The following is a 57671-nucleotide window of genomic DNA, read 5'->3' as shown; positions in this document are numbered from 1 at the left end:
GGCGCGCGGGTACATACCGGCGGCCCCGTTCCTCTCGCCTGGCTCCGTCACCGTCGTATCAGCCTTCTGGCTCGACGAAGACCAACTGACAGCGCTCGATTCGACCGAACCCAACTACCATCGATTGACAGTGACCACGACCTCTCATCCCCTGCGTGAAGCCGACGACCGCGACTTCGGCGACCGACGAATCACCGGCGTCGTCGACACTGAGACGTGCCCGCGCGAGACGACCTTCCCTCCCCTGCATTCCTCACCGGTCCCTCAGTTCGCCCTGTACGCCTCGCGGCACGGCGTGTTGACCGACCGGCGTTCGACGCCGCTCACCTTCGGCACGCAACGGACCGCCCTGATGCACCTGTCGAGCTTCCTCGACGATCGGTCGCTGGCCGGGGAGCCCGCCACCGTCTGCGCGGATCTCGGTCGATCACGCAGCCGCGCAGCAGCACTGACGCGACGAATCCACGAGTCAGCACTCTGCCGCGACGACGGCTTTGCGCACGCCCACTCCGAGGGCGGCTCGCGATGAGCAGTTCACCGACGCACGCCGAGCGCACCGATCCGAGGATCGACGAGGAACAAACACACCTCGATGCCGTCTATCGGCGTCTGGACAGGATGCGCGCAAACACCAGGCGCCGACTGGCCGCGACGCTGCGCGAGTCGGCCGGGACTCCGCAGGCGTTGTCCGAGCGCGAGTCCTACGAACGTATGTACGTCGACGACCTGGCGAAATATGATGCGGCAGAACATAATCTGTATTTCGGTCGGCTCGATCTCGACGACGGCGAGATCCGACGGATCGGACGGATCGGCGTCCTCGACGACGATGACGACGACACCACGCTGCTGCTCGATTGGCGCGCGCCGCTGTCGAGAGCGTTCTACCTCGCCACGCCTGCAGCACCCGAAGACGTTGCCCGACGCAGACATATCCGCACCCGCAATCGTGGTGTACGCGAGGTCAACGACGAATTCCTCACCGCGGGAGAGGCGTCGGTCGACGAGTCAGCCCACGGCGACGTGGTCAACGAATCGGCACTCGTCGCCGCGCTGAACGCCGCGCGCACCGGCGAGATGACCGACATCGTCGAGACTATCCAGCGCGAGCAGGATCTGATCATCCGCTCGCCTCATCGCGGGGTCACCGTCATCCAGGGCGGTCCCGGCACCGGCAAGACCGCGGTCGCGCTCCACCGTGCCGCCTATCTGCTGTACACGCATCGAGACATCCTCTCGCGCAGCGGAATCCTCATCATCGGCCCCAACAGCGACTTTCTCGACTACATCGGCCAGGTGCTGCCCTCCCTCGGTGAATCCGGTGTGCTGCTGGCAACGATCGGAGAACTCTTTCCCGGTGTCACCGCAACGGCGGACGAACCACGCCGCACCCGCGAGGTCAAAGGCCGCCTGCAGATGCTCGACGTCCTCAAGCGCACCGTCCGCTCGTACGAGTCGCTGCCGACCAAGCCGGTGCCCGTCGACTTCGACGGCTATCGCGTCGAGATCGACAGTGCACTCATCAAGTCCGCACGCGCTGCGGCGCGGGGTTCACGGAGGGCACACAACCAGGCGCAGCCGGTGTTCCTGCGTTCGGCCCTCGATGCGCTCGCAGCCAGGCACTCTTCGGTCATCGGGGCCAGCCTCCTCGACGGATCACAACTCCTCACCTCGGCCGATCTGAAAGACATTCGCGACGACATGGGCCGCGATCCGGACATCCGTGACGCACTGCTCGAGTTCTGGCCGACCCTCACACCCCAGGACGTGCTCCGTGGGCTCTACGACGACCCGGCCGCGATACGCAAGGCGACACCGGGCTGGTCGGACGACGATCGTTCGGCCCTGCAGCGCCCACGCGCCACAGCAGGTGCCGACGAGTTCACGCCCGCCGACGTCCCGTTGCTCGACGAACTGGCCGAACTCGTCGGATACGGCACCGACGAAGCCGAACGCGCCGAGCGTGAGCGGTGGCGTCGACAACTGGCCGACGCACAGGACGCCCTCGACATCCTCACCGGTTCCGCCCCACAGGATCTCGAGGACGAACTCGACCCGGAGATCCTCATGGCGTACGACCTGATCGACGCCGAACAACTCGCCGCACGCCAGACCGAAGTGCAGCGCGCGACCACCGCGGAACGTGCGTTCAACGATCGTACGTGGACCTTCGGGCACGTCATCGTCGACGAGGCCCAGGAACTGTCGGGAATGGCGTGGCGCATGGTGATGCGTCGAATTCCGAATCGGTGGATGACCATCATCGGCGACACCGCCCAGACAGGCGATCTCGCGGGCACGACGTCGTGGGGCGAAGTGTTGACGCCTTACGTCGCAAACCGTTGGCAATTGCGCGAACTGACCGTCAACTACCGCACTCCGAGCGAGATCATGACATACGCCACACGCGTGCTGGCGCACGTAGGCGACTCACTGACTCCCCCGACCTCGTTGCGTAGCAACGGCATCGAACCGTACGCCCGATCGTCGACCGCCGCCGATCTCGTCGCCACCGCCGTCGCGGAGGCAACCACGCCCCAGTTCAGTGGCCTGACCGGAATCGTGGTGCCCGACAGCCTGTTCGAGGAGACATCGCGCAGCGTCGCCGACCTCGATGCGGCATCACTCGGCATCGACGAACTGCCCCGCGTCCACACCGTGACCACGTGCAAGGGACTCGAGTTCGACACGACGGTCGTCGTCGAACCGAGTGCGCTGATCGAGCAGTCGCCGCGCGGCTACAGCGATCTCTATGTCGCGCTCACCCGCAGTACCCAGCGTCTTGTCGTGGTCAATGCCGACTCTCTCCCCGCAGAACTCGCCGACCTGCCGCAGCGCTGAGCATCGACGTAGTCACCGATCAGGTGTCCGCCGCCTGTTCCGCTGTCACTGCGGCGAGATTCGCGTCGTGGCCCGACTCGTCGGTGTGGAGGATGACCAGTTCCCTGGTGGCACGCGTCATCGACACGTAGCGGTCGACGGCTTCGGTGATCCCGTTGCCGACACTCGACGACTCGACCACGACGACCAGATCGAACTCGAGTCCCTTCGCGGTGAGAGGATCGAGCGCCCGCACACGTTCGGTTCCGACAAAGCTCGGATCCCCGATCACGCACGCAATCCCCTCATCGTTCTCCTCGAGCCACGCGGTCAGCACAGCCGCACGCTCGCTGTAGCCGACATGCCGCACAGGAATTCCGGACTCACGGATCGACGAGGGCACGTTGGCGTCCGGGATCGCCGCGCGGATGACTGGTTCCGCAGCAGCCATGATCTCGGCTGGCGTTCGGTAGTTGACGGAGAGAGACGCGACACGCACACCGCGACACCCGACGCCGCATAGCCTGTCCGACCACGACTCCGTGAAACCGGCGCGCGCCTGCGCCCTGTCGCCGACCACGGTGAAACTGCCGGTCGGAGTGCGCCTGAGCAACATTCGCCATTGCGCCTGCGTCAGTTCCTGCGCTTCGTCGACGATCACGTGCGCGAACGGACCGTCCAGTGCGGCGGGGCCCGTCACGGGTGCCGCGGACGGGTCGACCAGGACATCGCGTAAATCGTCCCGCCGAAGCATCGACATCAAGCCCTCACCGTCGTCATAGGCCACCGACTCGAGGAGGTCGCCGACGACGAGATCCATTCGTCGACGTTCCGCACGCAGCGCCGCGGCCCGACGTCGCGTGCGCGCCTCCGCGTCGGGATCACCTAGTCTGGCTCGCGCGGCATCGAGCAGGGGAAGATCGACATCGGTCCACGCATCCGGCCGAGGACGCTGGAGTAACCGCACCTCGGCAGGCGTGAGCCACGGCGCGCACATTCGTAGGAATGCGGGGACCGTCCACAGGTCGCCGACGAGATCCGCGGCGTCGAGCATCGGCCAATGACGTACGACCGCTTGTACGACGTCCTCGTTGCGCTGCAGCGCTTCTCGCACCTCTGCGATGTCGGCCGTGTCGTCCGTGCGGCGGCGGACGACATCGGCGAGGTGCTGCCAGATCGCTTCCCGCGCCTCGTTGTGCGGTGTTCCGGGCTCGGGCGCGGCGAATGACTCGGCCCAGTCTGCCGGTGTGAGCGTCACAGCCGCCCACTCGGTGTCGACGAGAACCGGCTCTGTGGGCGGCTCCTCGTACCAGCACACTGCGGTCTCGATCGCATCGACCATCGCATCGGTCGATTTCAGCCTGGCGACGGTCTCGTCGTCTTCGTGTATCGCACTGCTTGCCGCGTGAGCGAGACCGCCATCGGCCGCCAGATCACGCAGAGTGCACGTCTGAACTCCCTCTTCGCCCAGGCTGGGCAGGACGTCGGCGACGTAAGCCAGGTACGCGTCGTGTGGCCCCACTATCAACAGCCGCCCACGCGACAACCGGGGATCGGAATAGAGCAGATACGCGGCCCGATGGAGCGCGACGACGGTCTTGCCTGTTCCAGGTCCACCGTCGACGACGAGCGTGCCGCCGGAGCCGGCGCGGATGATGGCATCCTGGTCGGCCGCGATCGTCGACAGCACGTCTCGCATGCGTGGCGTACGACTCGCGCCGAGGCCTGCGAGGAGCGCGGAGTCACCGTCTAACCAGACGTGTTCGTCGGCGGCGTCCGGGGTGAAGACTTCGTCCCAGTAGTCGACGATCTGTCCGTGTGCCCACCGATAGCGTCGTCGCGATCGCACGCCCATCGGCTGCGCGGTCGTCGCGGTGAAGAACGGTGCTGCGGCGGGAGTTCGCCAGTCGACGAGGAGCTGTGTACCAGAGTGATCGGTCAGTCCGACTCGTCCGATATAGACCGGGTCGGGGTGCCCTGTCATCGTCATTCGTCCGATGCACAGGTCGAGACCGAAGCGATGCAGCGTGCGCAGTCGGGCGTCCAACTCGTGTACCTCGAGGTCGCGGTCCAAGGCTCGTCGGCCTCCTCCGCCGTCCGCCTTGCGCACGGCATCCCGTCGGGCGTCGAGTGTCTCGATGGTGTGCGCGAGCCTCTGAGTCGCGGCACGGAAGTGCCGCACATCGGCGTCGATCAGATGGGTCGCCGATTTCGGTGAACCGGTCGGGAGGTCGAAGACATCGTCTGTCACAGCGGGCACGAGGCGACTCCAAGGGCTGTTGGGCGGCAGAGCCACCGATTGTGCACCCGCTCATGGGCCTTGCGGCAAGGCCCCCACCACGCGATATGGTGAAAGTGGCGGAAATGAGCAACGCGGGGAGCGACGACGGGCTCACCGAATTGAGACCCCCGTGAGCGCGGAAGCAAGCGCACAGCAGTGGACAACAACAGCCGGGCAGATGAATCCATCTACCCGGCTGTCGGTCTCGAAATCTCGCCGCTATGTCGTATGGACGATCAGCACATCGCAGGCCGACTTTCGGGCGACATCGGCAGGCACCGAACCCAGCAGACGACCCGCGATGGAGTTCAGTCCGCGGTTTCCGACGACGAGCAGATCGGCCTGCACGTCGGTGACCAACTGTAGGAGAGCGTCGACCGGAGCCCCCTTGACCGGACGCGGCACGATCTGCGTGGCACCCGATTTGGTAGCCCGCTCCTTTGCGGTGCGGAGGATTTCATCTGTGGGAGCGCTGCCGGTGACCTGGTAGGCCTCGTCCTTCAGCACGTCCGCGGCCTCACCGGCACCACGATCGTTCGGGAAGTATGCGCACGCGATCACCAATTTCGAGTCTCCGGCGATCGCACCCGCACGATCAACTGCCTTCAACGACGATTCCGAACCGTCGGTTCCGACGACGATCGTCTGGTAAGCGCCCATCCCTGACCTCCACACATGTCTCATTCCGCGTATTTGCGGACTTCATCGATCCCCGACAACTCTAGAGTCACCTGAATCGGCAGGATAGTGTGCCACGCAACATTTGTCCGGTGATCACAGCGATCACGACACCACGTCTCTATTGGGACGAACGTCCCACATAGGCGGACGTCTACTTGATTCCGGCGGCATCCATGCCGCGCATTTCCTTCTTCAGGTCGGCGATCTCGTCACGCAGTCGGCCTGCGAGTTCGAACTGCAGATCCCGGGCAGCGCTCATCATCTGCTCGGTGAGCTGTGCAACCAGGTCGGCCAGTTCAGCTCTCGGCATGGACGAGACGTCACGCTTCTCGATGACCCCCGCCGACGCGCCCTTGGCCTTGGAGACCTCGCCCTGCGCGCGCCGACCCCTGCTGGCGTTTCGCCCCGAGCCACCGACGTCGACAGCGGAATCCTCGGCTTCGCGATACACCTGGTCGAGGATGTCGGCGATCTTCTTGCGCAACGGTTTCGGGTCGATGCCGTGCTCTTTGTTGTAGGCGACCTGCTTCTCGCGACGACGTTCCGTCTCGTCGATCGCATTGCGCATCGAGTCGGTGATGGTGTCGGCGTACATGTGCACTTCGCCCGAGACATTTCGCGCAGCGCGCCCGACGGTCTGGATCAGCGACGTCGTGGAGCGCAGGAAGCCCTCCTTGTCGGCGTCGAGGATGGCGACCAGTGACACCTCTGGAAGGTCGAGGCCCTCACGCAGCAGATTGATGCCGACAAGGACGTCGTATTCACCCGAGCGCAGCTGCCGCAGCAATTCGACACGGCGGAGGGTGTCGACCTCTGAATGCAGGTATCGCACGCGGATACCCAGCTCGAGCAGATAGTCGGTGAGATCCTCTGCCATCTTCTTCGTCAACGTGGTCACCAGTACACGCTCTTCGCGATCGGTGCGGTCGCGGATCTCATGGACCAGATCGTCGATCTGACCCTTCGTCGGCTTCACCACGATCTGCGGATCGACCAGACCGGTCGGGCGGATCACCTGCTCGACGAACTCGCCGTTGGACTGGCCCAGCTCATACGCGCCGGGCGTGGCGGACAGGTACACGGTCTGCCCGATACGCCCGACGAACTCGTCCCAGGTCAGCGGACGGTTGTCGACAGCCGACGGTAGGCGGAAGCCGTAGTCGACCAGATTGCGCTTGCGCGACATGTCTCCCTCGTACATACCGCCGATCTGCGGAACGGTGACGTGCGACTCGTCGATGACCAGTAGGAAGTCGTCGGGAAAATAGTCGATCAGTGTCGCCGGAGCGCTACCCGCCGGCCTGCCGTCGATGTGCCGCGAGTAGTTCTCGATACCCGAGCAGAAACCGACCTGGCGCATCATCTCGAGGTCGTAGGTCGTGCGCATACGAAGGCGCTGCGCCTCGAGGAGTTTGCCCTTGCCCTCGAGGTCGGCGAGCCTGGCTTCGAGTTCCTCCTCGATGCTCGACATCGCCTTCTCCATGCGCTCCGGGCCGGCGACGTAGTGCGTGGCGGGGAAGATGCGCAGGGAGTCGACCTGTCGGACCACGTCGCCGGTCAAGGGGTGCAGGTAGTACAGGGCCTCCACCTCGTCACCAAAGAACTCGATGCGTACAGCCAGTTCTTCATAGGACGGGATGATCTCGACGGTGTCGCCGCGCACGCGGAAACTGCCACGGGTGAACGACATGTCGTTGCGGGTGTACTGGACGTCGACGAGTAGCCGCAACAACGCGTCGCGGTCGATCTCGTCGCCCACCTCGACCTCGACCGACCGGTCGAGGTACGACTGCGGTGTGCCGAGACCGTAGATACACGAGACGGACGCGACCACCACCACATCTCGGCGGGAGAGCAGACTCGACGTCGCCGAGTGACGCAGACGTTCGACATCGTCGTTGATCGACGAGTCCTTCTCGATGTACGTGTCGGTTTGCGCGATGTACGCTTCCGGCTGGTAGTAGTCGTAGTAGGACACGAAGTATTCGACTGCGTTGTGCGGCAACATCTCTCGCAGTTCGTTGGCGAGCTGGGCCGCGAGCGTCTTGTTCGGCGCCATCACCAGCGTCGGCCGTTGGACGCGTTCGATGAGCCAGGCTGTGGTGGCCGACTTACCGGTACCCGTCGCTCCGAGCAACACGATGTCCTTCTCGCCTGCCCCGATGCGACGCTCGAGGTCGTCGATCGCCTGCGGCTGGTCGCCCGCGGGTTCGTACTCGCTGACGACCTCGAACCGTCCCTCGGTACGTTCGATATCACCGACGGGGCGGTGCTCTGAGTGCGCGAGAATCGGGTGTTCGGTAGCAAAAGCCATAGTTCCAGGGTAAACGCGGGGTGTGACAATTCTGTTCCGCTCGGTTCCGCGCCGTTGACCTGCGATATCAGGGGGCTCCGCGCCCTCCCCGCGGCTAAGGTTGCACGATGTCCGATCTGCACCCGCCCAAGCGGGAGGTCTTCGACGTTCCGGCGATGACCAACACCGACAACAAGGGGTTCGTCCGGCCAGTGGAGCGCTATGAGGAGGCCCCGTTCGGCCTCTACATGTCGCGTACGGCCGACCACCCGAGATTCTCGCATCTCGAATCCTGGCTCCTCCCCGGCCTCGGGTTACGGGCCAACATCTTCCACTTCGTGCCAGGACACCGGGTCGGCCAACGGCTCTACCTCGACGTCGGACGCTTTCACGGCCCCGATGCCGACGGCAGGTGGCACGCGGAAGACTGGTACCTCGACCTCGTCGACGTTCCGGGCGAGCCCCTCGAGCTCGTCGACGTCGACGAACTGTTCGACGCCCACGCGGCAGCAATGCTGTCCACAGACGACTGCGAAGAAGCGGTACACATCGCGCGCCGCGCCCTTGTCGGCGCCGCTGAGCACGGCCACGACGTCCAGGCGTGGCTCGACGCCTGCGCCGGCGGCACCGTCACATGGCGCGACGGCTGATCCCGACACCACGGACGTGACAATACGAGCGACCCTGCCCTGGCAGGAAAACCGGGCGGGCTAGGAGTCTCGGTTTGTGCGCCACGCCGCGATACGTGGGTATGCCTGGTCGAACCACGGCTCCTTGGCCGCCACATATCGGTCAATGTCCCCGTCGGCCGCAGCAAGCGCCGTGCGCTTGACGCCCGCGTACTCGTCGCGTGCGGCCGGGTCGTCGCGCAACCAGTCACGGAAGTCGACCGCGAACCGGGCACCTGGTGATCCTGCGACCCGCAGGTGCACGTTGACCGGGCGACCCGGATCGGCCGAACCGTGGAACCGCTTGCCCCAGTCACCACGGTCCACCGAACCCGTGGCCGGATCCGCCTTCGGGTTGTCGCCCTCGATTCCGGGAGCGCGCGGGAAGCCGCCGTCGGCGAGGACGTCGGCGAGTCCGTCCGCGATGTCGAGTCCTGCCACGGTGACCTGGATGTCGATGGTCGGCTTGGCGATCAGTCCGGGCACGGATGTCGACCCGATGTGGTCGATTGCCGAGGCCTTGTCACCGACGATGGCCCAGAGTCGGTTCATTACCCTGGCCCCTGCCTGCGCCCACGCCGGGTCCGGCTCGACGAGCGCGACCGGCCCTGGGACGATCGTGCGCGAACGCACATTGGCCTCGTAGGGCACGAGGCGCTCGTCCCACAGTTCCGCCGCGGCGGCCGCGAGCTCCTCCGGCGTACCCGAATTGTCCAGCCAGACATCTGCGACGGCCCGCCGTTGTTCATCGGTGGCCTGGGCGCGAATCCGCGCCCGCGCGTCATCCTCGGGCATTCCGCGCAACTCGGTGAGACGTTGCACGCGCAATTCCTCGTCGACGCCGACGATCACGACGAGGTGGAAGAAGGGCGCCATGTTGCCCTCGACGAGTAATGGGATGTCCTGCACGACAACCGAATCCACCGGTGCGGCAGCGAGCAACTCCTGCGTCCGCGCCCCGACAAGCGGATGCGTGATGGAGTTCAGCTTCTGTCTGCTCTCCTCGTCGCGGAAGGCCTTGGCCGCCAGCGCGGGCCGATCGAGCGCACCGTCGTCGGCGAGGATGTCGTCACCAAAAGCCTCGACAAGGCTCGCGAGCCCAGGCGTACCCGGTTCGACCACCTCACGCGCAATCTTGTCAGCGTCGATGTGGTAGCCCCCACGCTCGACGAACGTCGTGGCCACTGTCGATTTGCCGGCTCCGATGCCGCCGGAGAGCCCCACTCGGATCACAGCCTCCAGTGTCGCAAACGCCGCGTCACCACCGTCATCCGAGTGGCGACCCGATCAGCCGGTGGCGTCGGTGAGCTCGATTGTCTCGGGTGGCAGCCACACCTCACCGACGGCGTCATAGACCAGCGCACCGCCGTCGTAGCCCGACGCCAGCCGACCGCCGGCGCCCTGCTCGTGAGCCGGTCTTGGTTCCTTCATGCTGGTCACACCGACGTCACCAACAGTGCGGTACTACGAAACAAGAGCGCCTCCCGGACGAATCCGGGAGGCGCTCTTGGGCTTTACGTGCGGGATACGACTATCAGGCGTTGCCCGACAGCTTCTCGCGCAGTGCGGCGAGCTGCTCGTCGCTTGCCAGCGAGCCGCCCGACGATGCGGGAGCACTCGAGGTGCTGCGGCTCTCCGACGATGCCGACGAGTAGTCGGTCGGGGCCTTCTCGGCCTCGGCTGCGGCAGCAGCGAACTTCTCGATCTGAGCGGTGTGCATCTTGTGACGACGCTCCGCCTCGGCGTAGCGGTTCTCCCACTCTTCGCGCTGCTTCTCGTAGCCTTCGAGCCATTCGTTGGTCTCGGCGTCGAAGCCCTCGGGGAAGATGTAGTTGCCCTGCTCGTCGTAGCTGTCGGCCATGCCGTACTTCGACGGGTCGAACTCCTCGGTGTAGTCCTCGTTGGCCTGCTTGAGGCTCAGCGAGATACGACGGCGCTCGAGGTCGATGTCGATGACCTTGACCATCGCGTCGTCGCCGACGGCGACAACCTGGTCCGGGACCTCGACGTGGCGCTCGGCCAGCTCGGAGATGTGCACGAGACCCTCGATGCCGTCGTCGACGCGGACGAACGCACCGAACGGAACCAGCTTGGTGACCTTGCCCGGCACGATCTGACCGATCGCGTGGGTGCGGGCGAACTGACGCCACGGGTCTTCCTGAGTTGCCTTGAGCGACAACGACACACGCTCGCGGTCGAGATCGACGTCGAGAACCTCGACGGTGACCTCGTCACCAACGGTGACAACCTCGGACGGATGATCGATGTGCTTCCAAGAGAGCTCGGAGACGTGGACCAGACCGTCGACGCCGCCGAGATCGACGAACGCACCGAAGTTGACGATCGAGGACACGACGCCCTTGCGGACCTGACCCTTCTGGAGCTGGTGCAGGAACTCGCTGCGGACCTCGGACTGGGTCTGCTCGAGCCACGCACGACGCGACAGGACCACGTTGTTGCGGTTCTTGTCGAGTTCGATGATCTTGGCTTCGATCTCCTTGCCGATGTACGGCTGCAGATCGCGCACGCGACGCATCTCCACGAGCGATGCCGGGAGGAAGCCGCGCAGGCCGATGTCCAGGATCAGGCCGCCCTTGACGACCTCGATGACGGTGCCCTTGACGGCCTCGTCCTTCTCCTTGAGCTCCTCGATGGTGCCCCAGGCGCGCTCGTACTGAGCACGCTTCTTGGACAGGATGAGGCGGCCTTCTTTGTCCTCCTTGGTGAGAACAAGAGCCTCGACCTCGTCACCGACGTTGACGACCTCAGAGGGGTCGACGTCGTGCTTGATCGACAGTTCGCGAGAGGGGATCACGCCTTCGGTCTTGTAACCGATGTCGAGCAGAACCTCGTCCCGATCGACCTTGACGATGGTCCCTTCGACGATGTCGCCATCGTTGAAGTACTTGATCGTGGAGTCGATGGCTGCGAGGAAGTCCTCAGCCGAGCCGATGTCATTGACGGCTACTTGCGGCGAGGTGATCGTGGGGGACGACATATGTTGAGTTGCTCCGGACAGGTATGTAGTAGGTACAGTTCACATTGTTTGGACAGCTGCGTCGGCGACACAGGCGTCGATCATGCTGACCGATCTGCGTCTTCCCAGGTCACCACACTGTGATGACTTCCAGGTGAAGACAAGCTGAACTGCGCGAAAGATGCCTCCACGCGCTTTGTCTACCTTACTCTAGTGGCGTTGCGCTGGGCAAATACCACTTCTGAGTACATCCCGCCACCGCACATCCGAGACGGCCAGACATCACGATCGACACCCGGAGCGGACACAGCAGCACACGAACAGGAGCAACGGTGGCCCACTCGGTGGAATTCCTCTTCGACGACGAGTCCGAGCGCCGTCTACGCGAACGCTGGGACCTGCTCCGGGCCTTGGACCTGCCAAATGCGGGAACGAATCCCTCCGCCACCAACCGGCCACATGTGACGATCGCCGCAGCACAGCGCATCGCCCCTGCCGCAGGCACGGCCATTCGCCATGTCGACGTACGACTACCCATCCGGGTCGCGGTCGGGTCGGCGATCGTGTTCGGCCGTGGCGACAGACTCGTCGTCGCACTGCTGGTGGTACCTACCGCGCAACTGCTGGCCGCCCATGAGGCGGTGGTCGACGCCGTTGTCGCCCACGCATCGGTAGCCGACACCGAGTCCGGCGTGTTCGCGCACACGCTGCCCGGCTCGTGGACACCGCACGTCACCATGGCTCGGCGCGTGCACGCAGACCAGGTCCACGAGGTCATAGCCGCACTCGACCTGCCGCCATCAGGATTACCGGCATCCATCACCGCCATCCGACGCTGGGACAGCGACAGTCGTACCGCCACCGTCGTCGCCTCACATCAAGGAAGTTCGACAGCCTAAGATTCGACAGATGTCGACGCACATCACCGATTCCAGTCCGTCGATAGCCGCACGTCTCGATCGGCTACCGGTCGTCCGCACCCACCGGATCGCCACCACCGTGGTCGGACTCGCGCTGTTCTTCGACCTCTACGAGAACTTCCTCGCCGCAACCATCTCCTCGGTCCTCACAACCGAACTCGACCTCTCGCGCACCGAACTGAACCTCATACTCGGGTCGGCGTTCTTCGGACAGTTCGTCGGGGCACTGGTGATGGGGAGACTGTCCGACCGCATCGGCAGGCGGCCCGCGTTCATGATCAATCTGGGGATCTACTCGGTGTTCTCACTCGTCGCCGCGTTCAGTCCCAATGCCGCGTTCCTGATCGCCATGCGGTTTCTGGCAGGTGTCGGCATCGGTGCCGAGTTCGCCCTCGCCGACTCCTATCTCGCCGACCTCCTGCCGAAAGCTGTTCGCGGACGGTTCATCTCGTGGTCATACACCGTCGCGTTCATCGGCGTACCGGTTGTCGGGCTCCTCGCGCGCTGGTTGGTTCCGCTGCATCCACTCGGCTTCGAGGGATGGCGCTGGCTGTTCTTCCTCGGCGGACTCGGCGCCTTCGCCGTCTGGGTCGTGCGTCGTCGACTACCGGAATCGCCGCGCTGGCTGGAAACCCACGGCCGTCGTGAGGAGGCCGACGCCGTGTGCATCGCACTCGAGAATGAGGCACGTGCAGCCGGGCATCAGCTCGCCGAACCGGACACGACGTTGGAGGTGCAGAAAGCACACGAGATGCCGTTCTCGTCGCTGTTCGGCCACCGACTTCGTAGGCGCACCGTCATGCTCTGGCTGCTGTCGATCCTCGAGGTGTTCGGCTATTACGGATTCGGAACTCTCGCACCATTGATACTTGTGGCCAAGGGCTTCGACGTGCTCACCTCGCTCGGCTACGTCACCGCCTCGTACATCGGCTATCCGCTGGGCTCACTCCTCGCGATACCGATCGTCGAACGGGTGGAGCGCAAATATCTGGTGATGGGATCTGCTGCCGCAATGGCACTCCTGGGCCTGTGGTTCGGATTCGCCACCAACCCGGTAGCCATCGTGATCTCGGGCGTCGGCTACACGATGATCAGCAATCTGTTCTCGAACGCATATCACGTATACCTCGCCGACTCGTACCCGACGGCGATTCGCGCGACCGGTGCCGGTGCGGCCTACTCGCTGTCGAAGATCACCACCGGTCTACTTCCCTTCATCCTGCTGCCTCTCCTCGATGCGAGCGGCTCCGGCGCCGTGTTCGGCGTCGTCGCCTTCGCGATGCTGCTTCTGATCATCAACGTCGGAGTTCTCGGTCATCGGACGACCGGCCGCTCCGCCGACGCGCTGGGCTAGACACACTGCATATGCGCGGGTCCTACACTCGTCGACGTGACCGACGACCAGATCCCACGCGCGCCTCGCGCGCTCGGCGACGAGACCCCACGCGCGCCTCGCGTGCTCGGCGACGAGACCCCACGCGCGCCTCGCGTGCTCGGCGACATCGACTCGCGGACAAGTGATGCCGCGAGCCGGTCCTGGTGGGACTCCGAGGCCGACGAGTATCACCGCGAGCACGGTGGCTTCCTCGGTTCCGACTTCCCTGGCGGCGAGTTCGTCTGGGGCCCGGAACGGTTGCGCGAAGCCGACGTTCACCTTCTCGGCGACATCGTCGACCGCGACATCCTCGAAATCGGTTGCGGCTCAGCACCGTGTTCACGTTGGCTTGCCACGCACGGCGCTCGCCCTGTCGGGCTCGATCTGTCGCACCGGATGCTCGCCCATGGCCTCGCGACCATGGCGCGATTCGACGAACCACGTGTTCCGCTCATACAGGCGACGGCGGAATCGCTCCCGTTCGCCGACGAGAGCTTCGACATCGCGTTCTCGTCGTTCGGTGCGGTCCCGTTCGTCGCCGACCCTGCCGGGGTGATGGCCGAGGCCGCGCGCGTCATCAAGCCCGGCGGCCGGTGGGTCTTCTCGGTCAATCACCCCATGCGCTGGATGTTTCCCGACGACCCCGGACCTGCCGGGTTGACCGTGACCATGCCCTACTTCAGTCGGACGCCGTACTCGGAAGTCGACGCCGACGGCACTGTGACCTACGTCGAGCATCACCGCACCATCGGCGACCGTGTGCGCGAGATCCGTGCCGCGGGGCTGATTCTCGACGACATCGTCGAGCCGGAGTGGCCCGACGACCTCGACGAGGAATGGGGGCAGTGGAGTCCGCTTCGCGGGCAGTACTTCCCCGGAACAGCCGTGTTCTGCTGTGTCAAACCGCGTACGACTGCTCCGAATCACCGATAGGCGCGCACAGTCGTCGTCGAGACTTCTCCCTTCCCCGAATCGCCCCGACAGACGTGAAGGAATGCACCGGAGAGCGGGATCAACCCGCTGGCCTCGGAGTGGCCTGCTTCGGAGGCCGACGAGCAGGCGACGCTCGGGTTCTGCCGCACTCTTCCGTCCCAGCCGATCCGTGTCAGAACACTCGGTGCCCCACCTAAGGCCACTTCCGGCTCGGCCGCGTCGCGGTTACTGAAAGTCTTACCGACCGCACCGAAGGCAGCGGTCAGCAGACCGTCTTTCGCGACGAACCAACGCTGATAACCGGGATCCGCGACAAACCATCCGACCGGGCCCATGCGTGTGATGGTGATTTCCCGCAGCGACGCAACATCGATCACGTTCCAGGAATAGTGCATCTGCACGCCGCCAAACGCGACGTCGTTCGTAGGTGGGAGTACCCCGACAGCCGGGCCCGGTTGGTCGATCTGACCCACGAGGGAGCGGGAGCTGTCGTCGGCGCGCGGACCGAGCACTGTTGTACCGGTTGAAAGATCGACGACCGACACATAGGAGTCGTTGCCGAGGTAGGCGGACATAGAGAACACTGCGACCCGATCACCTGCAATACCGACGATCCCGGTCTGTCCAAGGCCTTCGGCCACACGATCAGCCCCGGGGAGGCTGTGCGTGCTGTCTCTCCCGGTGTCGGCGTCGAGCACAACGAGCCGGTCCGCACAGGTGTAGGCGAGATGGTGCGCGGTGGTGACGAACTGCGCTGCACGTGAATCGCTTTCGAGGAAGCAGAGATCGCTCTTGATCGACCACTCGGGGGTTCCCGATCGTGGCTCGAGCGCGGCGAGTCGGCCCGGCGACACGATGGGCACAGCGTGTCCGACTATCTGTTGCTGCCCGACCACCAAGTGTTGTCCGAGGCGTGTCCACAGTCGTTGACCGGTCTGCGCATCGAGCGCAACAAGCACGTAGGTACCGGGTGCTCGCTGCGCACCCGGCATGAATGCTTGGTTCTCCTCTACCGTCGATGAGGTGGCCGACGACTCGTCGACGAGGCAACTGACGAGCACCACCGCCTCAGCCGACACCCCAGTCGAGAACATGGCTCCCTGCCCGCACGTGCCGAACTCCCTCGCGACGTCGAAGGTCCACCGTGGCGCCTTGTGTGAGGAATCGTAGGAGTCGGGGCCGTACGCCTGCACCACCCCGGCGTCCCATACGACGTAACCCGCTGCTGCGGACACGATCTCGACATCGCCGTCGAATCGCTGTGGTACTCCTGCCCGCATCCCCATTGTCTCGGAAATCGGCGCAACCGACGACTCACGGGACGCTGAGGCCGATGTCGACTGCGGTACACGGAAGACAGCGCCGATCGCACTTCCACAAGCCACCGCGATCACGACGACGAAGACGACCCCGACGGCGATGGCATCGCGGCGGACCGTGTCGCCCGAACGTCGCGACGGCGCCCACTGGGCAATCACCAGTAGCGTTGTCGCGCACACCATCACAGTCGCGATCACGACCGTGATCCGATGCCCGGAGACGCCGACGAGACGATAAAACACGTTCTCCACCGTCGACGTACCAGCCACAACGGCGAACACCAGCCACCCCACCGCGAGCACGCACAGCAGCACGGCACCGACTTTCCGCATGCGCGAGAGGCCGAGCTGCCGGGCGGTGCGATAGGTGAGGATGCCGCACGCGAGTCCGAAGACGAGCGTGGTCGCCGGGATCTGGTACACCCCGCGGGTCACATACCGCGCCGCACCGTCGAGCACGACTCCCGAGCCTGCGAACCATACCGCGGCGAGCACGGCGAGCACGACCGCTGCGAGTACCGCGCCCGCCGATGCGGACAACCAATACCGTCGAGCACCCACTGCCCTCACACTGTCACCCGCCGCTTCGCCATCGTCTCGGATATCAAGCCGGGTCGACTATACCGATGTCGTTCACGCGACGAACGACCAGCAGCGTTGCGCTACAGCAACTTCGACAAGAAGGTCTTCGTCCGCTCATGCTGCGGGTTGGCGAGGACCTCACGCGGATCGCCCTGTTCGACGACGACCCCACCGTCCATGAACACCAGTTGATCGGCGACCTCGCGGGCGAAACCCATCTCGTGCGTGACCACCAGCATGGTCATGCCGGTCGAGGCGAGCTCGCGCATCACGCCGAGCACGTCACCGACGAGTTCCGGGTCGAGTGCCGATGTCGGTTCGTCGAAAAGCATCAGCTTCGGTTCCATGGCCAGCGCACGGGCTATGGCGACGCGCTGTTGTTGTCCACCCGACAACTGCGCCGGATACGACGACGCCTTGTCGGCCAACCCCACTCGGTCGAGCAGGTACTCCGCACGCTTCGCGGCGTCGGCTTTGCTCTCCCGCTTCACTTGCGTCGGTGCCTCGATCACGTTCTCGAGCACCGTCCTGTGCGGAAACAGGTTGAAGTGCTGGAAGACCATCCCGATGTCACGACGCTGCTTGGCCGCGTCCTTCGGGCTCATCTCGTAGAGCTTGCCGCCGCGCTCGCGGTATCCGATGAGGTCACCATCGACGTAAAGCCGACCCGCGTTGACCTCCTCGAGGTGATTGACGCATCGCAGGAACGTCGACTTGCCCGAGCCGGACGGACCGATGATGCAGAGCACTTCCCCGCGTTGCACCTCGAGCGAGATCCCCTTGAGGACCTGGGTGGTACCGAAGCTCTTGCAGACGCGGTCGGCGAGCACCATCGGTTGACCGGACGTGTTCTCCACGGTGTTCTCCACGGTTGTCATACTCCCCCACCCCCGTGCTGCGGATCGGTGACCTCGGCCGCCGCAGCCTGCGCTTTGCGCTGCTTGTTCGTCATCGCGCGGGTGGCCCCGCGGGCGTAGTACCGCTCCAGGTAGTACTGTCCGACCATCAGGATGCTGGTGACCACGAGGTACCAGGTCGAGGCGACCATAAGCAGCGGGATCGGCTGGAAGATCACGCCTGAGATGTCGCGGGCGCGTCCGTACAGTTCGAGACTGAACGGCACGGCCGCCACGAGGCTGGTGGTCTTCAGCATGCTGATGACTTCGTTGCCGGTCGGCGGGATGATGACCCGCATCGCCTGAGGCAGCACGGTTCTACGCATGGTCTGCGACCACGTCATGCCCAGTGCCACCGACGCCTCGGTCTGTCCCTCACCCACCGACGAGACTCCTGCACGCACGATCTCGGCCATGTATGCGGATTCGTTGAGCGCCAGTCCGATCACCGCGAAAAGAAATGCCGCGTTCAGCGATTGGATGTCGAAGTGCGCGAACTGCACCGTGAACGGGATACCGAGATCGATGCGCTTGTAGATCGACGGGAACAGACCCCAGAACACCAACTGCACGTAGACCGGCGTGCCGCGAAAGATCCACAGATACACCCACGACGTCGCTCGCAGTACCGGATTCGGTGACAGACGCATGATGGCGAGCAGCACGCCCAGGATGATGGCGATCACCATCGACAGCACCGTCAATGCCAGCGTGTAGCCGACACCCGACATGATCCGGGTGTCGAACAGATACTTGGCGTAGGTGTCCCACGCATAGGCGTCGTTGGTGGCCGCACCGTAGATGAAGAGTGCGACCAGAATCAGGACGATTGCGGCCGCGATCCATTGGCCGGGGTGTTTGAGGGGTACGGCTTTGATCGGGGTCGGCTCCACTTTCGAAGAGTCGATCCCGACCGTGCCGTCAGACGGCGTCGTCACAGGTCAGCTGACCGCGCCATTGATGACCGACTTCTGAATGGCGCCTGCCTCGACGCCCCAGTTCTCGGCGATCTGCTTGTACTGCCCGTTGTCGATCAGATGCTGCACCGCCTGCTGAAGCGCCTGCGTCAGCGACGAGCCCTTCTGCACCGGGTAGCCGTAGGGCGCCGAGTCGAAGACGCCACCGGCTGCTTCGAGCTTGCCGTCGGAGCGCTTGATCGCGTACGCGGTGACCGGCGAGTCCGCGGACATCGCGTCGACCTTGCCCAACACCAGAGCGTTGGTCGCCTCGTCCTGGCTGTCGAACTTGACCTTCTCGATCGCTGGCTTGCCCGCATCGGTGCATGCCTTGCTCTTGGCGGGCACCTCGTCGGTGTCCTCGACGGTGGTCGACTGCACCGCCACACGCTTACCGCAGGCGTTGTTCGGGTCGATGTTGCCGCCCTTCTGCTGGGCCCACTGCACACCGGCGTTGTAGTAGGTGACGAAATCGACCTGCTGCTCGCGCTCCTTGCTGTCGGTGAACGACGACATACCCACGTTGTAGGTTCCCTGCTGGATCGCGGGGATGATCTTGTCGAAGTCGGCTTCTTTGAACTCGGCCTTGAGTCCGAGTACACCAGCGACCGCGTTCATCAGGTCGACGTCGTAGCCGACGATGTTGCCGGAGGGGTCCTTGAACTCGTTGGGCGAGTACGGCACGTTCACGCCCACGACCAGCGTTCCCGAGTTACGGATGGGCTCGGGTACGAGCGCGGCGATCGAGTCGACCTTGGTCGCCTCCACCGCCTTCGAGGAACTCGCGGCGCCGCCACTGCCACCTTCGTCGGATTCGTTGTTCGTACACCCGGCGAGCACCATCGCCATGATGGCCACCAGTGCGGCGAACACACCGCCGAACCGCCAAGATCGAGTACGAGTCGATCGCTGAATTCGCATCGAGATCCCTTCCCCCGGCGCTTCGGTGAGCGCCTCGAGACAACAGCGCCGACACACGTCGACACCCCGTGTAACTTACTGGCTTCAACCGGATTCCACAGGATAGTTACGAAGGATTAACCATCGTTCGACGTCGGCCGGTGCTCAGGCGGGCGTACACGCGGTCGCCGCCGCGACCACGTCGCCGAACTCGCGGGTGCTCGCGATACCGCCGAGGTCGGCGGTGCGGATGCCCGCCGCAAGCGTCGCCTCGACGGCGTAGTCGATTCTCGATGCGCACCGGATCAGCGCGTCATCGTCGCGATGATCTCCCCACCACCGCAACATCATGGCCGTCGACGCGAGAATGCCGACGGGATCGGCGATTCCGCGTCCGGCGATGTCGGGTGCCGCGCCGTGGCTGGCCTGCGCCATGGCCTTGGTGTCCGAGCAGTTGATCGACCCGGCCATCCCCAACGAGCCCGCGAGTTCTGCCGCGAGGTCGGACAAGATGTCGCCGAAGAGATTTTCGGTGACGAGGACGTCGAAGTCCGTCGGCCTGCGCACCAACAGCGCTGCCATGGCGTCGACATGCTGTTCGTCGACGACGACGTCGGGATACTCCGCAGCGACCTCCAGACACGCGTCGCGGAAGAGTCCTGTGCTCAGGCGGAGCACATTGGCTTTGTGAACGATCGTGACGTGCCGCCCACGCTGTTGCGCGAGACGGAACGCCTCGCGAGCGATCCGTCGGCTCGCGTCGCGGGTGATGACCCCCACAGCCAGCGCAATGTCGGGTGTGGGCATGAACTCACCGCTGCCCACCTCCATGTTGCGGTCGGCGTAGAGACCCTCGGAGTTCTCACGAGCGATCACCACGTCGATGTCGGGGGCGGTGGCCGCCACACCCTGGTATGCGCGGCACGGTCGGATGTTCGCGTACAAGCCGAACCTCTTGCGAATCGTGGCGCCGGGAGTGAGTGCGTTCCGGAATTCTTGCGGGTAGCTCGCCGAATCGTGCGGTCCGAGTATCCATACGTCGAGCGCGTCGAGTGCCGCCAACGTCGAGTCGGGCAGCGGCGTTCCGTGTGGCCCGATCGCTCCGACACCGAGAGCTGCACGCACCCAATCGAATTCGAGGCCTTCGCACGCTGCGGCAGCGCTCGCCACGTCTACTGCGACCGGCACAATCTCCGGCCCGATCCCGTCGCCGTCGAGGACACCGATCGACAATCGACGCTTCTCGCTCATCTGGTGAATACTGCCAGAACCCTTGACAACACCGCGGAGTCACCCCAGCGACTGTTGCTTTTCTGACGACGTCGGCGAACCTCGAGTGGGCGGTCACCAGCCTCGAGTGCGAACACCGCAACGCACGTGCACTGCGGCGCGCAGATCAGTGCGCGGCGTCGTCCCACGAACGTCCGAACCCCACCGACACCTCGAGCGGCACGGACAGATCGATCGCACTGCCCATCTCCTCGCGGACGACCTTCTCCGCCTGCTCACGTTCGCCCTGCGCCACTTCGACGACGAGCTCGTCGTGCACCTGTAGCAACATGCGGGACGCGAGATTCTCGGCGACGAGTCGCTTGTGGACGTTGATCATCGCGACCTTGATGATGTCGGCCGCCGTGCCCTGGATCGGGGCGTTGAGTGCCATCCGCTCCGCCGCCTGCCGACGTTGCCAGTTGTCGCTGTTGAGGTCGGGGAGATAGCGTCGTCGACCGAAAAGCGTTGCGGTGTACTCGTTTCGACGCGCTTCGAGCACGACGTCGTGCAGATAGTCACGCACGCCACCGAACCGGTCGAAGTAGGCCTCCATCTGTTCTTTGGCCTCCTCGCGACTGATCCGCAGCTGTGCCGCGAGACCGAACGCCGACAGTCCGTACGCGAGACCATATGACATCGCCTTCACCCGATGACGCATCTCGGTGGTCACCTCGTCGATCGGCACACCGAAGGCACGCGACCCGACGAAATTGTGCAGGTCCTCGCCGGTGTTGAACGCCTCGATCAGGCCTGCATCACCGGAGAGATGCGCCATGATGCGCATCTCGATCTGGCTGTAGTCGGCGGTCATCAGAGTTTCGTACGGCTCGCCCGATCCGCCGGGACCGTTGTCGTATCCGACGACGAAGCCGTGCCGGATCTCCCGTCCCGCCTCGGTGCGCACCGGTATGTTCTGCAGGTTGGGCTCCGTCGACGACAGTCGCCCTGTGGCGGCGACGGTCTGGTTGAACGTCGTGTGGATTCGGCCGTCGTCGGCGACCGACTTCAACAGGCCGTCGACGGTCACCTTCAGTCGGGTCGCGTCACGGTGCTCGAGCAGATAGGCGAGGAAGGGATGTTCGGTCTTCTCGTAGAGCGTCTGCAGTGCGTCAGCGTCGGTGGTGTAGCCGGTTTTGGTCTTCTTCGTCTTGGGCATGTCGAGCTTGTCGAACAACACCGTCTGCAGTTGCTTGGGCGAGCCGAGGTTGATCTGCTCACCGATCACCGCGTATGCGGACTCCGCGGCCGCACGGATGCGCTCGGAGAACGTCTCCTCGAGCTCGCCGAAATGCTCGACGTCGACCGCGATGCCCGCGGCCTCGAGATCGGCGAGCACGAACAGCAGCGGCAGCTCCATGTCGGTGAGCAACGGCTTGGAGTCGATGCGATCGAGCTCGGTGTCGAGTGTGTCGGCCAGTTCGGCGACTGCGCGGGCCTCGAGCATCGCCTGCTCCGCGACCTTCGCCGCACCTCCGTCGTCGTCGAGAAGCGAGAGCTGACCCGAGTCGGCACCGTCGTCGGCGCGCAGTTCACGCCGCAGGTAGCGCAGCGCGAGGTCGTCGAGATTGAAGGTTCGCTGGCCCGGCCGGACGAGGTACGCGGCCAGCGCTGTGTCGCTGGTGACGCCCGCGAGGGACCAGCCACGCGATCGCAGTGCATGGATCGCCCATTTCGTCTCGTGCAGTGCCTTCTCGATCGTGGCGTCTGCGAACCACTCGCCGAGCGCCTTCTCGTCGTCGGGTCCCAGGGTGGTCACATCGACGTAGCCGGAGGTGCCATCGGCCGCCGCGATCGCGACGCCTGTCACGTCTGCGCCGACGACCTGATGCGGCGCCGTCACGGTGAGTCCGCTGCGCCCGGTACGCGCGTGTGCGTCGAGCCACTCGCGGACCTCGCCCTCGCCGAGGATCGATCCGTCGAGTTCGAATCCTGACTCCGCTTCCGGCTCAACGGAACTGAGCGTCGAGAACAGACGGTCGCGCAGGACGCGGAACTCGAGGTCGTCGAAGAGTTGATGGATTCGGTCGCGGTCCCAGCCGACCATGGCGAGATCGTCAGGGGTCGCGGGCAGATCCATGTCGCGGACGAGCTCGGTGAGCTGGCGATTGGTCTGCACCGATGCCAGGTGCGCACGCAGGGCATCGCCGACCTTGCCCTTGACCTCATCGACGTGGTCGATCAACTCCGCAAGGGAGCCGTACTCGCGAATCCACTTCGATGCCGTCTTCTCCCCCACCCCGGGGATACCGGGCAGATTGTCGCTCGGGTCGCCGCGCAGTGCGGCGTAGTCGGGATACTGGGTGGGCGTCAGGCCGTACTTCTTCTCGACCTCCTCAGGCGTGAAGCGGGTCAGGTCGGACACACCCTTACGCGGGTAGAGAACCGTCACCGAGTCGTCGACGAGTTGCAACGAGTCGCGGTCGCCGGTGACGACGAGCACTTTGTAGCCCTCCGCCTCGGCCTGCGTGGCGAGCGTCGCGATGATGTCGTCGGCCTCGTAACCCTCGATCGCCATGACAGGGATTCCGAGTGCGTCGAGCACCTCCTTGGTCAACTCGACCTGCCCGTTGAACTCGTCCGGTGACTTCGATCGCTGCGCCTTGTACTCGGGGAACATCTCCGAGCGGAACGTCTTACGAGATACGTCGAACGCCGCCGCCACGTGGGTGGGCTCTTCGTCACGCAGCAGATTGATCAGCATGGACGTGAAGCCGTAGACCGCGTTGGTGGTCTGCCCGGTCGCAGTCTTGAAGTTCTCGGCGGGCAGCGCGAAGAACGCACGGTAGGCCAGCGAATGTCCGTCGAGCAGCATCAACGTCGGCTGACGCTTGTTCTTGCCACCCTTGCCACTCGACCGAGACGACGTCGAAGACGGCGCGGTCTCGGTGGAACTCTTCACGGGTGCACTCTGCGCGGGACTCACCCTGACGAGTCTAGTGACGCCCTGCGTCAGATCTCAGCCCCCGGCGGCAGCGCGGTACATCGGCCACACCGAAGGCCCACCGTCGGGCAGTCTCACCTCTGCGGTCACGACGAAACCGAAGCGTTCGTAGAGGGGGATGTTGGCTTCGTTGGAACTCTCCAGATACGACGCGCCGGTCACGCTCTCGATGCCCGCTCGCAACAGCGTGCTGCCGACGCCGCGTCCGTGGAGTGTCGCACCGACGAATGCGAGATACCAGTGAGGCTCCCTGGGGCGGTACTCGGCGAACATCTCCTCGATCAGTTGACCGCGGCGATAACGGCCCCCGAGTGCGGCGATGAATCGCGGCACGGCAAGAAGTTGCCGACCGCCCGAGAGTCGGAACCCTGGCGGATCCCACACAGCGGCACCCACTGCACGGTCGCCGTCGAAGCACACGTCCATCCGGCCTCGTGATCCGTGGCCGGCCGTCAGCAACGCTCGGTACAGAGCCGCGTACTTCGAGGTGTCGGGCTGTAGCCAACGCATCACCGGGTCGTCGACGAAAGCCTCGCCGAGAATCTCGCTGACGAGCTTCTTGTCCGAGCCGGAGGAGTCGATTCGGTAGTCGGTCACGGCGTCAGGCTACGCCGAGATAGGCCTCCCTCACGGCATCGTCGACGAGTAGATCCCTGCCCGGCCCCTCTTTGAGAATCGACCCGGTCTCCAGGATGTATCCACGATCTGACCGGCTCAGTGCCTGCTGGGCGTTCTGCTCCACGAGCAGGATGGTCGTGCCCTCGGCGTTGATCTGCGCGATGATCGAGAAGATCTGCTGGATCACCATGGGCGCGAGTCCCATCGACGGCTCGTCGAGCAATAGCAGTTTGGGCCGTGCCATCAATCCACGACCGATCGCGAGCATCTGCTGCTCACCGCCGGACATGGTGCCGCCGTATTGTTTGCGCCGTTCCTTCAGCCGCGGGAACAGCTCGAAAACCTGATCGAGGGCTTGACTGTAGGCCGCCTTGGATTCGAATTTCCTTCCGTAGCAACCCATGTCGAGGTTCTCGAGCACCGTCATCCCGGGAAAGATGTGCCTGCCCTCCGGGACCTGGATGATGCCACGCGAGACGCGTTCGTGCGGCGCCAGTTTCGTGATCGATTCCCCGTGGAAGCGGATGTCGCCCTGACTGAGTTTGAGCAGGCCCGAGATTCCGCGCATGGTGGTCGATTTGCCCGCACCGTTGGCACCCAGAAGGGTCACCAACTCCCCCTCGTCCACACGCAGCGAGATGCCGTGCAGTGCCTGGATGCGACCGTAGTGGATCACCACGTCAGTCATCTCCAGGACCGGAGCAACGCTCGACGTCCCCGGTGAAGTCGTCTCGCCCGAAGGCTTGTCGGTATCAGGCGATCTGGTCATCAGGGACTCCAAGGTATGCGGCGATGACGGCGGGATTCTCGCGCACCTCGCGCGGCGTACCGTCGGCGATCTTGCGGCCGAACTCGAGGACGACGATACGGTCGGTGACACCCATCACCAGCCGCATGTCGTGCTCGATCAGCAGCACGGTGTAGCCGTCCTCACGGATTTTCTGGATCAGCTCCATCAACGCCGACTTCTCGCTCGGGTTGAAGCCCGCGGCCGGTTCGTCGAGGCACAGCAGTTTGGGCTCGGTCGCGAGTGCTCGGGCGATCTCGAGGCGACGTTGATCGCCGTAGGGAAGGTTCGACGCCTTCTCCGCGGCGCGGGCACCGATACCGACGAACTCGAGCAGTGCCATGCCCCGGTCGACCGCGTCATGTTCCTCGCGGTAGAGCCGTGGCGTGCGCATGATCGCACCGAACACCGAGGTCTTGTGGCGTGCATCGGTGCCGACGGAGACGTTCTCCAGTGCTGTCATCTCACCCCAGAGGCGCACGTTCTGGAACGTGCGGGCGATCCCCTTGCGGGTGATCTTGTGCTGCGACATCTTGCCGAGCGGCGCGCCGTCGAAGGTCACCGTTCCACGCGTAGGCCGGTAAACACCCGTGATCGCGTTGAAGCACGTGGTCTTGCCTGCTCCGTTGGGACCGATCAGGCCGAGGATCTCGCCACGCTTGATGTCGAAGGTCACGTCGTCGAGAGCGGCGAGTCCACCGAACTCGACCGTCAGCCCCTCGACCTTGAGCAGCGACTCTCCCTCGGCGGTTGCGATGTCACGTTGCGGCGCAACGGCTTCGGCTACGGCTTCCGGATCGGCGAGTTGTGCGTCTACTGCCGCCGGATCGACGACGGCCGTCGACTCGGGATCGGCGAGCACCTCCTCGATCTGCTCCGCGTTGTCGGGGCCGGAGTCGAGTTTGCCTGCATCGACCTCGTGGGAGCCGGTCCTCGGATCCGTGTTGCCCGCGGGGTCGTCTGGTGTCCGGTGCGTCATGCGTGCGCCTCCTCACTTCCCGACGGTAGCGGGTCGGGGTTGCGTCGCACAGCGGCGTACACCTTGCGCCCGAAGGTCAGTAATCGCGCTCGAGCCGGGAACAATCCCTGCGGGCGGAAGATCATCAACACCACGAGTGCGATGCCGAAGAACAGATACTTGAATTCGCTGAGCGACTGACCGCCGACCTCGATGCCCTGCACGCGTGCCGGCAGATAGACGATGATGAACGCGCCGGCGATGACGCCGAGCTTGTTGCCCTGACCGCCCAGAACGACGGCGCATAGGAAGAGCATCGAGTTGATGACGGTGAATGCCTTCGGGTCGACGTACTGCACCTGGCCCGCGTAGATCGCGCCTGACAGGCCGCCGATGCCGGCGCCGATCACGAAGGCCCACAGCTTGTACTTGAACGTCGGCACACCCATGATCTCGGCGGCGTCCTCGTCCTCTCGGATGGCCACCCACGACCGGCCCACCCTGCTGCGCTCGAGATTGCCGATGATGATCAGCACGAGGATCACGGCGACGATGCCCAGCCAGTACCACCACACGCCGTAGTTGGCGGTCGGGCTGTTGTTGCCCACCGAGAACACGCCGTCGGGGTGCTTGTCCGAGCGTCCGAGTTCGGGGAACAGGACGCCCTGCAGTCCCGATGCTCCGTTGGTGATGTCGGTGAGGTTGTCGGCGAGGAGACGCACGATCTCACCGAATCCGAGCGTCACGATGGCGAGGTAGTCGCCGCGTACGCGAAGAGTCGGGGTACCGAGGACCAGGCCGGTGATGCCCGTGATGATGATCGCGAGCGGCACGCATGCCAGCCACGCCCACGGTCCGGAGAAGAATCCGTGGTCCTCGCTGCCCCACAGTGGGCTGGCCGGACTGGTCAACAAGGCGACGACGTAGGCGCCGACGGCGTAGAAGCCCACGTACCCGAGGTCGAGTAGACCGGTTTGTCCGACCACCACGTTGAGTCCGATCGCGATCAAGGCTGTCATCGCGAAGGTCGCCATGACGACGCCGAAGTTGGTCGCAGTCGTGGTGATCAGAGGTGGTTTGATGACGGGTAGCAACGCCAACAAAATGATCAGTGGGACGCCGAGCAGCCACTGCTGCACGCGCGGCAGACTGTCCCACCAGGTTCTGATCCGGTCGCCGAGCCCACGCGGAGGCACGGCGGGCTGTTCGGAGTGGGTGTTCTTCCCCGACTGGGCGTCATCGGATGTCGTCATACTCTCGCCTTCCCCAGTTTCTCACCGAGAATTCCGGTGGGACGGAACATCAGGACGAGGATCAGGAGCACGAACGCGACCACGTCCTTCCACTGGTTACCGAACAACACCGAGCCGTAGTTCTCCATCACACCGAGCAACAAACCGCCGAGCAGTGCACCGCGCACGTTGCCGATACCGCCGAGGACGGCAGCGCAGAATGCCTTGATCCCGAGAATGAATCCGCCGTTGTAGACAATGTTGGTCGGTACGCGCAACGTGTAGAGCAGGGCTGCCGCACCGGCGAGAAGTCCGCCGATGAGGAACGTCACCAGGATTATCCGCTCGCGTGACACGCCCATCAGCAACGCGGCGTCGGAATCCTGCGCCACCGAACGGATGCCGCGCCCCAGACGCGTCTTGTTGATCATGAAGTCGACGCCCAGCGCCAGGATGAGTGCCGAGCCGATGATCACCATCGTCATGTTGAAAACCGGAGCGCCGAAGATGGTGAACTCCTCGACCGGCTCGACCAGACGAATGGTGGGCTGGGCGGTCGAGCCGCCCAGCGGAGGATCGACGGGAAACTTCGGCAACACGTAGTGCACGAATTCCTGTAGCACGAAGGACATTCCGATGGCGGTGATGAGGAAGGCGAGGGGTTTGGCGCCACGTCGTCGGAGCGGTCGATAGGCGACGAACTCGAGACCGACGGCGGCGCCGCCCGCGACGATCATTCCGCAGAGTCCGGCGAGCACGAGGTAGACGATCGTCATGACCGTGCCCTCGGCGTACGTGTTACCCGAGGGACTGAAGCCTAGAAGCAGCAAGCCGATGTAGGTGCCGAACATACCGAGCATGAAGACCTCGGAATGCGCGAAGTTGATCAGACGCAGCACGCCGTAGACGAGCGTGTAGCCGACGGCGACAAGTGCGTACACCGAGCCGTAGGTCAGCCCTTCGATCGTCAGGCCCCAGAAACCGTTGACCAGCGAGTGGACGTCGAAACCGATCGTCGACGCCACTGCGGTCGACGTCTGCGCCACCAGGTACGTGGTGGTCATTCATCCCCCTCAGACTTCGGAAAGTCGCAGCACGAGCGCGCCCGGCCGCCGTGGTGACGGCCGGGCGCTCTCTTGTTCTCGTGAATTGCAGTGGTGCTGGTGATTACTTGACTTCGTACACCCAGATGAGCGATGTGGAGAGCTCACCCTTCGGGGTCCACGAGTACTTGCGGGCCAGACCGGCCCCGTTGTACTTACTGATGTACTCGAGGAGCTTCGGGCGGGTGTTGTTGCCTTCTGCGATGCCCTTCATCATGATCGACGCGATGTCGTATGCCTCGACCGAGTACACGCCGGGTGCCTGGTTGAACGCGGCCTTGTAGTCGGCGGCGAACTTGTCGGGCGCCGGACCACACGGGCATGACAGGACTGCGCCCTTCGCGGAATCGCCTGCCTGCGCGGTGAACTGGGGATCGTTCGCACCGTCGCCCGAGACGAACAACACGTTGGAGTCGGCAGACTTCAACTGTTGCGCGAGAGGAGCGGCCTCTGCGTAGTAACCGGCGTAGAACACCGCATCCGGTTGTGCCGCAGTGACCTTGGAGATGATGGCCGAGAAGTCGCGCTCGCCCTTCTTGACGTCGCCCGAGCAGTCCGCGTCGGCTGCGGAGCCCAACGCACCGGTGACAGCCTTCGCGAGGCCTGCACCGTAATCGGTGTCGTCCTTGATGACACAGATCTTCTTCTTGCCCATGGTGCCGGTCAGGTACTTGGCGACCGCCGGTCCCTGGATGTCATCGTTGGCCAGGCCGCGATAGAACGTCTTCCAACCGTTGTCGGTCAACGTCGGGTTGGTTGCCGACGCGGTCACCGACACCAGACCTGCCTGGTTGAAAATGCCGCCGGTGGCCTTGGTCTCACCGGAGAAGGCGGGACCGATCAGTCCGATGATCGAGTCGTCGTTGGTGATGGTCGGTGCCACCTGCGTCGCCTTTTGCGGATCACCCTCGGTGTCGAAACGCTTGAGCGTGATCTTGCAGTCGGGATTGGCTTTGTTGTGCTGGTCGACAGCGAGCTGAGCGCCGTCGACGATGTTGATGCCGAGTGCGGCGTCGGCACCCGTCAGCGCACCTGCCATGGCGATGGTGGCGGGGTCACACTTCTGCCCGCCGGGCGACGCCGGATTCAGTGCGTCGGCCTCAGACGCCTTCGGTTGTTCCTTACCCTCCGTGTTGATCTGGGCGAGAGGCGAAATGGTGAGCCCCGACCCCGCTGACGCCGACCCGCTCGATGACGAGTCCGAGTCTGTCGACTTACTGCTACATGCCGAAACGGCGAGCACAGCGGCCAGCGTTACGCCCAGCGCTGCGGTCGTCACGCGACGATGCATCTTCACTACCTCTCGTCCAGCCACCCGGCCCCCTGTGGCCGGGAGGTCTACTGAGGAGACCTTCGGAAAACATAGACCTAGATGCGACGTCGCGCGGGGCAATGAAAGAGAAATCTGCTAGTCACCGTCGACTGGTTTTCACAGATTTAACGCAGCCGACCCATGAGTCACCCGGTGGGCCCCAGAGTCTCGACGACGACCTGCGCGACAGCCTTCATCGTCGTGCGTCGATCCATCGCTGCGCGCTGAATCCACTTGAACGCCTCAGGTTCTGACAATGCCTGCTTTTCCATGAGGAGACCCTTGGCCCGTTCCACGAGCTTCCTCGTTTCCAAACGGTCCTGCATTGTCGCAACTTCTTTTTCGAGCATCTTGAGTTCGTGATAACGACTTACCGCGACTTCTATGGCCGGAACGAGATCGGCCTTGGAGAAAGGTTTGACCAGATATGCCATCGCGCCCGCGTCGCGCGCCTTCTCGATGAAGTCGCGCTGACTGAAAGCGGTGAGCATCACCACGGGAGCCAGTCGCTTCTCGGCGATCTCGGTGGCTGCGTCGATGCCGTCCCGAACCGGCATCTTGATGTCCATGATCACGAGATCCGGTGAGAGCTTCTCGGTGAGGTCGACGGCCGCCTGGCCGTTGGGCGCCTCGCCCACGACGTCGTACCCTTCCTCGCGCAGCATCTCGATGAGATCCATCCGGATCAGCGAATCGTCCTCGGCGACGAGCACCTTGTGCGCAGTCTGCTTGTCCTCGGCCTGGGCCGGAACATTCTCCACCACAGTCACCAATCCCTCCTCCACATCGAGTCCGACTCGGACGGTCGATGGTCGCCGGCAGGTAAGCGCCACACGCGACCAGCACTGATGTTCCGAAGAGTACCGGTTGACGCGGGTTTGAGCCGATCATCTAAAGTTGTCTGTTGCAGCCGCCACCGGCGACCGCACGCCCTCGTAGCCCAATTGGCAGAGGCAACGGATTCAAAACCCGTCCAGTGTGAGTTCGAGTCTCACCGAGGGCACCAGTTGCGAGCAGGTCGGAGGAAGTCTGACCTGCTCGTCGTCTCTCACGACCCCTGCCGATTCACCGTCTGACGCTACGACAAGGTCAGCGACCCAGGACCGATACCGATGTGTCGTCGACAGTTCGTGCGGCAGTTCGGGTGGCACGCACCCCGTGTGCGACGAACACTCCCACACCCCAAGTGATCAGAGCGATGCCGAGGATCATCCCGTGCGTGATTCTCAGTGGTCCGGGCACGAAGAACACCGGTAAGAATACGACAAGGCAAGCGCCTGCGACAGCAGCCGCCGACCGGGGCACGACCGCCCCACTCGCCCGGATCGCGCGCACGATCACAATGAGGCCGACGGCCGCCAACAGAAGCCAGCCGACAGCGAAGGTCGCCATCGGCACAGCCGCGTAGCGAAAGCCGTCGGCAATGGCCAGCGCGTCATACTCGCGCGTATCGCGCGCCCATTCACCGACTGCCGTGAGTCCGAAAGCCTCGGCGCCGTAATAGGGCAACAGCAGTGACGCCGCCAACCAGGCGGTCAACTCCACACCGGCGCCCCAGCCCCTGAGAAATCGCAGAGCCACCGCGATCAGTACGAAACCGGCCATGGCAGACACATGAGAGGCTGCCCATGTCCATGCGGCGAAGCTGTCAGCTCCGTGTCGACTGTCCTCCGCGTCAAATCCGCGCATCAGCGGGTACAGCACGAACAGAAAACCGGCCACGATCATCGCAACCACCGAGACCAGCTGAGCCGAGCCCGTCGAACGTTGCCGAAGAGCTGACATGAGACCACCCTGCCGTCGTAGTGAGCACCGCTCTCACAATTAGAGAGCAGCGCTCTCTGTACGTCAACCCTCCAGCCCCTGCACCCACCGCGACCTCAGTGTCGGCCGCGAACACTCACCCCTCCGGAATCACCTCTGCCACCCCTGATCGGCACGCGCCGGTTTGGCCAGCGATCCGCCCATTCGTGTCGCCCTGGGTCGGCGCGCGTTTAGCCGCGGTACTGACCGAAATCGTCGGGGTAGCGGTAGTCGACGTCGCACTCGACCCCGTCGACGTTCACGTATCCCGCGTCGGTGTCCTGGAAGATGTGCATGCGACGGTCACGATTGCTACCCGACCACGCCGCGGTCTGCCAGGCGTACGTACACACCCCTGCGTCCAGCGCCCGCGATACTGACCAGAATCCGCCGTAGATACCGACCCGGGCTTTTCCGAGCACGTCGCTCGCACCTCGCAGGTAGTCGTTCACCGCCACCTGATCCGCCTCAGTGGTGTCCCAGTCCGCGGAGAAGTACACGGGCGCGCCAACCAGTCCGAGCTGCGCGACGTACCCGTTGGAGTACTGCGCATCAGCCTTTCCTCCGTTGTACCCCGATTTCATACGGTCGGCGTACGTTTCGTAGTTGCAGACGATGGCGATCCCGTTCTGCTGCAGATCCCGAACCTCCGAAGCAATCAGCTGCTTTCCGGGCAGCGACGGCCCACCGTCCGTGAGATAGCGGCACACGAACGTTCCACCCGCATCGCGGATCGCACGTCCAGGAGGTCGCCCGCCCGCGTAGTCGAATCCTTTGGCTGCCATGCCTCGACGGTAGAGCCAGCGCTCGATTCTGAAAAAGCAACCTGCCAGTACGCGACTTCGCCGCTGTGCGTGTACCGGCGACATCGAACGACTGCGGCTACACCGGTAGACCGACTAGAGCACCGCCTATCTACGCGATTGCTACGGGCTGACGAGAGGCGGTTCATCTATCGCTGTCGCAACAGGGTTCGCGTATTGCTGGAGTACAGCATGGATGTGTTCGGCATGGCGGTAAATATCCACCACTGAATCGATGTCGCGACGTGTCCCTTCTTTACCTGCCTCGAACGTCATCAAATACTTGACGCTCTTGCCGTTGAGGTAGAGACGTGCGATCGGTTTTCTGTTGTTGTCGTCCAAAAGAATCGCAAAGTACGTCTTGGCGTCACGGTATACCACGCGCTCCGGTGCGACCTCGGCAACCGCGATGGCTCTAATAATGTTGTAGCCTTCCAACTCCTCATCGGTCGTCACTATGTCCTCAGCTATGCCCTTGTGGTCAACCGACTCTGACGCCGCTACAGAAACAGAGGGCACTGCAGAGCCAGTCACGACCTCCGGCTGCTGGCCCGCATCGTCACCGAGAGCAGTCTTCAGACGATCGTTGACCTGCGCACCGATGTATTGCGCCGCCGCTTTGATCACGAGTGGTCGAAACTGCTCTATCACACGCTGCGTAGCCTTGCCGTCGTATACTTTGGCCACGAAGTAACGCACCCAATCGTCGCTCGGCTCCTTGATCTCGTTGGCGATCACGCGCCGAATCCCACCGATGTACTTGAGCTCTTGCGCGGCACTCACCACCGAATCCAGGTCGAAGGCTGCCTTCGACAGCTTCTCGATCTCAGGCAACAACGTTCGATCAAGGTCGAGTAGATCGAATACGAGGAACGGCTTCTCATCCATGCGGTTCGGCATGTCGCCATCGGTGTACACGTAATACTGCTGCCCGTTGGTCAGCACTGCGATTCGCGCTGAAGTCACCGAGAAATAGCGAAACAACTGAGACGCATATCGGAGATCGAGCGTGTCCCCGATTTTCTTGCACTCCATGAGGATTTGGACTTGTCCATCTTTGAAGATGGCGTAGTCAACTTTCTCGCCCTTCTTGACACCCACATCCGCGGTGAACTCAGGAATCACCTCTGAGGGGTCGAAGACGTCGTAGCCGAGCACATTCGAGATGAACGGCATGATAAATGCGTTCTTGGTTGCCTCTTCGGTTTCGATCGTCGCTCGCTTGTCTCGAACTTTCGCCGCAAGCGAGTTGATTTCGTCCGCCACCGTCATTGAAATACTCCTCTCACAAGTATGTCTTGGGAGGAGAGTAAGTTAAAACACCGACAAGAGTTAACATCTTGGTCCGACTGGACTACACGACGAACGGAAGCGCGCATACAACGTATGTGACTCCACGCATGCGGTAGATCTCTCGGTCACACTCTATGCTCGCTCGTGCACCGACTACCCTCCCAAAGAGAGCATCGGCACGACAGGAGCGGCACGCGGTGGACACCCGACGATTGACGGTCAACTGCTCGATTCTGTTCACCGATCTGCCGCTCCTACGTCGACCGCAGGCGGCTCGCGACGCGGGCTTCGACGCCGTCGAGTTCTGGTGGCCGTTCGACGCGTCGGTTCCGTCGGATTCCGATGTGCATGCATTCGTCTCGGCGATCGCCGACGCCGGGATGCGGCTGACACACCTGAACTTCGCCGCGGGCGATCTGGCCGCAGGAGAACGCGGTCTGCTGTCGTATCCGGAGACGTCCGACGAGTTCAGAGACAGCGTGGACGTTGCCATCGGGATCGGGAAGCAGCTGGGGACAGTCGGTTTCAATGCGCTGTACGGCAACCGCATCGAGGGCGTGGACCCCGCCGAGCAGGATGCCCTCGCCGCCGAGAACCTGGCATCGGCGGCCCGCGCCGCGGCGACCATCGACGCCGACATCCTCCTCGAACCGCTCAGCGCGATACCTACCTATCCACTTCGCGTCGCCGATGACGTAATTGGCGTGACCCGACGCGTCCGCGACGAACACGGGGTCGACAACATTCGTCTGCTCGCCGATCTCTATCACCTCGCCGTCAACGGCGATGATCTCGACCTGGTGATCTCCCGGTACGCCGACCGGATCGGTCACGTCCAGCTCGCCGACGCACCTGGCCGCAGCGAACCCGGCACCGGCACAATCGATTTCGCGCGATATTTCGCCGCCTTCGACACCGCGGGCTACCCGGGCTGGTTCAGTCTCGAGTACACGCAGACGCAGCCCGACCCCTTCGCCTGGATCCCGGAGGTCGCATCAGGCGCGCACGAATGAACACACAAGTCGCGGCAACCCACAGGCCCCGAACGAAGGAGTGCAGCTCATGACGACCATCGCGTTCATCGGACTCGGCGTGATGGGCAGTCCGATGTCGATCAACGCCGTCCGCGCGGGGCATCGCGTCGTCGGATACAACCGCACACCCTCACGCGTCGCTGCCCTCGTCGACGCCGGTGGTCGGGCTGCGGACTCGATCGCCGACGCCGTCGCGGACGCAGACATCGTGGCCACGGTGTTGCCCGACTCCCCGACGTCGAGAAGGTACTGACCGCCCCGGACGGCGTATTCGCGCACGCTGCGCCCGGAGCCGTCATCGTCGACTTCTCCACGATCCGACCTGACGTCGCCCGTCGAATGGCCCAGTTCGCCGACGACGGTGGGCACGCTTTTCTCGACGCTCCGGTATCGGGCGGCGAGGAGGGCGCGATCAGCGGCGACCTGTCGATCATGGTCGGCGGTACCGACGACGCGTTCACCAGGGCCGCACCACTGTTCGACGCGGTCGGCGCCACCGTCGTGCATGTCGGACCCAGCGGCAGTGGACAGTTGGTGAAAGCGGCGAATCAACTGATCGTCGCTGCCAACATCGAGGCGCTCGCCGAGGCGATCGTGTTCCTCGAGGCCAACGACGTCGAGACGACGAATGCAGTACGAGTACTCGGCGGTGGCCTCGCGGGATCAACTGTTCTGGATCACAAGGCGCACCGCATGATCGGTCGCGATTTCCGCCCAGGAGGTCGAATCGACCTGCATCACAAGGATCTCGGGATCGTCACCTCTGCCGCGCGAGAGGCAGGACTCGCCCTCCCGCTCAGTTCACTCGTGGCAACACTGATGGCGTCAGCCCGGGCCAACGGTGATGGCGGACTCGACCACAGCGCTTTGTTCCGTGGTGTCGAACGGCTGTCGGGACGACTCGACGACTGACGGGCATCCCGGTCACGAGAACCGACACTGCTATTGCAGAGCGCCACGTGCGAGCCCGAGTTCATTCTCCATCGCGCGACGCACGAGTCGTCCGCGGTCGGGCGCCGCGGCGTAGTGCACCAGGGCATGCGAATTGACCCCGTCGATCATTCCCAGGAACTGCCAGGCGACGTCTGCGGCGTCGTCGGTGGTGAACTCCCCTGAGCTGACGCCGTCGCCGATGAGATCGGCAACCATCGACTGCCATCTCGCCATCACCTCGCGCACCGCGGCTGCGAGTGGCTGGTTGACACGACCGAGGCTGAAGGCATCGGTCCATGCGATCGTGACATCGTCGCGTCCCGGTTCGGTGAGTGTCGTGATCAGCCGATGCAGCTTTGAGGTGGCAGTCGGTTCCGACGACAACAACGCAGCAATCTCGTCGACTTCCGCGGTGGTGATTGCTGAGAACGTCGACGCGACGAGTTCTTCCATACTCGGCTCGTAGTGGGCGACGAGTGCGGGCGCGACCCCCGCTTGCGCACCGACGGATCGGAGAGTCAGTGCGGGAAGACCTTCGGCACGGGCGACCTGCCGTGCTGCGGAACGTATTTCGTCTGCGCGTTCTGTAGGCGACTTGCGGGGGGCGCGAACCCGACTCTTCGACACCATCACACTGCGATCATCACGCCTGTTGATCGATCAGTCAACAACTATTGATCGCCAAATCAACAAAACTCCGGCTTCCGCTTGACGGCACTGTTGCCACCCCTTACCGTTCTAGCTATTGATTGTCTGATCAATATCGAAAGGTCCCACAATGCCCTGGACAATGCCCGCCGAGACCGCCCCCCACGACCGCGTGTGGATGGCCTTTCCACGAATCAACACCACGCTGGCCGAAAGCGCAGCCGACGCCGAGACCGCCTACGCGGCCTGGAGCCAGGTGGCCAACACAGTCTCCGAGTTCGAGCCGGTCACGATCGTCGTGGACCCCTCCGAGGTCACGCGTGCCCGTGCGCTGATCTCCAGCGAGGTGACCATCGTCGAGGCACCACTCGACGACGCATGGATGCGCGACATCGGCCCGACCTTCGTCGTCGACGACTCGGGCCAACTCGGTGCTGTCGCGTGGACTTTCAACGGCTGGGGCGCTCAGGAGTGGGCGGAGTGGACCAACGACCGTCAGATCGGACGGTTCGTCGCAGGCCAGGCGGGCGTTCCCGTCATCAGTTCCATGCTCGTCCAGGAAGGCGGCGCCATTCACGTCGACGGCGAGGGAACCGTACTGGTCACCGAGACGGTGCAGCTCGACCCCTACCGCAATCCGTACGCCACGCGCGAGACGATCGAAGCCGAGTTGGCACGGACGATCGGCGCACGCAAGATCATCTGGGTTCCGCGCGGTCTGACCCGCGACTACGAGCGGTTCGGGACACGCGGGCACATCGACATGGTCGCCACCATTCCATCCCCTGGCACGTTGCTCCTGCATCACCAGTCGAATCCCGATCACCCCGACCACCCAGTCACCAAGGGACTCCGCGAGTTCTTCGAAGGCACCACCGACGCGGCCGGCAGATCGTGGGACATCGTCGACCTTCCCGCACCGGCGACGATCCGCGACTCCGAGGGCTTTGTCGACTACAGCTACATCAATCACCTCGTCGTCAACGGCGGCGTCATCGCATGCGGCTACGGCGAGCCCGACGCCGACGCACACGCAGCCGAGATCCTGTCATCGGTCTATCCCGGGCGGCGTGTGGTGACCATCGACGCGCGGGAGATCCTGGCACGAGGCGGCGGCATCCACTGCATCACCCAGCAACAACCCTCGGTCGGTGCCGGATCATGAGCGAGGCAGCGCAGACACCATCACTGGTCGAAGCGCCGATCGCCGAACTGAGTAGGGCACTCGAGTGCGGCGACGTCACGAGTGTCGAACTCGTGGCCGGATACCTGAACCGCATCGCTCGCTACGATCGACATGGATTGACGCTCAATGCGATTCCGGTGTTGAACCCTGAGATGTTCGACGAGGCGCGCGCCTCGGACGAACGCCGCGCCCGTGGCGAGGCACGGGGACCGTTCGACGGCATCCCGTACACCGCCAAGGACAGCTATCGCGTTCGAGGTCTCACCGTGGCGTCTGGCTCGCCTGCATTCGCGCATCTCGTTGCCGGGTCGGATGCCTTCGCCGTCGAACGCTTGCGGGCAGCTGGAGCGATCTGCCTCGGCCTGACCAACATGCCACCGATGGCCAATGGCGGCATGCAGCGTGGCGTGTACGGCAGAGCCGAGAGTCCCTACAACCGCGAGTACCTCGCAGCCGCATATCTGTCCGGATCGTCGAACGGGTCGGGTGCGTCGACCGCGGCGAGCATGGCCGCCTTCGGACTCGGCGAGGAGACGTGGTCGAGCGGTCGGTCCCCGGCTTCGAACAATGCCTTGGTCGCATACACACCATCGCGCGGCGTGATCTCAGTGCGCGGTAACTGGCCGCTGACGCCGACAATGGACGTCGTCGTGCCGCATACGCGGACCGTCGACGACATGCTGGCACTGCTCGACGTCCTCGTCACCGACGACCCTGACACGCGCGGCGATTTCTGGCGCACACAGCCGTGGGTCGAGTTGCCTGCGGCGTCTTCGGTACGCCCCGAGTCGTATCAGCACTTGCGCGATCAGGATGCGTTGCGGGGCAAACGCTTCGGTGTCCCCCGGATCATCCTGGGCAACGACCCCGAGGCCGGTTGGCCGATCACGCCACGCCCGTCGGTCATCGAGTTGTGGAACCGTGCTCGCACTGACCTGGAGGCAGCGGGCGCAGAGATCATCGACGTGGATTTTCCCGCGCTCACCAACTACGAACTCGACCGCGACGATGCTCACGACGGCTACGCGCGCGGAATCCTGCCAGCGGGATTCTTCGACGCCGAGATGTGGGACCTGACCACATGGGCGTGGAACGACTACCTGCAGGCCAACGGAGATACGGCGCTGAGCCGCCTCGCCGACGTCGACGGGTCACTGATCTTCCCGCTTGCCGACGGCACGATTCCCGATGAACTGCACGGGTATTACGCGCGGTACAACCTCGACATCAGCCGGTATCCGCAACGGGCTGCGGATGGCATTCGGGAGCTCGATGAGATTCCCGACCTCGCCGACGGAGTTCGTGGGCTGGAGGAATTGCGCCGCATCGACCTGGAGGAGTGGCTCGACGAGTTGGGTCTCGATGCACTCGTCTTCCCCTCCGCGTTGGATGTCGGAGCGGCTGACGCGGACGTGAATCCTGAGGCCCATGAAAAAGCGATGGCCAACGGCGTCTGGGTGTCGACCGGAAACACGATGATCCGTCACTACGGCATCCCGACTGTCAACGTCACCATGGGAACGATGAGCGACATCGGTATGCCCGTGAACCTCACCTTCGCCGGGCGAGCCTATGACGACAACGCATTGCTCGCCTACGGATGGGCCTACGAACAGGTCTCCCGACGACGGGTCGCCCCACCGACGACGCCTGAGCTGCCACCTCTGCAGCGCCAGAGCGGAGCGCCACAAGGCAGCGCGGCGGGGCAAGCAGTTGGCGAATCCATCTCTCCCACAATCGAACTCAGTGCCGCTACACGTCCTGGAACCCAGACCGTCATCGACATCACCGGCGCATCCGACGCCACCCTGGTGCAGCTGTTCGTCAACGGAGAGGCAGTCGCATTCGACCGCGACGGCGCGGATTTCTCCGCCTCTGTCGAGATTCCCGCGATCGAACTCCGCCGGCTGCATTCCCAGTGGCGCCTGCCCTACGGAGCGATCGTGATGGCCATCGCGACGTCGGCGAGTGGCGTTGCGACCGGACAATTCGTGGTGGCCGGCGGCATCTGAACGGGGGGTGATTCCCTGGCGAGCACGACGCTCGGCACCCACTCCTGCCCCGCCACCTGGTGTGGTGGCGGGGTGTGATGTGGCGAACATGCGACGGTCAGGCGGCGTCGGGTAGAGGCGGGTCGATGCCGCCAGGTGAATAGTCGCCGGGTGGTGGGTCGGGATCGAGTGGTCGGGGTGGGTTCCAGGTGATGTCGACGCGGCGGTCACCGGCGCGCTCGGGTGTGGTGTCGAGCAGCGCGGTCAGTGCGTGGTGCTCGACAACGCTGATCGATTTGGGTGTTGGTGGGCCGGCGCGATTCTCACGCGCATCGCCCCGACCGCTCGACCTGCTCACGTCGCCGCGATCGACATCCTCCCGCACAGCACCAGCACCTGCATCAACAACCGCACCTGTGCCGACACCTGGGCCCGCAGCATCTGTATCTGCTGCACGTGTGTGTCGGCGGCGTCGGTCTGCCAGGTTGGTGATGGTGCCGGTGGTGGCCGACGTTTCGGTGCGCGTGGTGGCGAGATAATCGCGGAAGTCGGCGGCCACGTCCGCGGCCCGGTTGACGTGCTCGGGATTCGGGGGCATGCCGGGGGCGGCGTTCAACCGCCACGCCACCCGACCCGTATCGGGGCCGTCGGTGATGATGCGGGTCGTGTACTGACCAGGGCGCGGACCCACCCGTGAATTGTGCATGTCGCAGGCCGGTGCCAACTGGTCGATGTCGGTGCACCCACCCTGGGCCCAGTCCTTGGCGGCGTGATGCATCGCCACCCGCGACGCCGGCTGGGTACAGCCAGGGGCTGAACACACGCCGCCACCCTCGGCAGCGAACAACGCCAACCGCTGACCTGGCGAGGCTAACCGTTTCGACCGCCCCAAATACAAGGGCACGCTGGTGTGCTCGGCGAATACCGCCAGGAACGGTTGCACCCCGCTCGCCGAGTGGGTGGCCATCAAGATCAGATCGGGGATCGGAAGCAGGGTGCCCGACGCGGTCCGCGCCACCCCGGCGTGCGCCTCCAATTCGGCCAGCGTGGTGGTGGCGATCACCTGCATCGGCAGTCCCCGATGCGAGCGGCCGAGCACACCGGCATCGACAACCTGCGACAGCAACGCTGACACGGCGTCATGGTTGCGTTGGGCTTGCGACCGCTGATCACGCGCGGCGGCCTGCGCCACCAGCTCGGCGTCAGCATCTCCCACCGGCCCGACAGGCGAGTCGGCGTCGTCGGGATTGTTCATGCCGGGTTTGGCCCAGGCGTCCAACACCACATCCAGGCGGGCGCGGGTCGCCGGATCGAGATCGGCAATCAACCGCGACATCAGGTCCGCGCCCTGCCGGTTCACCCACAACCGGCGACGCCGTTTGCGGTCGGTGTCGTCGGTGACCGTCCCATCGGGATCCAGATGCGCCATCAACCGGGTACCCAGATTGGTGATCTCCTTCGGCGTGAAGTCGACGCCATAGCCAGCCATCTGCGCTTCCGCTGCCGCGCGCACGTCGGCCGGGATCTGATGCGGGATCTGATCGAGTACTTCGAGCACCGCCCGCGCGCGAGCGGGTGCGATCAGCCCCTGCCCCCAGTGACGCGCCAACGTCGGACACTGCGGATCGCCTTTCTCACCCACAATCGAGGTGAACGAGCCGGTTGCTGCGATGAGTCGATGTCGCGCCGCCGGGTCGCCGACACCCAGCCGGTGGGCGAGAAAGTCCCGCACATCGCGGTACCCGAGCGAGCGCGGCAGATTGCGATCCGACGCCTCCACCACCAGCCGATCAGTCACCGCCGCAGCCGTCCGCCGCGCCAACCGCTCGGCCACCGCGGCCGCTTCCACCACACCCGCATCCGAGAGCTGCGACACATCACAGCCGGCCAACTCATCAACCACCGACGCCAACCGCGACAACACACCCGCCACCCGAGCATCCGCCGACCCCACCACCGCAGAACCCAAGCCGGCAGCATCCAACCCAGCAGCATCCAATAACGAAGGCGCACAATCACTCTTGGAATCATCCGGGTGGCCGTCCGGACCGTCATGACCAGCACTCACGCGTCCTCACCCCCAAGACCTTCCGCTGTCGCGTCGAATCGATCATTCGAATATGTGTTCTATACTACCCGGCCAATCGGACATTGTCGATGTACCGAGCGAACTTGTACGCATTTCTCCACAGGTTTGATGCGCCTGCAGCGCAGCCTGTTTCGAGCCATCCGTTCGCTGTCTTCGCCCCCGTGTCCACTGTCTTCATCCCGGGTGTCAGCGCTGTCGCGCCGTCGTGGCCCCGCACGTCGAGCAAGCACACGTGTTGATGGCGCGGACGCTCAGTCCCGCAGCAGATCGCGGGTGACCTGAAGCTGCCCGAGGTGCTGTGCGAGTTCGTGTACGACATGCAGCAGAACCCATTCCGGCGTGACGGTGTCGAGATCGACGTCGGCATTGGTGCCACGAGCAGCGCGAGCCGCGATGCCCTCGCGGAGCATGCGCGTCGCCCAGACATCGGCGTCACGGCGAACCTGAGCGATTCGTTCGACGAGATCGGCGCGCGTGCCGGTTGCCTCGAACTCACCCGCACGGTCCCGGGGAATGTCGAGACCGCAGCCGAATGTGCCCAGCCACCACCGGGTCATCTCGATGCAGTGGTGCACAAGCGCGTACGGGGTGTTGGAGCCCGGTGCTGCGAGCCGTCGGTTGAGATCGTCGTCGGACAGGTCGTCGAGCGTCGCCACGAATCCGTCCCAGCATCGTTCGGCTGTGTCGAGTGCGGCGTTCGACCACGCCTGATCCGAGTGACGCGCAAGTCGAGCGACATAGCCTTCGAACTCGGCCACGGACTCGAACCCGTAGCGCTTCTTCACGTATGTCGCGACGGGCATGCCCCGATTGACACGCCGCATCAAAGACTGTCCCAGACTCACTTCTGCACCCTAACGCCCGTGACCGACCTGGAATCGCGATCTCGGCGCCGTAACGAACTCCGGTCCTCGCCAGTGAATCCTCGTCAAAATCGACACATGTCGACATAGTGGAGAGTGGAGTTCGCGACCGAGCGGCTCCCGACGAGGAAAGGGTTTTCCCATGGCACTCGATGATGACGACATCACCACCTCCAGCCCAGGGGGTGAAGGTCCCGCCGACGGCGGCTCGAATCCCGGTGGACACGACGGCGGCGCAGACGGCACCGCATCACCCGGCGAAGGTCCCGCCGACGGCGGCTCCAACCCCGGTGGACACGACGGCGGCGCAGACGGCACCGCATCACCCGGCGAAGGTCCCGCCGACGGCGGCTCCAACCCCGACGGGCACGACGGCGGCGCAGACGGCACCGCCTGAATGATGAGTTCGCTGAGTCGATGCATCGCTGTCGATGCCGAGGTGTTCGCACGCGAGCACTGGGGTCGGCAGCCGCTGCTCAGCCGTTCGGACACGCTGCCCCGCGACTTCGACGATCTGCTCTCGCCGCACAGCGTCGACGAGTTGATCTCGGAGCGCGGGGTGCGTGCGCCGTTCATCCGGATGGCCAAAGAAGGCGGTCTGGTCGGCAAGGACTGCTATCTCGGGCCGGCGGGCTTCGGTGCCGAGATGCCTGATCAGGTCGACTCGGCCAAGGTCCTGGCCCAATTCGCCGCGGGCGCGACCATCGTATTGCAGGGTCTGCATAGATTGTGGCCACCGATGATCGAGTTCGTACGCGGGATGGTCGACGACCTCGGGCACCCTGTTCAGGCAAATGCCTACATCACGCCTCCCGCCAACCGAGGGTTCGATCCGCACTACGACGTTCACGATGTGTTCGTGCTGCAGACCTCGGGACGGAAACACTGGCGGGTGCACGAACCCGTCCACCGCGATCCACTACCGACCCAGCCGTGGACCGACCACCGCGATGCGATCACAGCGCGCGGCGATGACCGCCCTGTGATCGACACAGTCCTGGAACCCGGCGATGCCCTCTACCTGCCGCGGGGCTGGGTCCATTCGGCGGAAGCGTTGGGCGACACGTCGATCCACCTCACCATCGGGGTATCGGCGGTGACCACCTACGATCTCGTCCGGGCTGTCATGGATCAGCTCGGAAACGTCGAGTCGTTGCGTGCATCGCTTCCGATGGGCAACGATTTCACTGATCGTGACGAGACAGCAGCACTGGCCACCAAGGCCATCGCCGCCGCAATCGACATATTGCAGAACGGCACAACCGACCTCGCCGAGGGAGTCGCTTCTCGCATGTCGGCCGTCCACGCCGAACGCACCCGACCAGACGCTGTGCGACCACTGGCGACGCTGCGCGCTGTCGACGCACTCGACGAGCACACAGTGGTCCGCCGACGCCACGGCCTGGTGACCGAGATCCGCCGGTCGGCCGAACGCACCGAGATCCGTCTTGCGGACCGGTCGATCAGCTTTCCCGACCACTGCACGGCCGCGCTCGAGGCCGTCGTGTCCGGCGATGGATTCGCCGCGGGCCGACTGCCGGAACTCGACACGGCCGACGGTCTGGTGCTGATCCGGCGACTTCTCCGCGAAGGCGTCGTCGTACCCGACGACCGACCGGTTCGCGACGAATGATCCGTCGGCCCCCGTGCAGCGTGCAGTCCGCCGAGCGCGGTGATCCGATCTACGGCACCGCATCGGCGGGCTCGGCATGGGTGTTTCTCGAACTCGGCGGCGCATGGGGACATTCGGCTTTCCTGCAGTCTCCCTCGATCCTCGATCCCGACCTCGGCCTGCGCATCGTGCGGCGCGTCGAGAAGGAGCGCATGCGGATCGTGGCAATCCGCCGCCCCGGCCGTCGACCACCGACACCCCGGTGGCGCTGGTTCATCGTCAACTCCGAACCCGGTGCGGAAGCAATCCAGACCGGTGAGGTCGACGGACCCGAGGACTACCTCGATCTCGCGCTCGATGGCTCGGATGGCGCGGCGTCGAACGATCCGCTCATTGCCGTATGCGCCCACGGCAAGCACGACCAGTGCTGCGCAGTCCGCGGCCGGGCCGCGACAGCGGCGATCGCGTCGGCGTACCCCGAATGGACGTGGGAGTGCTCGCACCTCGGCGGCGATCGCTTCGCCGCGACGGGTCTGCTGCTACCGCACGGACTCTGCTATGGCCGACTCGACACGGCCACCGATCCCGCGTCGATCGTCGAGCTGTACACCCAAGGGCGGCTGGATGACTCGCACTTGCGTGGACGCACGTCCCTACCTCACGCAGTCCAGGCAGCACAGCACTTCGCCCGTGTGGAAAGCGGTGACGACCGCATCGACTCGTTCTCCCCCCTCTCCATCGCACACGACGACGGTCAGATCCGTGTACGTCTCTCGGGTGCCGCCGGGCCGGTTGAGGTGGTCCTCGGCGAGCAGTTCTCCGAACCACTCTTCTCGATGTGTGAAGCGAATGTCGCTGGCCGCGTGCGGCAGTTCACGCTGAAATCGATCAACGCACCGCGTATCGCTGCGACCTGACCGTGACCGTGTCTCGGTCAGTGATCGGCCCTGCGTCGATGGCGCGTCACACCTGCTCCCGGTGACCTGACAGCGAGTCCACGAGGCACTCTCGTACTCATGGGAATCAGCAAGAACGACACCGTCGAGTGGAACACCTCTCAGGGGACCACAACCGGGCACGCCGAGGAGAAACGGACCACACCGTTCACCTTCGACGGTCAGAAGTTCAACGCAAGCGACGACGACCCGTACTGGATCGTGAAGTCGTCGAAGACAGGCGCGAAGGCCGCGCACAAAGAAGCATCCCTGACAAAGAAGCGCTGACTGGGAGCCACTCTGCGGGGGCTGACGTGCGCACCGGTGTCGTCACATGTTCTCGAACGCGCGGCCCAGTTCGGCCCCGACATCGATGATGCGTGCAGCTCTGACCTCCGGTTTGTCGATCTCCTCTGCGACGTGAGCGGCGACGAACCGCTTGATCTCACTGTCTACCTGCCCCACTGCGCGGATGAACTCGCCGCGGAGGTTGTGTGAGGCGACGCCGACGATGACGTCGCGCGGCCGGGGCGGTGTGACGTCGATACGCAACTCGAGGGGTTCGGCGGCACGGACGGTCATCGGCAGCGTGATCAAGCCGTCGACGTCGTAGCGGACGCGGTCGACGCGCAGATCGACGACCAACCCGATGGTGAGCATGATCTCGACGGTGAAGGTGATCAACTCACCGACCTCGCGCCTGATTCTCGGTTCACCGATCTCGACGTGTGCGTGGACACGTGCGAGCCCGCCGGGGCCCGAGGGAATGGGCCCGACGTCGAACGCCTCACCGGTCAGAGACGAGAACGCGGATCCCACACGCTCTTCGGTCACCGCCACTTCGAAGAACCTGCGCCCGAACTCTTCGTAGGTCAGTTGCGCCATTCCAGTCATCGTGCCATTGCGACGGGAACCGTAACGCTGTTCGGGAGATATCAGCCCGGGCGTCGTCACGCTCGTGGTGTGCGCCGTACGCTGCCTACATGAGTTTCGCCGGCTTCCCCGAAGCCGCCCTCGACTTCTACGACGATCTCGAAGTCGACAACACCAAGGCGTTCTGGGAACAGCACAAGGATGTCTATCAGAGCGCGGTGGCCACGCCGATGCGCCTACTCACCGACGCCCTGGCCGACGAGTTCGGCGAGGCCAAGATGTTCCGCCCCTACCGGGATGTGCGCTTCTCCAAGGACAAGTCGCCCTACAAGACGCATCAGGGCGCGTACGTTCCGGTGGCGCGGGCCACCGGCTACTACGTGCAGATCGGCGCACCGGGCGTCATGGTCGGTGCGGGGTTCTACGAGGCCTCGGCTGATCGACTCTCGGCACTACGTACTGCCATCGACGACAACCGTCGTGGCGGGGAACTCGAACGCATCGTCGACGACCTCACAGCCGCGGGCTGGGAGGTCGGAGGCGAACGCCTCAAGACCGCGCCGCGCGGCTGGGATCCGGCGCATCCACGTATCGAACTCCTGCGGCACAAGACCTTCACGATGTCACGTCACTACGGATTCGACGAGGTGATCCACTCCCCCGAGCTGGTCGACCGTGTCCGTGCCGACTGGCGCGCGACGACGCCGCTCGTCGAGTGGATCACCCGACACGCTGCTGCATGAGTCGTGATCGAGCGACACGACCAAAGGGTGGCGAACACGCCGACGCCGCATGTCGCCCGGAAACACTGCCTCAGTTCTTCACGACACCGTCGACGTACACCCATCTCCCATCGACTCGGGTGAAGGACGACAGCTCATGCATGTTCCCCCGCCGCGCAGGCGTCCGGTAGTGAGCAACGAACTCGACAGTTCCGCTGGAATCGAACGGTCCACCGCCGGTGACTGATTCGACGTCGAGCCGCAACCAGTCGAGATCGTCGTCGAGATCGAGTTCGTGGGGTCGGGTGTCGGGGTGCCAACTCCGGAGGAGGTGCCGCTTGTCCCCGACGACGAACGCCGTGAAGCGCGACCGCATCAGACTTTCGGCGCTAGGGGCCGGACGGACATCGCGCAGAATCGGCCCGCAGCACTCCGCGAAGGTCAGGCCGGTGCCGCACGGGCAACGTGCCTCGTCGGCGATCGTGGTGCTCACCCCGGTCAGCATAGGCACCGTCACGATACGCACCACGCACACGTCTCGAACCGGCCCACCGGATTCTGGGTCCCAGGCGACTTCCAGCCGGCGTACATGCCGATCCCAGCACGCACCGTTGTGATGGTGTCATGACAACCACCGCTTCCACGCACACCGTCACCGATACCGTCCTCCTGATCATGGATGGCAGCGTCCGTGCACACTCGATCGCACGACAGATCCTCGCCGCACAGAAGAATCTCGTCGTCGTCGGCACACGCTTCCACGACCTCGTGCCCTACCTGGATGCCACCGTGCGAGACAGCGCGATGACCGTCGTCGCGGACCCTGCTGAACCCGCTCAGATCGACGCCGTGATCGAGCGGGCGTCCGAGTCACTCGGGCCGGTGATCTTGGTCGTCGATCCCGGCGGTCTGCTCGTCGACGTTCGTGCCGCCGACCGGCACGCGGCCTGACCACCGCGGCTGCCGAGCAACCTTCCGATGAGTAGCGACGGATGTGGTTACCCGACCCGGCCTGTGGCGGTAGCACCGCGTCAACATCGCGCTCGGCGGTGTCAATTTCGCGTATCGAACACTCCAGCACGCCGCGCAGGCGGATACAACGTCCCTCGTGGCATCGACAGAGACCGCCGAGACACGGCGTCGCACGGCACAATTCAGCGGGTCCCGTCCATGGCAGGACCAGCATGTCGATTCTGACCGGCACCCGCGCGGTCGGGACAAGCGAGAGCTGACCGCGACCACAGGACTCGCTGCGCTCTCCCTCGATGCGATGGCATCGGTGGCGTACGGGCCGGAAGCCATCGTTGTGGTCCTCGCCGCCGCCGGTGGCCACGCCCTCGGGCTGACGCTGCCCGTCAGCGCAGCCATCGTCGCACTGCTCGCCGTGCTCGTGCTCTCCTACAGGCAACTGATCGCGGCGTTTCCCAACGGCGGCGGCGCCTACGCTGTCGCACGGACCTACCTCGGACGTCGTACCTCGTTGGTCGCAGCGGCATCGCTCGTGATCGACTACGTGCTGAACGTCGCGGTCTCGGTGACCGCCGGAACCGCCGCGCTCACCTCTGCGTTTCCGGCCGCTGGTTCGTACTCCGTCGGGATCGCACTGGGCATTCTCGCGATGATCACTCTGGTGAATCTTCGCGGCGTCGTCAGCAGCGCGAAGACCTTCATCATCCCGACCGGCGTCTTTGTGGCCAGCATCCTCTCGGTCATCGTCGTGGGCCTCCTGCGCGGCGGGCACACAGCACCGCAGCCAGCTCCCGAGATAGTCGGGTCCGTCGGAATCCTGTTGCTGCTCAAGGCTTTCGCCAATGGTTGCGCGGCATTGACCGGCGTCGAGGCCATAGCCAACGCGACACCGCAGTTCCGTGAGAACCGGATCCGACGTGCGCAGCGGGCAGAAGTCGCACTCGGCGGACTCCTGGGCGTGATGATGCTCGGGATCGCGGCTCTCGTCGAGCGACTACATATTCATCCGCAACCGGGCGTCACCGTGCTGTCGCAGCTCACCGAAAGCGTATTCGGCCGTGGTGCACTCTATTACGTGGTGCAGATCGCCACCATCGTGCTGCTGGGTTTGGCGGCCAACACTTCGTTCGGCGGCCTGCCCCAGCTCATGAAGGTGGTGGCGGCCGACGACCACTTTCCCCACCGACTCACCCGGCGCACACGCACCGGCGTCTACCGCGAGGGTGTGCTGATACTCGCCGGGACCGCTGCCGTGCTCATCATCGCCTCCGGCGGCGACGTCAACGCCTTGGTGCCCTTGTTCGCGATCTGCGTTTTCATCGGATTCACTCTGGCGCAGATCGGTCTCGTACGGCACTGGTCGACGGTGCGATCATCGAAGTGGCGTCTACGGGCGGCACTCAACGGCTTCGGCGCGCTGTTCAGCGGTCTCGCCGCGGCGGTTCTCATCGTGATGAAGGCCGACGAGGGCTCACTGTGTGTCATTGTCGTTCTCGGCGTACTGGTGATCGCGATGGAGTGGCTGGCGCGTCACTACCGACGTGCACGAGACTCCGACGTACGTGCCGCTGCCGATACGTCACTCCCGACAGCACGCCCGCGCCACTCGTTCGCAGGCCAGGGAGTCGCAGTGGTTCCTGTCGCGTCAGCACTGTGCTGCGCGACCAACGACGCACTGCGCGCGGCTCGGGCGTTCGGCCGCGAGGTACGCGCAGTACACGTCGCGGTCGACGAGGATCCGGCCGTTCCGATGACCGGCTCCTGGTCGTCGGTTCACGACGCTCCGCAATTCGTCTCCGAGTGGCGCCGCTTCCATCCCGTCGACCACCTGACCGAACTGCGAGCAGCCGACGAGGACGCGATCGTCGAGGTTCTCGTACAGCATGTCTCGTGTCTCGCCACAACCGATGACGTGCTGGTCGTCATCCCCGACACCGGGTCGTCAACACGATCGCGGCTGCTGTCGTCCGGCCGTGCCGACGACCTCGAACGCGCACTGCTGGGCGAGCCCGGGGTTCTGGTCGCGCGCAGCACCTCGACATCGCCGAATCCGGGACACCGGTCGCGCCGCGATCGAGCCGGAAGCCCGTCGTCGCCCTAGCTCGTCGACCGGCCGACTCGTCGGCCTAGCACTTGCTTGGTTCTATGATGCGAGCATGACGTCGACTGACACGCGGATCACCGAAGTAGGCCCCACCACCGCTCGACGTCGGACACCGATCCTCGTGACCGGCTCGTGCGGCCTTGTCGGTTCGGCGGTGGTGCAAACACTTCTGACACGCGGTTACGCGGTGACCGCCACCGACCTCGACACCCCGGCCAACCGCACGACTGCCGCGCGACTCGAAGCTCTTGCGCGTGAACGCGCAAGATCTCTGGAGGTTCGGTGGGCCGACCTCACCGACCCGGACGACGTGGAAGCACTCCTCTCATCGGTTGCCCCACAGTCCATCATCCATCTCGCGGCGATGATCCCACCGTTCTGCTACGCGCGCCGCGACGTCGCGCGCCGAATCAACGTCGACGCCGTCGAGCACCTGGTGACATCCGCGTCGGCGCTCGCTGCTCCGCCTCGTCTGGTACTGGCGTCCAGTATTGCGGTGTACGGACCGCGCAATCCCCACCGCGACGACGGGCCGTTGTCCACAGACACTGCAGTGCGGCCGAAAGACCTGTACGGCGGCCACAAGGTGGCAGCCGAGACACTGGTGCGCGAATCCACTCTGGACTGGGTCGTCCTTCGTCTCGGCGGGGTGCTGAGCGCAGACCAGGCGACCGGCGTCGACCGGAATTTCGTCACATTCGAGGCGATCCTTCCGTCGGACGGCAAACTGCAGACCGTCGTCGTCGACGACGTGGCCACCGCATTCGCCAACGCGATCATCACTCCGTATTCGCGCTCGGTCTATCTCATCGGAGGTGACGAGAGCCATCGCCGACGCCAGGGCGACGTCGCTCAGAGTTCTGCCGCAGCGCTCGGACTGCGCGGCGGCTTTCCGCCCGGTCGTCCCGGCGATCCCGACGACGACGACGCCTGGTTCGCCACGGACTGGATGGATTCCACCGAAGCCCAACGTGTTCTGGCGTTCCAATCGGTCAGTTTTCCCGCGTTGCTCGAGCGGATGCGGGCCAAGATCGGGCCACTCCGGTTCCTCACTCCGCTGGCAGTTCCCGTCACGCGTGTCGTCCTGACTCTGACGTCGCCCTACCGTGGGCGCCCCGGCGACTACGCGCAGCCGTGGGACATGGCCGACCGGCTGTGGGGAGACACCTCGGTCGACATGGCCGCACCTGAAGCATCAGCCTTCTCGGAGGGGAATTCCGGCCACGACGAGCCTGTGGACTAATCTGACGCAATGCCATCGTCGTCCACCTTCCGTCGCATTCTCGCGGGAATGATGATCGCGCTGGCCGGTCTCTGTTACTCGTCCTGGGTCCTGGAATTCTTCTGGGCCAGCCCTCTCGATCCGCTCAACAGTTTCCTCAGCGAACTCGACGCCGCGCACCGACCGCATCGCGACGTGTACGAGGTGGGCGACATCACAACCGCCGTTGTCGCGCTCGGGTCGGCGCTGGTGCTCTTCGTTCCACGGGCGCTGGTGAACGGACGCTACGCGCGAACAGCTGTCATCGCGTTCGCGGTGTTCGGGGCAGCAACCCTCGCGGATGCGCTGGCGCCGATCGACTGCATACCGGGTGTCGACCCCGACTGCCCGTACGAGCCGAGTGGTCTGCTCCCGCAGCTTCACCACATTCACGCACTGACCAGCACCGTCGCGGTGTTCGCCATCTTCATCACCATGATCGCGGGAGTCGTTGCGGCGTTCCGCCAGCGCCCGCGGATCTGGCCGGTACTGCGTACCGCAGGACTCGCCGTGCTCGTCGTCGTGGCTGTCACCACCGCCTGGATGCTGATCGCCGACAACCTCCGTGGCGACTACTACCTCGGACTCGCGCAACGCATACAGGTCGGCGGCATGTCGGTATGGCTTGTCCCGTGGGGCGGCGCGGTGTGTGCACAACGGCAGCGGTCGTCGACGCACACCGGGGCCAGCCAGACGACTCAGGTCAGTTCGACCTCGTAGACGACGAAGTCGTTCGCCGCGATCTTGTCGTACAGCGCACGCGCCGTGGCATTGTCGCGGGCTGTCTGCCAGTAGACCTTGGGAAGTTTGTGCTGGCGCGTCCAGTCGAGCACGTGATCGATGAGAGCCTGCCCGGTCCCGCTGCGTCGGACGTCAGGAGCCACGAACAGGTCCTCGAGGTAGGTGTAGGGCTCGTCGCTCCACGTGGACGGGTGGGTCAACCAGTGCACGATGCCGATCGCCCTTCCCGACTGATCGCGCGCGATGGCCCCGTACATCGGGTACTCGGGGTCGAGAATGCGGGAAAAGGTCAGATCACTCTGCTGCTCGGTGAGTTCATGCTCGTAGAACGTGAGGTAACCGGCCCACAGCGGGTCCCAGTCCTGCCGATCGGCCTGCGTCAGGGGCGCAATGGTCGTGCTCATTGGTTGTCTCGCTCTCGATCGGTCGACGCTGGTCGACACTGCCCGTCCAGACCGGATGGTCCGGTGTCACTCCGTGGGACGCAGCACAACTCCCTGCTTCAAGGCAGAGCCCGAAACCGGTTGCGCGAACGTGTCTCCCACGTGGACAACGTAGCCTGTCTGGCCGGAGTCGACGTCGTCCGCGGTGAACTTCAGCGCGCACTGGTTGTCGGAGGTCCGCATATGCGCGAGCGGTGCCGCTGCGAGCCGCTCCCCTGTCTCGCCGTAGATCGTGACAGTCGTCGCGTCGGAGATGGTGCCGCCGTTGGCGGTCGTCGTCCACGACCCGCAGTCGACGGGCACAGCACCGGTCGCCGTGAACCGTTGCGTCTGGCCCACTCCGACGGTGATCGCCAGCGCAGCGAGACCAGCGAAGACCACCATCGCGATCGACGTCCCCACGATCACCAGCGTTCTCGTCTGGTGCTGCCACCGACGTTTCGGAAGCGCAGCGCCCGAATCGAGCCAGAACTCCGTCGCGCCCTGCTGGGCACCGACGGGCTGCTGGGGCGCCTGATACCCGGATACCTGCTGCTGGGGTGCGTGCTGCTGGGGTGGTGTGTGCTGCGTCGACCAGTCTTGTTGCGGATGCACGACGCGTCACTCCTTCGGTGGGAAGTACTTGATCAGGGCTTCCTGGACGACGGACGTCGCAAGGGTGCCGTCACGCTTCCAGAATCGTCCGGATCCCATCCCACGCGAACCGGTCGCAACGGGCGACCGGGTGGCGTAGAGCATCCATTCGTCGAAGCGGAACTCACGATGAAACCACATCGAGTGGTTGACGGTTGCGGCGAACAACCGATCGATTCCCCAGGACAGACCGTGCGTCGTGATGATCGAATCGAGCACCGTCGTGTCGGAGGCGTAGCACATGGCTGCGACGTGGAGCAGTGGGTCGTCGGGCATCACACCATCTGTCTTCATCCAGACCCTGTTGTCGCGCAATGTTTCTCCGGCCTCACGCATCTTCCACGACGGGTCGTTGGCGAAGCGGATGTCGATGGGATGCAGCGCGTTCACGAAGGTGGCGATACGGTCCTCGAAGCCCTTGAAGTGCTCGCCGAGCGGTGGCAATTCCTCCGGGTAGGGAACCTGCGGGATCTCCACCGCATGCTCGAGCCCGGTGGCGTTGTCCTGGAAGGCGACCAGCATGGTGAAGATGACGTCGTCGTCCTGAATCGCGGTGACCTGACGATTGGCGAAGGACTTGCCATCCCGGAATCGGTCGACGTGGTACTCGATGGGCTTGGCGACGTCGCCGCCGCGCACGAAGTGCGCGTGCAGCGCGTGGACCGGCGGATTGCCGCGGGTCAGCGTGCGTCCCGCCGCGACGACCCCCTGCCCGAGCATCTGGCCGCCGAAGGTGCGGGCGGTCTTCTGCTCGGGGTGTTGGCCGATGAACAGGTCGTCCTCACGCTGTTCGACGTCGAGCAGCGTGAGGAGCTTACCGAGATCCTCGGATACGTCGGTTGTCATGCGCATCACCCTATGCCGTCGACCGCGGGCGCGGTGCGGCCGGTCGTCACGGCAGAGTGCTGCGCGACGACGTCAGTGATCCTGCTCGCCGATCCTGTGCACGTGGATGAGATTGGTCGAACCGACCGTGCCGGGAGGTGCACCCGCGACGATGACGACGACGTCGCCGTCGCGCAGCCTGCCGATCCGCAGGAGCTGCTGGTCGACCTGATCGATCATGTTGTCGGTGGTGTCGACGCGGTCGACGATGAACGTCTCCGTACCCCAACTCAGGGCCAATTGACTCCGCACCGCCTGCGTCGGCGTGAACGCCAACAGGGGAAGGCGGGAGTGAAGGCGGGCGAGGCGTCGAACCGTGTCGCCGGACTGGGTGAACGCGACAAGCGCCTTGACCTCGAGTCGTTCGCCGATGTCACGTGCGGCATACGAGATGATGCCGCGCTTGGTGCGCGGTACGTGCGAGAGCGGTGGCACGTCGCGCGAGCTCCCCTCGACCGCTTTGCAGATTCGGTTCATGGTGCGCACGACCTCGATAGGCCACTTGCCCACCGATGTCTCGCCCGACAGCATCACGGCGTCGGCACCGTCGAGGACGGCATTGGCGACATCGGATGCCTCTGCGCGCGTGGGCCGGGAGTTCTCGATCATGGAATCGAGCATCTGCGTCGCGACGATCACCGGCTTGGCGTTCTCGCGGGCCATCTGGATGGCCCGCTTCTGCACCAGCGGCACTTCTTCGAGGGGAAGTTCGACGCCGAGGTCGCCGCGGGCGACCATGATCGCGTCGAAAGCGAGCACGATGGCCTCGAGGTTGTCGATCGCCTCCGGCTTCTCGAGCTTGGCGATCACAGGAACCCGACGACCAACGCGATCCATCACCTCGTGCACGAGCTCGATGTCGGCGGGGCTGCGCACGAACGAGAGGGCGACCATGTCCACGCCGAGGCCGAGTGCGAACTCCAGATCGGCGATGTCCTTCTCGCTCATCGCGGGCACCGAGACGTTCATACCCGGCAGTGAGAGTCCCTTGTTGTTGGAGACCGGCCCACCCTCGGTGACGGTACACACGACGTCGTTGCCCTCGACGTCGGTCACCACAAGGCCGACCTTGCCGTCGTCGACCAACAGCCGGTCGCCGGGGACGGCGTCGTCGGCGAGACGCTTGTAGGTCGTCGACACGCGGTCGTGGGTGCCGACGATGTCATCGGTGGTGATGCGGATGGTGTCGCCGGTGTTCCACATGACCTCGCCGTTGAGGGCGCCGTCGTCCTCGAACTTGCCCAGCCGGATCTTCGGACCCTGCAGGTCGGCGAGGATTCCGACGGCCTTCTCGGCGTTGTCGCTTGCCTTGCGGACCCGTTCGTAGACGACCTTGTGATCGTCATGGCTGCCGTGGCTGAAGTTCAGCCTCGCGACATCCATTCCGGCATCGACAAGCTCTTTGAGCCTCTCCTCGCTGTTGGTAGCTGGACCCAGGGTGCAGACGATCTTGGTTCGGCGTTCCACTGTGCTCACCTTAGTCCGCTCGTTTCGGCATAGCCATCGTTACACCTCAGTTGTCATCGGACGTCAACGTGGCGTTGCTGCTCGCAGCGCGAACCCTCGTCAGCGAACCGAGAGCGGCAGTTGTGCCGGTTTCACCGGAGACGGCAAATCAGAGGCACCCATGAGGAATTCGTCGACGGCGCGTGCAGTGGAACGGCCTTCGGCTATCGCCCACACGACCAACGAGGCGCCGCGGTGGGCGTCACCGCACACGAACACGCCCGGCGCGTCGGTCTGCCAGTCACTTCCACACGAGATGTTGCCGCGACGATTGGGCTCGATACCCATGTCGGTGAGAAGCGCACTGCGGCGCACGCCTTCGAATCCGATGGCGAAAAGCGCCAGTTCGCAGGGAATCTCGAACTCATCACTCACCGGTGTGATCACCCGGCGACCGTCGGGTTCACGTACGACCTCCACCTCGGCGAGCACCATCGCCGTCACGTTGCCGTCGGCATCGCCGACGAACCGTTGCACCGCCACTTGGTATTTGCGCTCACCGCCCTCTGCGTGCGCACTCGACGTGCGCATGACGAGTGGCCAGGTGGGCCACGGCGAACGGGCGTCGTCACGGTCGCTGGGCAGCTCCGCGTTGTAGTCGAGTTGCACCACCGACGCCGCACCCTGCCGGTGCGCTGTGCCGAGGCAGTCGGCGCCGGTGTCGCCGCCTCCGATGATCACGACGTGCTTGCCCGCAGCGGTGATGGGTGACGGCCCGTCGCCCTCGCATTCCTTGTTGGCGGGCACGAGGTGCTCCATCGCGAGGTGGACGCCGTTGAGATCGCGACCGGGAACCGGATTGTCCCGTGCCGTCATCGCACCGATCGCGAGCACGACAGCGTCGTGCCTGCTGCGCAGTTCGTCGACGGTGAGGTCGTTCCCGACGTCACAGTTGACGACGAATTGCGTTCCCTCCGCACGCATTTGAGCGATGCGGCGTTCTATGTCGGACTTCTGCAGCTTGTACTCGGGGATGCCGTACCGCAGCAGACCGCCGACACGGTCGTCCTTCTCGTAGACCGTCACGTCATGACCCGCGCGGGTCAACTGCTGCGCGGCGGCAAGGCCCGCGGGACCGGAACCGACAACGGCGACCGACTTGCCCGATCTCGCGTCCGGCGCCTCGGGCCCGATGATCCCCTCAGCCCACGACTCGTACGCGATCGTCTTCTCGATGCGCTTGATCGTGACACTGCCGCCGGTCGTCGGCTCGGAGATCGACAGGACGCAGGCCGCTTCACACGGCGCGGGACAGACCATCCCGGTGAACTCGGGGAAGTTGTTGGTCGCGTGCAGGCGAGCACTCGCAGCGTCCCACCTGCCACGGCGCACCAGGTCGTTCCACTCCGGAATCAGGTTGCCCAACGGGCAGCCGGCAGTTCCGGAGTGGCAGAACGGAATTCCGCAATCCATGCACCGCCGGGCCTGCTCGGACACCTCGTTGAGCGACGAGATCGGATCGAATCCGTGTGCGTAGACGTCGTCCCAGTCGCGTACGCGCTCGGCGACCGGACGGTACTTCGCTTCCTTCTTCCCGACTTCCAGGAATCCGCGTGGGTCAGCCACGTGCCGCCTCCATGATCGCTGAATCGACGTCGCGTCCTTCTGCCTCGGCCATGCGGGCAGCGTCGAGGACGCGCTTGTAATCGGTGGGCATGACCTTGGTGAATGCCAGGCATCTCCGCGGCCAGTCCGCGAGCATCGACGCACCGATGGCCGAGCCCGTGAGTTGGGTGTGCTTGGTGATGTGGTCGTGCAGCCAGCGCAGATCGTCGGGATCGGGCCGGAGCAACTCCACCATGGCTCCGTTGACCTTGGTCTCGTCGAGGTCGTAGACATAGGCGATGCCACCGGACATGCCGGCGGCCATGTTGCGGCCGGTGGGTCCGAGGATCACGACGCGGCCGCCCGTCATGTACTCGCACGCATGGTCGCCGACACCTTCGACGACGGCGGTCGCACCGGAGTTCCTGACCGAGAACCGCTCGCCGACCTTGCCTCGCAGATAGACCTCGCCCGACGTCGCACCGTAGAGAATCGTGTTGCCCGCGATCACCTGGTCCTCGGCGATGAACCAGGCATCGGGATGCGGGGTGACCACGATCTTGCCGCCACACAGCCCCTTACCGACGTAGTCGTTGGTATCGCCGGTGAGCTTGATGGTGATACCTGGCGGCAAGAACGCTCCGAGTGACTGCCCTGCCGACCCCGCCAGTTCGACCGTGATGGTGTCCTCCGCCAGTCCCTCTGCGCCGTAGCGTCGGGTCACCTCGGAGCCGAGCAGGGTGCCGACGGTGCGGTTGACGTTGCGCACCGGCAGTTCCAGCGTCACCGGATGCGCGTCCTCGAGCGCGCCCTCGGCGAGTTGGATCAGCGTCTGGTCCAAGGCCTTGTCGAGCCCGTGGTCCTGCCCGCGGACCCGCCGCGTCGGCCCCTTGTCCTCGATGCGCCGGAAGATCGGGCTCAGGTCGAGTCCCTTGCTCTTCCAGTGGGCGACCGCGGTGTCGGTGTGCAACCGCT

Annotated in this window: 51 protein-coding genes, 1 tRNA gene and 1 pseudogene (2 of these 53 only partly in view); 20 read left to right on the top strand and 33 right to left on the bottom strand. The window is 64.6% G+C overall.

Annotated features, from left to right (window positions below):
- Together LK459_RS20030 and LK459_RS20025 are read left to right on the top strand one after the other, a co-directional pair.
- A protein-coding gene (locus LK459_RS20030) for a hypothetical protein (protein ID WP_227920267.1) crosses the window boundary here: on the top strand, window positions 1-529 show its 3' portion. It extends 227 nt beyond the left edge of the window; the window shows 529 of its 756 coding nt (coding positions 228-756); the start codon falls outside the window, past its left edge; it ends in the stop codon at window positions 527-529.
- Complete coding sequence (locus tag LK459_RS20025) at window positions 526-2841, top strand: HelD family protein (protein ID WP_007237023.1); 2316 nt, start codon at window positions 526-528, stop codon at window positions 2839-2841. Before LK459_RS20030 ends, LK459_RS20025 begins: the two co-directional genes overlap by 4 nt.
- 19 nt (window positions 2842-2860) lie before the next feature.
- Here the strand turns inward: LK459_RS20025 and helR are convergent, their stop codons facing one another.
- The 3 genes from helR to uvrB form a co-directional block, all read right to left on the bottom strand.
- On the bottom strand, window positions 2861-5080 hold the full coding sequence (helR, locus tag LK459_RS20020) for an RNA polymerase recycling motor ATPase HelR (protein ID WP_007237022.1): 2220 nt from the start codon (window positions 5078-5080) through the stop codon (window positions 2861-2863).
- Between the two features lie 240 nt (window positions 5081-5320).
- Window positions 5321-5761: a universal stress protein gene (locus LK459_RS20015; protein ID WP_007237021.1), complete on the bottom strand. Its 441-nt coding sequence runs from the start codon at window positions 5759-5761 to the stop codon at window positions 5321-5323.
- 172 nt (window positions 5762-5933) lie between these two features.
- Window positions 5934-8096, bottom strand: coding sequence for an excinuclease ABC subunit UvrB (gene uvrB, locus LK459_RS20010; protein ID WP_227920266.1), 2163 nt, complete (start codon window positions 8094-8096; stop codon window positions 5934-5936).
- 107 nt (window positions 8097-8203) lie between these two features.
- Here uvrB and LK459_RS20005 point away from each other — a divergent pair, with 107 nt between their 5' ends.
- Window positions 8204-8725: a DUF402 domain-containing protein gene (locus LK459_RS20005; RefSeq protein WP_227920264.1), complete on the top strand. Its 522-nt coding sequence runs from the start codon at window positions 8204-8206 to the stop codon at window positions 8723-8725.
- 60 nt (window positions 8726-8785) lie between these two features.
- On the opposite strand, the gene coaE is transcribed toward LK459_RS20005, so the two are convergent.
- The 3 genes from coaE to rpsA form a co-directional block, all read right to left on the bottom strand.
- A complete protein-coding gene (gene coaE, locus LK459_RS20000) occupies window positions 8786-9976 on the bottom strand; it encodes a dephospho-CoA kinase (protein WP_227920262.1) in 1191 nt (396 codons plus the stop codon).
- 54 nt (window positions 9977-10030) lie between these two features.
- Window positions 10031-10174 carry a hypothetical protein gene (locus LK459_RS19995; RefSeq protein WP_227920260.1) on the bottom strand — a complete coding sequence of 48 codons (144 nt, stop codon included), beginning with the start codon at window positions 10172-10174 and terminating at the stop codon, window positions 10031-10033.
- 103 nt (window positions 10175-10277) lie between these two features.
- On the bottom strand, window positions 10278-11741 hold the full coding sequence (rpsA, locus tag LK459_RS19990) for a 30S ribosomal protein S1 (RefSeq protein WP_007237016.1): 1464 nt from the start codon (window positions 11739-11741) through the stop codon (window positions 10278-10280).
- 311 nt (window positions 11742-12052) lie between these two features.
- On the opposite strand from rpsA, the gene LK459_RS19985 reads away from it, so the two are divergent.
- The 3 genes from LK459_RS19985 (at window position 12053) to LK459_RS19975 (ending at window position 14948) form a co-directional block, all read left to right on the top strand.
- Window positions 12053-12619 (top strand): 2'-5' RNA ligase family protein, encoded by a 567-nt coding sequence (locus LK459_RS19985; protein WP_227920258.1) that lies wholly within the window; start codon window positions 12053-12055, stop codon window positions 12617-12619.
- Between the two features lie 10 nt (window positions 12620-12629).
- Entirely contained in the window at window positions 12630-13994 is a 1365-nt protein-coding gene (locus LK459_RS19980; protein WP_227920256.1) for an MFS transporter, read from the top strand.
- Between the two features lie 102 nt (window positions 13995-14096).
- Entirely contained in the window at window positions 14097-14948 is an 852-nt protein-coding gene (locus tag LK459_RS19975; protein WP_227923901.1) for a class I SAM-dependent methyltransferase, read from the top strand.
- Here the strand turns inward: LK459_RS19975 and LK459_RS19970 are convergent.
- The 13 genes from LK459_RS19970 to LK459_RS19910 form a co-directional block, all read right to left on the bottom strand.
- Complete coding sequence (locus LK459_RS19970) at window positions 14939-16837, bottom strand: PQQ-binding-like beta-propeller repeat protein (protein ID WP_227920254.1); 1899 nt, start codon at window positions 16835-16837, stop codon at window positions 14939-14941. The two genes, LK459_RS19975 and LK459_RS19970, sit on opposite strands and share 10 nt — an antisense overlap.
- Before the next feature lie 92 nt (window positions 16838-16929).
- The gene (locus tag LK459_RS19965) at window positions 16930-17682 is read right to left on the bottom strand and encodes an amino acid ABC transporter ATP-binding protein (RefSeq protein ID WP_039993206.1); all 753 of its coding nucleotides are present in this window, start codon (window positions 17680-17682) and stop codon (window positions 16930-16932) included.
- A gap of 41 nt (window positions 17683-17723) precedes the next feature.
- Complete coding sequence (locus LK459_RS19960; RefSeq protein ID WP_227920253.1) at window positions 17724-18683, bottom strand: amino acid ABC transporter permease; 960 nt, start codon at window positions 18681-18683, stop codon at window positions 17724-17726.
- Window positions 18684-18686: 3 nt separating this feature from the next.
- The gene (locus LK459_RS19955; protein ID WP_227920252.1) at window positions 18687-19622 is read right to left on the bottom strand and encodes an ABC transporter substrate-binding protein; all 936 of its coding nucleotides are present in this window, start codon (window positions 19620-19622) and stop codon (window positions 18687-18689) included.
- 144 nt (window positions 19623-19766) lie between these two features.
- Window positions 19767-20852: an isocitrate/isopropylmalate dehydrogenase family protein gene (locus tag LK459_RS19950; RefSeq protein WP_227920251.1), complete on the bottom strand. Its 1086-nt coding sequence runs from the start codon at window positions 20850-20852 to the stop codon at window positions 19767-19769.
- Between the two features lie 145 nt (window positions 20853-20997).
- The gene (polA, locus tag LK459_RS19945; protein WP_407648654.1) at window positions 20998-23796 is read right to left on the bottom strand and encodes a DNA polymerase I; all 2799 of its coding nucleotides are present in this window, start codon (window positions 23794-23796) and stop codon (window positions 20998-21000) included.
- Between the two features lie 33 nt (window positions 23797-23829).
- Window positions 23830-24411 carry a GNAT family N-acetyltransferase gene (locus LK459_RS19940; RefSeq protein WP_227920250.1) on the bottom strand — a complete coding sequence of 194 codons (582 nt, stop codon included), beginning with the start codon at window positions 24409-24411 and terminating at the stop codon, window positions 23830-23832.
- Between the two features lie 4 nt (window positions 24412-24415).
- A complete protein-coding gene (locus tag LK459_RS19935; RefSeq protein WP_227920249.1) occupies window positions 24416-25201 on the bottom strand; it encodes an ABC transporter ATP-binding protein in 786 nt (261 codons plus the stop codon).
- The gene (locus LK459_RS19930) at window positions 25185-26198 is read right to left on the bottom strand and encodes an ABC transporter ATP-binding protein (RefSeq protein WP_227920248.1); all 1014 of its coding nucleotides are present in this window, start codon (window positions 26196-26198) and stop codon (window positions 25185-25187) included. The genes LK459_RS19935 and LK459_RS19930 overlap by 17 nt, the downstream gene beginning before the upstream one ends.
- On the bottom strand, window positions 26195-27430 hold the full coding sequence (locus LK459_RS19925; protein WP_227920247.1) for a branched-chain amino acid ABC transporter permease: 1236 nt from the start codon (window positions 27428-27430) through the stop codon (window positions 26195-26197). Before LK459_RS19925 ends, LK459_RS19930 begins: the two co-directional genes overlap by 4 nt.
- On the bottom strand, window positions 27427-28473 hold the full coding sequence (locus LK459_RS19920; protein ID WP_007237002.1) for a branched-chain amino acid ABC transporter permease: 1047 nt from the start codon (window positions 28471-28473) through the stop codon (window positions 27427-27429). Before LK459_RS19920 ends, LK459_RS19925 begins: the two co-directional genes overlap by 4 nt.
- A 103-nt stretch (window positions 28474-28576) precedes the next feature.
- Window positions 28577-29803: a branched-chain amino acid ABC transporter substrate-binding protein gene (locus LK459_RS19915; RefSeq protein WP_007237001.1), complete on the bottom strand. Its 1227-nt coding sequence runs from the start codon at window positions 29801-29803 to the stop codon at window positions 28577-28579.
- A gap of 167 nt (window positions 29804-29970) precedes the next feature.
- On the bottom strand, window positions 29971-30594 hold the full coding sequence (locus LK459_RS19910; RefSeq protein ID WP_227920246.1) for an ANTAR domain-containing response regulator: 624 nt from the start codon (window positions 30592-30594) through the stop codon (window positions 29971-29973).
- A gap of 159 nt (window positions 30595-30753) precedes the next feature.
- Between LK459_RS19910 and LK459_RS19905 the strand changes: the two genes are divergently transcribed.
- A tRNA-Leu gene (locus LK459_RS19905) sits at window positions 30754-30830 on the top strand.
- Between the two features lie 83 nt (window positions 30831-30913).
- On the opposite strand, the gene LK459_RS19900 is transcribed toward LK459_RS19905, so the two are convergent.
- From LK459_RS19900 to LK459_RS19890, 3 genes are all read right to left on the bottom strand, one after another.
- On the bottom strand, window positions 30914-31609 hold the full coding sequence (locus LK459_RS19900; RefSeq protein WP_227920244.1) for a hypothetical protein: 696 nt from the start codon (window positions 31607-31609) through the stop codon (window positions 30914-30916).
- Between the two features lie 209 nt (window positions 31610-31818).
- Window positions 31819-32412, bottom strand: coding sequence for a glycoside hydrolase domain-containing protein (locus tag LK459_RS19895; RefSeq protein ID WP_227920243.1), 594 nt, complete (start codon window positions 32410-32412; stop codon window positions 31819-31821).
- Between the two features lie 141 nt (window positions 32413-32553).
- Entirely contained in the window at window positions 32554-33702 is a 1149-nt protein-coding gene (locus tag LK459_RS19890; RefSeq protein WP_227920241.1) for a type I restriction endonuclease, read from the bottom strand.
- Window positions 33703-33920: 218 nt separating this feature from the next.
- Between LK459_RS19890 and LK459_RS19885 the strand changes: the two genes are divergently transcribed.
- Window positions 33921-34736, top strand: a complete 816-nt coding sequence (locus tag LK459_RS19885) for a hydroxypyruvate isomerase family protein (protein ID WP_227920240.1) — start codon at window positions 33921-33923, stop codon at window positions 34734-34736.
- 40 nt (window positions 34737-34776) lie between these two features.
- Window positions 34777-35669: pseudogene (locus LK459_RS19880) on the top strand (2-hydroxy-3-oxopropionate reductase).
- Between the two features lie 30 nt (window positions 35670-35699).
- On the opposite strand, the gene LK459_RS19875 reads toward LK459_RS19880, so the two are convergent.
- A complete protein-coding gene (locus tag LK459_RS19875; protein WP_227920238.1) occupies window positions 35700-36320 on the bottom strand; it encodes a TetR/AcrR family transcriptional regulator in 621 nt (206 codons plus the stop codon).
- A gap of 148 nt (window positions 36321-36468) precedes the next feature.
- Here LK459_RS19875 and LK459_RS19870 point away from each other — a divergent pair, with 148 nt between their 5' ends.
- Together LK459_RS19870 and LK459_RS19865 are read left to right on the top strand one after the other, a co-directional pair.
- Entirely contained in the window at window positions 36469-37503 is a 1035-nt protein-coding gene (locus LK459_RS19870) for an agmatine deiminase family protein (protein ID WP_227920236.1), read from the top strand.
- Window positions 37500-39536 carry an amidase gene (locus tag LK459_RS19865; protein WP_227920235.1) on the top strand — a complete coding sequence of 679 codons (2037 nt, stop codon included), beginning with the start codon at window positions 37500-37502 and terminating at the stop codon, window positions 39534-39536. The genes LK459_RS19870 and LK459_RS19865 overlap by 4 nt, the downstream gene beginning before the upstream one ends.
- 97 nt (window positions 39537-39633) lie before the next feature.
- On the opposite strand, the gene LK459_RS19860 is transcribed toward LK459_RS19865, so the two are convergent.
- On the bottom strand, window positions 39634-41499 hold the full coding sequence (locus tag LK459_RS19860) for an HNH endonuclease signature motif containing protein (RefSeq protein ID WP_227920233.1): 1866 nt from the start codon (window positions 41497-41499) through the stop codon (window positions 39634-39636).
- 356 nt (window positions 41500-41855) lie between these two features.
- Window positions 41856-42407 (bottom strand): mycothiol transferase, encoded by a 552-nt coding sequence (locus LK459_RS19855; RefSeq protein ID WP_138985308.1) that lies wholly within the window; start codon window positions 42405-42407, stop codon window positions 41856-41858.
- Window positions 42408-42609: 202 nt separating this feature from the next.
- Between LK459_RS19855 and LK459_RS19850 the strand changes: the two genes are divergently transcribed.
- The 4 genes from LK459_RS19850 to LK459_RS19835 all read left to right on the top strand — a co-directional run bounded on the left by LK459_RS19850 (window position 42610) and on the right by LK459_RS19835 (window position 45302).
- A complete protein-coding gene (locus LK459_RS19850) occupies window positions 42610-42864 on the top strand; it encodes a hypothetical protein (RefSeq protein ID WP_005208825.1) in 255 nt (84 codons plus the stop codon).
- Window positions 42865-44100: a cupin domain-containing protein gene (locus LK459_RS19845; RefSeq protein ID WP_227920231.1), complete on the top strand. Its 1236-nt coding sequence runs from the start codon at window positions 42865-42867 to the stop codon at window positions 44098-44100.
- Window positions 44097-44996 (top strand): sucrase ferredoxin, encoded by a 900-nt coding sequence (locus LK459_RS19840; protein WP_227920230.1) that lies wholly within the window; start codon window positions 44097-44099, stop codon window positions 44994-44996. The genes LK459_RS19845 and LK459_RS19840 overlap by 4 nt, the downstream gene beginning before the upstream one ends.
- A 99-nt stretch (window positions 44997-45095) precedes the next feature.
- On the top strand, window positions 45096-45302 hold the full coding sequence (locus tag LK459_RS19835) for a hypervirulence associated TUDOR domain-containing protein (protein ID WP_007240022.1): 207 nt from the start codon (window positions 45096-45098) through the stop codon (window positions 45300-45302).
- Window positions 45303-45344: 42 nt separating this feature from the next.
- On the opposite strand, the gene LK459_RS19830 is transcribed toward LK459_RS19835, so the two are convergent.
- Window positions 45345-45899: a hypothetical protein gene (locus LK459_RS19830; protein WP_007240023.1), complete on the bottom strand. Its 555-nt coding sequence runs from the start codon at window positions 45897-45899 to the stop codon at window positions 45345-45347.
- Window positions 45900-45997: 98 nt separating this feature from the next.
- On the opposite strand from LK459_RS19830, the gene LK459_RS19825 reads away from it, so the two are divergent.
- Window positions 45998-46630 carry a DUF2461 domain-containing protein gene (locus LK459_RS19825; protein WP_007240024.1) on the top strand — a complete coding sequence of 211 codons (633 nt, stop codon included), beginning with the start codon at window positions 45998-46000 and terminating at the stop codon, window positions 46628-46630.
- A 70-nt stretch (window positions 46631-46700) separates the two neighbouring features.
- Here the strand turns inward: LK459_RS19825 and LK459_RS19820 are convergent, their stop codons facing one another.
- Window positions 46701-47114: a YchJ family protein gene (locus LK459_RS19820; RefSeq protein WP_227923898.1), complete on the bottom strand. Its 414-nt coding sequence runs from the start codon at window positions 47112-47114 to the stop codon at window positions 46701-46703.
- Between the two features lie 119 nt (window positions 47115-47233).
- Here LK459_RS19820 and LK459_RS19815 point away from each other — a divergent pair, with 119 nt between their 5' ends.
- The 4 genes from LK459_RS19815 to LK459_RS19800 all read left to right on the top strand — a co-directional run bounded on the left by LK459_RS19815 (window position 47234) and on the right by LK459_RS19800 (window position 51663).
- Entirely contained in the window at window positions 47234-47560 is a 327-nt protein-coding gene (locus LK459_RS19815; RefSeq protein WP_227920228.1) for a hypothetical protein, read from the top strand.
- 157 nt (window positions 47561-47717) lie between these two features.
- Window positions 47718-49679: an APC family permease gene (locus tag LK459_RS19810; RefSeq protein WP_227920227.1), complete on the top strand. Its 1962-nt coding sequence runs from the start codon at window positions 47718-47720 to the stop codon at window positions 49677-49679.
- A 55-nt stretch (window positions 49680-49734) separates the two neighbouring features.
- Entirely contained in the window at window positions 49735-50925 is a 1191-nt protein-coding gene (locus LK459_RS19805) for an NAD-dependent epimerase/dehydratase family protein (RefSeq protein WP_227920225.1), read from the top strand.
- Window positions 50926-50934: 9 nt separating this feature from the next.
- Entirely contained in the window at window positions 50935-51663 is a 729-nt protein-coding gene (locus LK459_RS19800; protein WP_227920223.1) for a DUF998 domain-containing protein, read from the top strand.
- Here LK459_RS19800 and LK459_RS19795 read toward each other — a convergent pair.
- The 6 genes from LK459_RS19795 to gltB all read right to left on the bottom strand — a co-directional run.
- On the bottom strand, window positions 51642-52088 hold the full coding sequence (locus LK459_RS19795; RefSeq protein ID WP_227920221.1) for a GNAT family N-acetyltransferase: 447 nt from the start codon (window positions 52086-52088) through the stop codon (window positions 51642-51644). The two genes, LK459_RS19800 and LK459_RS19795, sit on opposite strands and share 22 nt — an antisense overlap.
- Before the next feature lie 66 nt (window positions 52089-52154).
- Window positions 52155-52721 carry a hypothetical protein gene (locus tag LK459_RS19790; RefSeq protein WP_227920219.1) on the bottom strand — a complete coding sequence of 189 codons (567 nt, stop codon included), beginning with the start codon at window positions 52719-52721 and terminating at the stop codon, window positions 52155-52157.
- A 6-nt stretch (window positions 52722-52727) separates the two neighbouring features.
- Window positions 52728-53606 carry an acyl-CoA thioesterase gene (locus tag LK459_RS19785; RefSeq protein ID WP_227920217.1) on the bottom strand — a complete coding sequence of 293 codons (879 nt, stop codon included), beginning with the start codon at window positions 53604-53606 and terminating at the stop codon, window positions 52728-52730.
- 72 nt (window positions 53607-53678) lie between these two features.
- Window positions 53679-55112, bottom strand: a complete 1434-nt coding sequence (gene pyk, locus LK459_RS19780) for a pyruvate kinase (RefSeq protein WP_007240034.1) — start codon at window positions 55110-55112, stop codon at window positions 53679-53681.
- A 99-nt stretch (window positions 55113-55211) separates the two neighbouring features.
- Window positions 55212-56717 (bottom strand): glutamate synthase subunit beta, encoded by a 1506-nt coding sequence (locus LK459_RS19775; protein WP_227920215.1) that lies wholly within the window; start codon window positions 56715-56717, stop codon window positions 55212-55214.
- Window positions 56710-57671: the 3' portion of a glutamate synthase large subunit gene (gltB, locus tag LK459_RS19770; RefSeq protein ID WP_007240036.1), read on the bottom strand. The gene runs 3610 nt beyond the window's last position; only the last 962 of its 4572 coding nucleotides appear in the window; its start codon lies beyond the right edge, outside the window; the stop codon is at window positions 56710-56712. Before gltB ends, LK459_RS19775 begins: the two co-directional genes overlap by 8 nt.

The sequence above is a fragment of the Gordonia otitidis genome (genome assembly GCF_020735545.1).
GTDB lineage: Bacteria > Actinomycetota > Actinomycetes > Mycobacteriales > Mycobacteriaceae > Gordonia > Gordonia otitidis.
This window is presented reverse-complemented; position numbering and strand designations above follow the sequence as displayed.

Bases quoted from the DNA above. Each gene is read 5' to 3' on its own strand.
- LK459_RS19935 (WP_227920249.1), bottom strand. From the start codon at position 25,201: ATGACCAGATCGCCTGATACCGACAAGCCTTCGGGCGAGACGACTTCA.
- LK459_RS20005 (WP_227920264.1), top strand. From the start codon at position 8,204: ATGTCCGATCTGCACCCGCCCAAGCGGGAGGTCTTCGACGTTCCGGCG.
- rpsA (WP_007237016.1), bottom strand. From the start codon at position 11,741: ATGTCGTCCCCCACGATCACCTCGCCGCAAGTAGCCGTCAATGACATC.
- LK459_RS19925 (WP_227920247.1), bottom strand. From the start codon at position 27,430: ATGACGACATCCGATGACGCCCAGTCGGGGAAGAACACCCACTCCGAA.
- LK459_RS19920 (WP_007237002.1), bottom strand. From the start codon at position 28,473: ATGACCACCACGTACCTGGTGGCGCAGACGTCGACCGCAGTGGCGTCG.
- LK459_RS19800 (WP_227920223.1), top strand. From the start codon at position 50,935: ATGCCATCGTCGTCCACCTTCCGTCGCATTCTCGCGGGAATGATGATC.
- LK459_RS19900 (WP_227920244.1), bottom strand. From the start codon at position 31,609: ATGTCAGCTCTTCGGCAACGTTCGACGGGCTCGGCTCAGCTGGTCTCG.
- LK459_RS19835 (WP_007240022.1), top strand. From the start codon at position 45,096: ATGGGAATCAGCAAGAACGACACCGTCGAGTGGAACACCTCTCAGGGG.
- LK459_RS20025 (WP_007237023.1), top strand. From the start codon at position 526: ATGAGCAGTTCACCGACGCACGCCGAGCGCACCGATCCGAGGATCGAC.
- LK459_RS19785 (WP_227920217.1), bottom strand. From the start codon at position 53,606: ATGACAACCGACGTATCCGAGGATCTCGGTAAGCTCCTCACGCTGCTC.
- LK459_RS19890 (WP_227920241.1), bottom strand. From the start codon at position 33,702: ATGACGGTGGCGGACGAAATCAACTCGCTTGCGGCGAAAGTTCGAGAC.
- LK459_RS19980 (WP_227920256.1), top strand. From the start codon at position 12,630: ATGTCGACGCACATCACCGATTCCAGTCCGTCGATAGCCGCACGTCTC.
- LK459_RS19865 (WP_227920235.1), top strand. From the start codon at position 37,500: ATGAGCGAGGCAGCGCAGACACCATCACTGGTCGAAGCGCCGATCGCC.
- LK459_RS19915 (WP_007237001.1), bottom strand. From the start codon at position 29,803: ATGCATCGTCGCGTGACGACCGCAGCGCTGGGCGTAACGCTGGCCGCT.
- LK459_RS19875 (WP_227920238.1), bottom strand. From the start codon at position 36,320: ATGGTGTCGAAGAGTCGGGTTCGCGCCCCCCGCAAGTCGCCTACAGAA.
- LK459_RS20015 (WP_007237021.1), bottom strand. From the start codon at position 5,761: ATGGGCGCTTACCAGACGATCGTCGTCGGAACCGACGGTTCGGAATCG.
- LK459_RS19850 (WP_005208825.1), top strand. From the start codon at position 42,610: ATGGCACTCGATGATGACGACATCACCACCTCCAGCCCAGGGGGTGAA.
- LK459_RS19995 (WP_227920260.1), bottom strand. From the start codon at position 10,174: ATGAAGGAACCAAGACCGGCTCACGAGCAGGGCGCCGGCGGTCGGCTG.
- LK459_RS19845 (WP_227920231.1), top strand. From the start codon at position 42,865: ATGATGAGTTCGCTGAGTCGATGCATCGCTGTCGATGCCGAGGTGTTC.
- LK459_RS19870 (WP_227920236.1), top strand. From the start codon at position 36,469: ATGCCCTGGACAATGCCCGCCGAGACCGCCCCCCACGACCGCGTGTGG.
- LK459_RS19930 (WP_227920248.1), bottom strand. From the start codon at position 26,198: ATGACGCACCGGACACCAGACGACCCCGCGGGCAACACGGATCCGAGG.
- LK459_RS19825 (WP_007240024.1), top strand. From the start codon at position 45,998: ATGAGTTTCGCCGGCTTCCCCGAAGCCGCCCTCGACTTCTACGACGAT.
- LK459_RS19950 (WP_227920251.1), bottom strand. From the start codon at position 20,852: ATGAGCGAGAAGCGTCGATTGTCGATCGGTGTCCTCGACGGCGACGGG.
- LK459_RS19805 (WP_227920225.1), top strand. From the start codon at position 49,735: ATGACGTCGACTGACACGCGGATCACCGAAGTAGGCCCCACCACCGCT.
- LK459_RS19895 (WP_227920243.1), bottom strand. From the start codon at position 32,412: ATGGCAGCCAAAGGATTCGACTACGCGGGCGGGCGACCTCCTGGACGT.
- LK459_RS19965 (WP_039993206.1), bottom strand. From the start codon at position 17,682: ATGGTGCTCGCCGACCGCGTCTGCAAGAGCTTCGGTACCACCCAGGTC.
- LK459_RS19795 (WP_227920221.1), bottom strand. From the start codon at position 52,088: ATGAGCACGACCATTGCGCCCCTGACGCAGGCCGATCGGCAGGACTGG.
- LK459_RS19955 (WP_227920252.1), bottom strand. From the start codon at position 19,622: ATGCGAATTCAGCGATCGACTCGTACTCGATCTTGGCGGTTCGGCGGT.
- LK459_RS19820 (WP_227923898.1), bottom strand. From the start codon at position 47,114: ATGCTGACCGGGGTGAGCACCACGATCGCCGACGAGGCACGTTGCCCG.
- LK459_RS19815 (WP_227920228.1), top strand. From the start codon at position 47,234: ATGACAACCACCGCTTCCACGCACACCGTCACCGATACCGTCCTCCTG.
- uvrB (WP_227920266.1), bottom strand. From the start codon at position 8,096: ATGGCTTTTGCTACCGAACACCCGATTCTCGCGCACTCAGAGCACCGC.
- LK459_RS19830 (WP_007240023.1), bottom strand. From the start codon at position 45,899: ATGGCGCAACTGACCTACGAAGAGTTCGGGCGCAGGTTCTTCGAAGTG.
- LK459_RS19855 (WP_138985308.1), bottom strand. From the start codon at position 42,407: ATGCCCGTCGCGACATACGTGAAGAAGCGCTACGGGTTCGAGTCCGTG.
- LK459_RS19840 (WP_227920230.1), top strand. From the start codon at position 44,097: ATGATCCGTCGGCCCCCGTGCAGCGTGCAGTCCGCCGAGCGCGGTGAT.